Genomic DNA, 55164 nt, shown 5'->3' with positions numbered 1-55164 from the left:
GACGTCGTTCACCGTGGCCCACGAGACGCCGTCGAGCTTCTCCAGCGCCTGCCGCAGCGAGCGGCGCACCTGCGGCGCCTCCTCGGCCGCCGGGGCGCAGAGCTCCACCTGCACGTGCCCGCGGTCGGCCCACACCCGCGGCGTGTGCCGGGTGGTCGGGGGCTCGACCATCGCCCGGGCCGCGTCGACGAGGGAGTGCACGTGCCCGTCGGGCATCGGGTCGGCGCCGGTGAGGACCGTGCCGACCCGGCGGGTCGCGGACTCGACGGCGGAGCGGGCGGTGCGCGCGCCGGCCCGCGCGGTGTCGCCGAGCAGCCCCGCGGTTACGACGGCGGGGGCGAGCGCGAGCGCAGCGCCGCCGGTGGCCAGCCCGGCGGCCGTCCGCAGCACCCCGCGGACGGGAGCGATGCGGCTCGACAGGGCCACCGGCGTACTCCCAACGGTCGTGTGCCGACCGTACGCCCGATCGCGTTCCGCCACCCGGTGGGGCGCACCCCTTTACCGCCCCCCGGCCGGCGCGGCAGGGTGCACCCCAGGACCACCTCGACCGGGAGGCGCGATGCGGGTCGCCGTCCGTCTGCTCGGCGGCTTCGACGTGGTGGTCGACGGCCGGGTCGTGGCCCCCGAGGACTGGCGCCGCCGCTCCGCCTCGGCCCTGGTCAAGCTGCTCGTGCTGGCCCCCGGGCACCGGCTGCGCCGGGAGCAGGTGGTCGACGCGCTCTGGCCCGACCTGCTGGTCGACGAGGCGCTGCCCCGCCTGCACAAGGCCGCGCACTTCGCCCGCGGCGCGCTCGGCGCCCGGGACGCCGTCGTCCTGGCCGACGACGCGGTCACGCTGTTCCCGGGCGTCGAGGTGACCGTCGACGTCGAGGAGTTCGAGCGGGCCGACGACGCCGGCGCGGCCCTCGGGCACTGGCGCGGGGACCTGCTGCCCGACGACGCCTACGAGCCCTGGACCGAGGAGCCGCGCCGCCGGCTGCGGCTGCGCCACCTCGAGCTGCTGCGGGCGGCCGGGCGGTGGGCCGACCTCGCCGCCGCCGACCCGCTCGACGAGGAGGCCGCGCTGCACGTCGTCCGCGAGCACGTCGCGGCCGGCCGCCGGGCGGACGCGCTGCGCCGGCTGCAGCACCTGGAGGAGACGCTCCGGCGGGAGCTCGGCACCGCGCCCGGCCGGGCCGCGGCGGCGCTGCGCGCCGAGGCGCTCCGGCTGCCCGTGGACGGCGGACCCCGCCCGGCCCGCGCCACCCCCGTGCCCCTGCCCGCGACGCCGACCGTCGGGCGGGACGCCGACCGGGATCGCGTGCTCGAGCTGCTGGAGACGTCCCGCGTCGTCACGCTGGTCGGTCCCGGAGGGGTGGGCAAGACCCGGCTGGCCGCCGAGGTCGCCCTCGCCCGCACCGGGGCGACCGGCGTCCCGGCCGTCTTCGTCGACCTGACCCGCGTGACCGATCCGCGGCTGGTCGCCGACCTGGTCGCCGGCGCGCTGGGGGTGCACGTCGGCACCGGCGGCGAGCCCGAGCGGGCGCTGGCCGAACTGCTGCGCCGGCGCGAGCTGCTGCTCGTGCTCGACAACTTCGAGCACGTGCTGGCCGCCGCCCCCGTGGTGGGCCGGCTGGCCGCGACGGCGCCGGACGTGCGGTTCCTGTGCACCAGCCGGGCGCGGCTGCGGATCGCCGGCGAGCGCCTGCACGACGTCGCCCCGCTGGCGACCGCCGACGACGCCGGCTCCCCGGCCGTCGCGCTGTTCGCGCAGGCCGCCGAGGCCGTCGACCCCGGCTTCGACCTGGCCGCGCACCTGCCCGAGGTCGTGGCGATCTGCCGGCAGGTGGACGGGCTGCCGCTGGCCATCGAGCTCGCCGCCGGCCACGTGCGCACCCTCTCCCCCGCGCTGCTGCGCGCACGGCTGGGCGCCCGGCTCGGCTCACCGGACGGCGCCCCGCGGGACAGCCCCCCGCGGCAGCTGACCATCCCGGCGACCGTCGACTGGAGCCTGCAGCTGCTCGGCGCGGCCGAGCGGGAGCTGTTCGCCGCGCTGGGCGTCTTCGCCGGCCCGGTGCCGGTGGCGGCGGTCGAGCAGGTGTGCGCCGACGTCGCCCCGGACGTGCTGGCGTCGCTGAGCCGCCTGGTCGACCAGAGCCTGGTCCGACGGGGCACCGGACCGGACGGCGAGCCGCGGTTCCGGCTGCTCGAGCTGCTCCGCGAGCGCGCCCGCGAGCTGCTGCCCGCGGAGGCGGCCGCCGACCTGCGGGCGCGGCGGGCCCGCTGGGTGGCCGACGTGCTCGAGGAGCTCGACGCGCACCGGTGGACGGCGCCCGACGCGTGGCTGGACCGGGTCGGCGAGCTGATGCCCGAGATCCGCGCCGCGCGGGCCGACACCACCGCGGCCGGGGACCTGCGGACCGCCGCCCGCATCGCCGGGCAGCTGGGCACCTACTGGCACCGGGAGGGACGGCACGACGAGGGCCGCCCCTGGGTGGGCGCCCTGCTCGAGGCCGCCGACCGGCCCGACGCCCCGCTCGACGTCCCCCTCGTCGCCCGGCTGCACCTGGCCGAGGGCTTCCTCTGGTGGACCGTCGACGTGCCCCGGGCCCGCACGCACCTGGTCGCCGCGGCCGAGCTGTTCCGCGGCTGCGGCCCCGACCGCTACCTCGCCTACGCCCAGGGGCTCGCCGGGGTGACGTTCGTGGGCGACCCGGCCGCCTACCCGGCGGCGCTGCGCCAGGTGGACGAGAGCATCGCGCTGGCCCGGCGCGTGGGCGAGGGCGGGCTCACCGCGCAGGTGCTGACCATCCGCGGCGAGCTGACCCGCGTGCACGGGGACGACGACCTGGCGCGGACGGCGTACGAGGAGGCGCTGCGGCTGAGCGCGGAGGTCGGCGACGGGATCCTGCAGAGCATGCTGCTGGCCAACCTCGGCTACCTGGCCGAGCACCGCGGCGACCACGAGGAGGCGCGGGTGCTGCACCGCCGCGGGATCCACCTCTGCTGGTCCTCCGGGCGGCGGCTGGTGGCGGCGTGGCTCCTCGCCGAGGTGGCCGGACCGGAGGCCGCGCTGGGCCGGGCCGAACGGGGCGCCCTGCTGGTCGGGGCCGCGGACGCGGCGCTGCGCGGGCTGGGCAACGACCGGGCGCCGAGCGACCGGCCCGAGTACCGGCGGGTGGTGCGCACGCTGCGCGCGGCCCTCGGCGACGCCGCCTTCGAGCGCGCGGCCGCCGAGGGGGCGCAGCTGTCGCTGGACGAGGCGGTGGAGCTGGCGATGACCGAGCCGGCGGTTCAGCGGGCCTGAGCCGCGGCCGCCACCACCGGGTCGCGCCACACCACCGCGGTGCCGTCCAGGACGACGACGCCGTCCTGGTCGGTGATGGTCGTGGCCAGCGTGCTGATCGGCTTGTCCTCCCGCAGCGCCGTCACCTCGGCGGTCGCGGTGAGCACGTCGCCCGGCCGCACCGCCACGCGGAAGTTCCAGGTGACGGTGAGGAAGACGCTGCCCGGGCCGGGCAGGTCCTCGGCGACCAGCGCGTTGAGCAGGCCGCTGGTCACCCCGCCCTGGACGACGATCCCGCCGAACCGCGACCGCGCCGCAAGCTCCGCGTCGTGGTGCACCGGGTTGCGGTCGCCGGTGAGCTGGGTGAACAGCCCGATGTCCTCCGCCCGGACCGTGCGCGTCCGGCTCGCGGTGTCCCCCACGCGCATGTCACGCCGCCTCCTCCCGCACGACGCGGGCCTCGGTGAAGGTCTCGGTGCTCCACCACTCGCGGTAGACGTCCATGCCGACCCGCGCGATCAGCCCTGCCGTCTGCGACCGGTGCGCCACCAGGGCCGCCATCTTCCGGTCGAGCAGCCGGCCGGACAGCACGGCCTGGTGGTCGGGGTCGGCCACCGGCTCCGGGGGGCCGGTCATCCACACGTCGGTCTCGGCGCAGAGCCCGCCCCAGCGCGCCAGCCACTCCGCGGTGAGCGCGGTGTGCCAGAGCCGCGCGGGGGTCCCGCCCACCGCGGCCGTCGTCCAGGCCGAGACGGCGCGGTGGTCGGCGTGCCCGGTCACCCCGTCGGGACCGAAGGTCACCACCAGGTCGGGGCGGACGTCGTCCACCACCGCGGCGACGGCCGCGGTGCCCACCGACCGCGGGACGGCGGCCAGCCGGCCGTCCCGCAGCGGGACCCGTGCGGCCAGCCAGCGGTGCTCGCGCACCCCGAGCTCCGCCAGGCTCTCCGTCAGCTCCCGGGAGCGGATCGCCGCCACCGCGGGGTCGTCGAGCCCCTCCTCGCCGCGGGTCGCGGTCGCGACCACCACGCGGTCGCCTGCTGCGACGGCCGAGGCCAGCAGGCCCGCCGCCAGGTACGCCTCGTCGTCCGGGTGGGCCCAGACCGCCAGCACTGTCCGTGTCATGGCGCAGACCGTCCGGGACCGGTCTTCCACCGGCCTTCCGCGGCGGCGGCCGGGGGGTCCGGAGCGCGGAAGGCCCGCGGAAGGCGGCGTTCCTAGCGTCTGCCGCGTCCCGTTCCACCCCCTGAAGGAGCACCTGACATGACCTCGACCGTGAGCCGCCCGGCCCGCAACGGTGTGGACGTCCCCACCCTGTTCGCGACCCTCGACGCGGTCAGGGGCGCCCCCCAGCTCGCCGACTTCCAGTTCCGCGCGACCAACACCTGGATCCGCGGCACCCACAGCCGCAGCACGATCCAGGGCTTCTACGGCGCCGGCCAGGAGGACGCCAGCCGCACCGAGGCCTTCGCCTACGACGCCGACCACCCGGCGGTGCTGGTGGGCACCAACCAGGGCCCCACCCCGGTGGAGTTCCTCCTCCACGCGATCGCCGCCTGCCTGACCTCCGGCCTGGCCAACATCGCCTCCGCCCGCGGCGTCGACCTGACCCGCGTCGAGTCGACCGTCGAGGGCGACATCGACCTGCTCGGCATCCTCGGCATCGACCACGGCGTCCGGAACGGCTACTCGCAGATCCGGGTGCACTTCACCGTCGAGGGCGACGCCACCCCCGAGCAGCTGGCCGAGCTCGTCGAGCAGTCCCGCCGGCGGTCGGCGGTCTTCGACGTCCTGAGCAACGGCACCGACGTCCAGGTCGACGTCACCACCCCCTGAGATCACCCGCCCGCCGGCCGGCCCGCCCCCTGACCCGGGCGGGCCGCCCGCCGGCCCCCTCCCTGGAGACCCGTCATGACCTCCGTCCCCGCCCCGACCGTGGACGTCGCCGTCCTCGGCGCCGGCCAGGCCGGCCTCGCGGTCAGCCGCCTGCTCACCGACGCGGGCGTCGACCACGTCGTCCTCGACCGCGGCCGGCCGGCCGAGCGCTGGCGCTCCCGCCCCTGGGCGTCGCTGCGGCTGCTCACGCCCAACTGGATGAGCCGGCTGCCCGGCTGGTCCTACCGCGGTGACGACCCCTACGGCTACATGCGGGCCCGCGAGGTCGTCTCCTACCTGACCGCCTACGCGGCCTCCTTCGACGCCCCGGTGGTGGGCGACGCCGAGCTCGAGTCGGTGCGCAGGGCGCCCGGCGGCTACCGCGTCGCCACCACCGCCGGGAGCTGGACCGCCGGCGCCGTCGTCGTGGCGACCGGCTGGTGCGATCGCCCGGCCGTCCCGGCCGTCGCGGCCGGCCTGGACCGGCGCGTCGCCCAGGAGACCGCGGGCACCTACCGCGACCCGGGGTCGCTGCCCGGCGGCGGCGTCCTGGTGGTCGGTGCCTCGGCCTCCGGTGTCCAGCTGGCCGACGAGCTGGCCGCGACCGGACGGCGCGTCGTCCTCTCGGTCGGCACGCACACCCGCCTGCTGCGCGACTACCGCGGGATGGACGTGCTGTGGTGGCTGACCTCGATGGGCGTCTTCGACCAGCGGGTCCGGGTGCACGTCGCCCCCGGCCCGTCCGACCCGTCGCTGCAGCTGGCCGGCCGCCCCGACCGGCGCGACGTCGACCTGCCGTCGCTGCAGGACCGCGGGGTCGAGCTCGCCGGGCGGCTCACCGCCGCCGACGGCACCCGGGTCACCTTCGCCGACGACCTGTCCGCGACGACGACCACGGCCGACGTCCGCCTGACCGCGCTGCTGCGCCGCGTCGACGCCTACGCCCGCGCCGTCGGCCTGGACGACGAGGTCGACCCGGTCCCGCCCGGGTTCGCCCCGGCCCGCACCGACGGGGCCGCGCGGGAGCTCGACCTGGCCGCCGCCGGGATCGGCTCGGTGGTCTGGGCGACCGGCTACCGCCGCGACTACCCGTGGCTGCACGTGCCGGTGCTGGACGCGGCCGGCGAGATCCGGCACGTCGCCGGCAGCACCGCCGCCCCCGGCCTGCACGTCGTCGGCATGCGCCGGCAGACGCGGCGCAACTCCACGTTCCTCGACGGCGTGCGGCATGACGCCGGCGCCGTCGTCGGCCGGATCCTCGACTCGCTGGGCGCCGCCCGGCCCTCCCTGGGAGCGGCGGCGTGACCGCCCCCTGGGACGCGATCGTCGTCGGCGCCCGGGTCGCCGGGGCATCCACGGCGATGCTGCTGGCCCGCGGCGGGATGCGCGTGCTCTGCGTCGACCGCGCCCGCAGCGGCAGCGACACCGTCTCGACCCACGCCCTCATGCGCGCCGGCGTGCTGCAGCTGGTGCGGTGGGGCCTGCTCGACGCCGTCCGCTCGGCGGGCACGCCGCCTATCCGGCGGATCCACTTCGGCTACGGCGAGGAGGAGGTCACCGTCTCGGTGCGGCCGAGCTCCGGCGTCGACGCCCTCTACGCCCCGCGGCGCACGGTGCTCGACGCGATCCTGGTCGACGCCGCCGCGGCCGCCGGCGCCACCTTCCGCTTCGGCACCTCCGCGACGGGGCTGCTGCGCGGTCCGGACGGCCGGGTCACCGGCGTCGTCCTGCGCGACCCCGACGGCCGGGTGCGCGAGGAGCACGCCCCGCTGGTGATCGGCGCCGACGGCCGCGCATCGCTGGTCGCCGAGCAGGTGGCCGCGCCGTACCGCTTCACCGGCCGCGCGGCGACCGAGGTCGTCTACGGCTACGTGGCGGGTCTGCCGCAGGACGGCTACCGGTGGCTGTACGGGCCCGGCGCCAGCGTCGGCGCCATCCCCACCAACGACGGGCTCACCTGCGTGTTCGCCGGCGGGCAGCCGCACGCGGTGCGGCCGCTGGTGGGCGCGCGCGGACCGGCCGGCGCGCTCCGCGCCCTGGCCTCGGCGAGCCCGCTGGGGCCGGCGCTGGCCGCGGCCACCCCGGTCGGGCGGGTGCGGCACGTGCGCGGCACGCCGGGGCACCTCCGGGTGCCGTACGGGCCGGGGTGGGCGCTGGTCGGCGACGCCGGCTACTGGAAGGACCCGCTGTCGACCCACGGCATGACCGCGGCCCTGCGCGACGCCGAGCTGCTGGCACGGGCCGTGCTCGCCGCCCCCCGGCCGGGCCGCGCGCGCACCGAGGCGCTGGCCGGCTACGCGTCCTGCCGGGACGCGCTGTCGCTGCCGATGCTGCACGTCGTCGAGCGGATCGCCGCGCACGACTGGGACCTCGCGACGGTGCGCGAGCTGCTCATGGAGATGTCCTCGGCGATGACCGACGAGGTCGAGCTGCTGGAGGGGCTCCACCCGCTCGCCGAAGCGGTCTAGGGTCCGCCGCGGGGGTGGTCCGATGAGCGCCCACGAGGTCCGCGTCCGGCTGCTCGGCGGGTTCGGGGTGAGCGTCGACGGCGGTGCCCTGCCCGACGGCGGGTGGCGCCGGCGCTCCGCCGCGTCGCTGGTGAAGCTGCTCGCGCTCGCCCCCGGCCGGCGGCTGCACCGGGAGCAGGTGCTGGCCGCGCTGTGGCCCGGCACCGATCCCGCCGAGGCGGCGCCGCGGCTGCACAAGGCGGCGCACTACGCCCGCCGCTGGATGGGCGACGCGGGGTCGCTGGTGCTCGCCGGCGAGCTGGTGGCGCTGTGGCCCGACGCCGGGGTCGTGGTGGACGCCGTCGCCGTGGAGGAGCGGGCCCGCCGCGCCCTGGCCGCCCGCGACGCCGACCTCGCCGCGACCACCGCCGACGCCTGGACCGGGGAGCTGCTGCCCGACGACCCGTACGAGGGGTGGGCCGCCGAGCCGCGCGACCGCCTGCGGCTGCTGCGCCTGGACGTGCTGCGGCTCGCCCGCCGGTGGGACGACGTGGCCGCCCTCGAGCCGGCCGACGAGCAGGCCCACGTGGAGCTCGCCCGCCGGCTGGCCGCGCAGGGCGACCGGGCCGCGGCGCTGCGCCAGTTCGAGCGGCTCGAGCGCGCGCTGCGCACCGAGCTCGGGGTCGACCTCTCCCCCGCCGCCGCCCGGCTGCGCGCCTCGCTGCTGGCCGCGCGGGAGCCGCGGCCCGGCGACCTGGTGGGCCGCGACGAGGAGCTCGCGCGGGTGCGGGCACTGCTGGCCCGGGTGCGGCAGGGCACCGGCCGGGTGCTGTTCGTCTCCGGACCGGCGGGCGTCGGCAAGACCAGCCTGCTCGCGGCGCTGGAGGCCGAGGCCACCGACGCCGGCATGCGGGTGGGCACGGGCCTGGCCGCGCGCCTCGACGGCGCCTGGCCGTACGCACCGGTGCTGGAGGCGCTGGCCGACCTCTCCCGCCGGCACCCGGCCCTCCTCGACGGCCTCGACGACGCGATGCGGCAGGAGATCGAGCGGGCGCTGTCCGGCCGGGAGGGCGGGTGGAACGGCGTCGGCGGCCACCAGCGGCTGTTCATCGCGGCGGCCGAGCTGCTGCGGCTGGCCGCCGCCGGCGCCGGCGCGGTGCTGGTGGTCGACGACGCGCACGAGGCCGACGAGGCCAGCCTGCGGCTGCTGCACTTCCTCAGCCGGGCCACGGTGGGTGACCGGGTGGCCGTCGTGGTCAGCGCGCGGCCGGTCCCCGCCGGGGTGCTCGCCGACGTCCGCGGCTCGTTGCTCAGCCGCGGGAACGCCGGCACGCTGGACCTGGTCCCGCTGTCCCCGGCGGACGCGGTCGCGCTGGCCCGCCGGCACGCCCCGTCCGTCCCGGTGCCGGCGCTGCAGGCGGTGGCGGCCGCCGCCGGCGGGCTGCCCTTCGGCGTCGTCGAGGGGGCGCGGGCGGTGGCCGCCGACCCCTCCGCGGCGCCGGGGCACGCGGTGCTGCCGCCCGGGGTCCCGGAGGAGGTGCTGCGGGCGGTCGCGCCGGTCGCCGTCCTCGGGCCGTCGTTCGACACCGACGAGTTCGTCGAGCTGACCGGGCTCGGCGACGACGAGGCCTACACCGTCCTCGACGCCGCGGTCGCCGCCCGGCTGCTGCGGCGCACCGCCGCGGGGTTCTCCTTCGGGCACGCCCTGCACCGCGAGGCGCTGCTCGACCGGTTCGCCGGCCGCGGCGGCCGGCGGGGCGCGCACCGGGCGGCCGCGCGGGCGCTGCAGCGGCTCGGCCGCTCCCCCGGCCGGATCGGCCACCACCTCGTGCAGGCCGGTGCCGCCGCCGAGGCGGTGCCGTGGGTGCTGCAGGCGGCCGAGACCGAGGCGGCCCTCGGTGCCTACCGCGACGCGCTGGCGACCCTGGACCGGGTGCGCGCGGCGGCCACCGGCGAGGACGCCGGCCGGCTGCTGGCGCTGCGCGCGGACCTGCTGAGCTCCTGCGGCGACCTGGCCGCCGTCGACGCCTACCGGGAGGCGCTGGCGGCGGTCACGACCGAGGGGCTGCGGGCTCGGGTGCGCACGCGGCTGGCCCGGGCGGCCACGCGGCACGGTGACCTCGACACCGCCGCGGCGGCGATCGAGGGCCTGCAGCCCGACGGCAGCAGCAACGACAGCGACCTCCTGGTCGTCCGGGCGCACCTGGCCTACTACCGCCGCGACTTCGCCGCCGCCGCCGACGCGGTGGACGAGGCCCGCCGCCGGCTGGCCCTCGGCGCCCCGGTCGACGGCCGGGTGTTCGACGTCGTGGCGCTGCAGGGCCTGCTCGCCCACCACCGCGGCGAGTGGTTCCAGCGGCTGCGCTCCGAGCTGCGGGTCGGGGTCTCGCGGCCGCAGTTCGCGATCGAGCTCTTCGACTCGCACCTGTGCGTCGCGGAGTACCTGCTGTACGGGCCGACGCCCTACGACGAGGTGCTCGAGCTGGCCGCCGACCTCCGGCGCACCGCGGAGCGGGCGGGCGTGGCCCGGGCGGTCGCGTTCGCGGTGGCGCTGCGCGGCGAGGCCGCCCTGCTCAAGGGCGACCTCGACCTCGCCGAGCGGGAGCTGACCGAGGCGGCCGACCTGCACCACGCCCTGGAGGCGCCCGGGGGCGAGGCGCACGCGCTGCAACGGCTGGCCGAGGTGCACCTGCACCGCGGCGACGCGGCGCGGGCCGGCCCCCTGCTGCACCGGGCGGTGCCGCTGGCCCGCTGGTCGATCATCGGCCAGTGCCTGCTGCCCCGGATCTACGGCACGATGATCGACGCCGCCGGCGACGCCGAGGCCGCCGTCGCCGTGGTCGACCGGGCCGAGGCCACGCTCGGGCCGAACAGCGACGACCAGTGCGGCTTCTGCGCGATCATGCTGGCCGCGCCGGCCGCACGGGCCCGCGCCGCCGTGGGTGACCTCGAGGGCGCGCGCCGGTGGCTCGCCGTGGCCGAGGCCAGCGGCTCGCACTGGGAGGGCACGGCCTGGGAGGCGGCGCTGATCGAGGTCCGCGGTGCGCTGGCGGCGGCGGAGCTGCGGCCGGTCGAGGCCTCGCGGCTGCTCACCTCAGCGGCGGCGCTGTTCGACAGCACGGGGCAGCCCTTCGACGCCGCCCGCTGCCGCACGGCGCTCGCCCCCGTCCCCGGTTAGGCCGGGGACAGCCGGACCGCGTCCAGCGTGGCCAGCGCGCCCGCGGCGGTGGTGAGCGGCCCCACCTGGCGGCCGCTGAGCCGGAAGGCCACGGCGACCTCGCCGTCGGCCCGGGCGACGTCGGGCACCTCGGGCTCGGGCCGGTCGAAGACCGCCCGCAGCGCCCGCGCCCGCCGGACGAGGTCGGCCGCCGACAACGCCGCCCCGTTCACCTGCACCGGGTCGGTGCAGAGGGCGCGGAAGGCGTCCTGCGCGGCGTCCTCGTCGTCCGGCGGTGGCTCGTCCGCAGGCGCAGCAGCCGGTCGACGTCGACGGCCAGTCGACGGCCAGTCGACGGCCAGTCGAAGGCCATGCGTCATCGTGCCCCGTCCGCGGCCAGCTCCGACAGGGTGACCGCGCGGTAGCCGCGGCGGGCCAGCGCCGGCAGCAGCCGCTCGGTCAGCGGCACCACGCGGGACCGCTCGTCGTACCCCTCGTGCAGGACGACGACGGCGCCGGGCCGCAGCCGGCGCAGCACGAACCCCAGCTCGCGGTCGAGGTCGCGCACCTCGAGGTCGCGGACGGCGACGCTGCCCAGGGCCAGGCGGTACCCGGCCTCCCGCGCCGTCCGCACCATGCCCGGGCGGACCCAGCCCGAGCCCGGCCGCACGAACCCCGGCCGCGCGCCGCTCCGGCGCAGCACCGCGTCGGTGGCCCGCAGGTGCAGCCGGAACTCGGCGCCGCGCAGCAGCACGCTGGGGCGGTCCTCCCACAGGTGGTTGGCCACCTCGTGGCCGGCGCGCACGAGCGCGGTGACCACCTCCGGGTGCTCCTGGGCCCGCGCACCGAGCGCGAAGAACGTCGCGCGGGCGCCGTGCCGCGCGAGGACGGAGGCCAGCGCCGGGGTCAGCCGCGCGTGCGGGCCGTCGTCGAAGGTCAGCGCCACCCGCCGCTGCCCGGTCGGGACGGCGAACAGCACCCGCCGCGACGTCCGGGCCAGGAGGCGCGCCAGCAGCGGTGACTGCCGGACCGCGCCCACCACCAGCGCGGCCGCCGTCCCCCCGGCCAGGAGGGCGGCGCGCCGTCCCGTCACCGGAAACCTCCCACAACCACGCCGGCACGGTAGAGACTCCGCCCATGTCCAGCGACCTCGAGCGCCGCTCCCCGCCCTGCGCCCTCGTCATCTTCGGCGCGTCCGGTGACCTGACCGCCCGCAAGCTGCTCCCGGCGCTCGAGCGGCTCGCCGCCTACGGCGCGCTGCCCGAGGAGGTGTCGCTCGTCGGGGTGGCCCGCACGCCGATGACCGACGAGGAGTTCGCCGGCTACTGCCGCGACAAGGTCGGGGCGACCGACAACCCGCGCTGGGCCGGGCTGCTCGCCGGTGCGCGGTACGTGCACGGCGGCTACGACGACCCGGCGACCTACGGCCGGCTGGCCGAGGTGCTCGGCGAGTGCGACCGCACGGCCGGGACGGCGGGCAACCGCGTCTACTACTTCTCCACCCCGCCGCGCCTGTTCGGACCGATCGCGCTGAGCCTGGGCAAGGCGGGGCTGTCGGTCCCCGAGGGGGAGGCGTTCGTCCGCGCGGTGATCGAGAAGCCGTTCGGGTGGGACGAGGACAGCGCCCGGGACCTCTACGCCGACCTGTCGACGGCGTTCACCGAGGAGCAGATCTTCCGGATCGACCACTACCTGGCCAAGGAGACGGTGCAGAACCTGCTGGCGCTGCGCTTCGCCAACTCGATCTTCGAGCCGATCTGGAACCGCACCTGGGTCGACAACGTGCAGATCACCGTCGCCGAGACCCTCGGCGTCGGCGAGCGGGGCGGCTTCTACGAGACGACCGGCGCGATGCGCGACATCGTGCAGAACCACGTGCTGCAGGTGCTGTCGCTGTTCCTCATGGAGCCGCCGACGTCCTTCCACCCGGAGGCGATCCGCGACGAGAAGGTCAAGCTGCTGCGCGCCATCCGGCCGCTGGAGACCGAGGCCGAGATCGCCACGCGGGCGGTGCGCGGCCAGTACACCCGCGGCGGCACCCGCGAGGAGCTCATGCCCGGCTACCGGGAGGAGCCCGGCGTCGACCCGCTGAGCTCCACCGAGACCTTCGTGGCGATGCGGCTGGAGGTGGCGAACTGGCGGTGGAACGAGGTGCCGGTCTACGTGCGCACCGGCAAGCGGCTGCCGGCGCGGGTCACCGAGGTCGCGATGGAGTTCCACCGGCCGCCGCAGCTGCCGCTGTTCCCGGGGACGAAGGGCGACATCGAGCCCGACGCGCTCATCGTGCGGGTGCAGCCGGACGAGGGGCTCTCGCTGCGCTTCGGCGCCAAGGTGCCCGGGCACGCGTTCCGGGTGCAGAAGGCCTCCATGGACTTCTCCTACGAGAGCTTCGAGCAGCAGTCGATCGACGCCTACGAGCGGGTCATCCTCGACGCGCTCATCGGCGACCCGACGCTGTTCATCCGCGCCGACGAGGTCAGCCGCTCGTGGAAGATCGTCGACCCGGTGCTGCAGTACTGGAGCCAGGACCCGCACCCGATCCCGCTCTACCAGGCCTCGACGTGGGGGCCGACGGAGGCGGCGGCGCTGATCAGCCGGGAGGGCCGCCGCTGGCGCTCGCTGTGACGGTCAGGCGCGCGGCCGCGGGGTGACGTCGCGGGCGCTGTCGAGGACGTGCCCGTCCTCGCACGTCAGCGCGAGGTGGACCGGGGCGCCGCAGTCGCGGTGCCGCAGCTCCATCATCCCGGGGCCGTCGTCGAGCCAGCGGTCGCCCCACTCCATGAGCGCGACCAGCGTCGGGTAGAGGTCGATCCCCTTGCGGGTCAGCCGGTACTCGTGGCGCTGCCGCTCGCCCTCGGCCTGGTAGGGGACCCGCTTGAGGATCCCCTGGTCGACGAGCGTGGCCAGCCGGTCGGTCAGCACCGCCCGCGGCGCACCCAGGATTCTCTGGAAGTCGGCGAACCGGCGGACGCCGAGGAACGCCTCGCGGAGCACCAGCAGGCTCCACTTCTCTCCGACGACGGCCAGCGTCCCGGCGACCGAGCACCGGGACCGGTCCAGCAGCAGCTCGCTCACGCCCTCAGCATAGGACCCCTGAGTTCACTTGACGAACCTCGATCGGAGGAGCAGAGTTCGTCCTACGAACTCAGGAGGTCCCGATGGAGATAGCGGTGGCGACCCGGCCCGTGCAGCCCGACGACCTGCCCCTGTTCCTGCGGCTGTGGCCGCGGCTGTCGCCCGAGACCCGGTACCGCCGCTTCCACGCGCCGGTGCACCGGTTCCCCATGTCCTTCGTGCGCCACCTGGTGCAGGTCGACCACGACGCCCGCGAGGCCGTGGTCGCCGAGGTCGGCGGCGAGGTGGTCGGCGTCGCCCGCTACGACCGCTCCCCCACCGACCCGGCGTCGGCCGAGTTCGCCGTGGTCGTGGAGGACGCCTGGCAGGGCGTCGGCGTGGGCCGGCAGCTGCTGCGCGACCTCACCGAGCTCGCCGCCCGCCGCGGCGTGCGCGAGCTGACCGCCACCGTCCAGGCCGACAACGACCGGATGCTGCGCCTGATCCGCCGGCTGCTGCCCGGCGCCGCGTTCGACGAGGACGACGGCGTCTTCACGGTGCGCAGCCGCATCGACTCCCCCGCGCCGGCCGTCGCGGCCGGCTGACCACCCGAGAGGAAACCGCCATGTCCCGCCTGCACGACCGCATGACCCGCGCCCGCGCGACCCGCCGGATGCTCCGCGACGAGCGCGCCCTGCGCCAGCTCATCGCCGACGCCCCGACGCTCGAGTCGGCGCACGAGATCACGTCCCTGCTCACCCGCCGCTGAGCTCCGCAGCGGGGTGCTCCCGCGATCATGGCGCCGGAACCGGGTTCCGGGCCGCGGCGGTGGTCGCGGCGCCATGATCACGGGGGCTCACCCGCCGCCGACCGCCCTCCAGGCGCCGGCGATCGCGGCGACGGACCGGTCGACGTCGTCCTCCGTCGTCGCCGCGCTCGACACCGAGATCCGCATCAGCCGGGTGCCGCGCCAGGTGGTCGCCCCGGTCCAGCACTCGCCCGACCGCTGGACCTCGGCGACCACCGCGTCGGTGGCGCCGCCGTCGTCGCCGAACCGGACCAGCACCTGGTTGAGGACGACGTCGTTGACGACCGTGACCCCGTCCAGCGACGACAGCCGCTCGGCGAACCGGCGGGCCCGGGTGCAGCACTGCTCGACGACGCCCGCGACGCCCGACCGGCCCAGCTCGCGCAGCGCCGCCCAGGTCGCGAAGCCGCGGGCCCGCCGGGACGACTCCGGCACGAAGTCCGCCGGGTGGCGGACGGCGCCCTCGCCCTGGCCGGTGAGGTACGGCGCGGTGAACCACATCGCCGCCCGGTGCGCGGCCGGGTCGGCGCAGAAGGCGTACCCGCTGTCGTAGGGCACGTTGAGCCACTTGTGCCCGTCGGTCCCCCAGGAGTCGGCGCCCTCGACCCCGGCCACGAGGTGCCGGGTCGCCGGGCTGGCCGCGGCCCAGAGGCCGAAGGCGCCGTCCACGTGCACCCACGCCCGGTGCCGGTGCGCCACGTCGACGGCGGCGGCGAGGTCGTCGCAGGCGCCGGTGTTCACGTTGCCCGCCTGCAGACCGACCACCGTGGGCCCCGCGGGCAGGTCCGCGAGCGTGCGCGCCAGCGCGTCGACGTCGATCCGGCCCTGCGCGTCGGCGTCCACCGGGACCACCGCGCCGGTGCCCAGGCCGAGCAGCCGCAGCGACCGGTCGACCGTCACGTGCCGCTCCACCGAGGCGACCACCCGCACCGGCGGTGCCCCGGCCAGGCCGTCCCGCTCGACGTCCCACCCGGCCTCGGCGAGCACGCGGTGCCGGGCGGCGGCGAGCCCGACGGTGTTGGCGCCCTGCGCGCCGGTCACGAAGCCGACCGACGCCGACGGCGGCAGCCCGAGCAGGTCGGCCAGCCAGCCGCCGGCGACCTCCTCGGCCACCGCGGCCGCGGGCGAGCTGACCGCGTTGAACGCCGGCTGGTCCCAGGCGGCGGCCAGCATGTCGGCCGCCGTCGCCGCCGGCAGGGCGCCGCCGATGACGAAGCCGAAGAACCGCGGCCCCGCCGTCGCCACCAGCCCGGGCTCGATCGCAGCGACCAGGTCGCGGACGACGTCCGCCGGGTCGGCCGGCCCGTCGGGCAGGGCGCCGAGGGCCGTCCGCACCCTGGCCGCGGCCTCCGGCGGCGGCGCCACGGGACCGTCGGCGAGGCCCGCCCGGTAGGCCGCGGCGCGCTCGGCGACGTCGGTGAACAGGGTGCGCAGGTCCGTCACCCGCCGCAGGGTTCCACGACTCCGTCCGCCGCTCCAGACTGCGGCCCATGACCGTCGCCGTCGGCACGATGCTCCCCGACTTCTCCGGCGCCTCGCTCCCCGCCCGGCGCGCGATGGTGGCCGCGCTGGAGGACGCCGGGGTCGACCACCTGGCGATCGGCGACCACGTCAGCTTCTTCGGCGGGCACGGCTTCGACGGCCTGCTCCAGGCCGCGCACCTGCTCGCGCTGACCGAGCGGCTGCCGGTGCACATCGGCGTCTACCTGCTGGCGCTGCGCCACCCCGTGGTCGTCGCGCGCCAGCTGTCGGACCTGGCGGCGCTCGCGCCGGGCCGGCTGGTGCTCGGCGTGGGGATCGGCGGGGAGGACCGCCACGAGTTCGAGGTGTGCGGGGTGGACCCGGCCACCCGCGGCCGGCGCACCGACGAGGCCCTGGAGCTGCTGCGCCGGCTCTCGACCGGCGAGGCGGTGACCAGCGCGGGGCCGTGCTTCCCGGTGGTCGACGCGCGGGTGCTGCCGCCCTGGGACGTGCCGGTGGTCGTCGGCGGGCGGTCGGCGGCCGGCGTCCGGCGGGCCGCGCGCCTCGGCGACGGCTGGCTCGGCATCTGGGTGTCCGCCCGCCGCTACGCCCAGGTGACCGAGCAGGTGGCGCAGCTCGCCGCGGCGGACGGGCGGGGCGAGGTCGCCTGGCGGCACGGGCTGCAGGTGTGGTGCGGGTTCGGCGCCGACGCCGGGGACGCGACGCCGCCGCTGGCCCGCGCCATGGAGCAGCTCTACCAGCTGCCCTTCGACGCGTTCGCCCGCTACTCGCCGGCCGGCAGCCCCGAGGACGTCGCCGCGTTCCTCGCGCCCTACGTCGAGGCCGGCTGCCGCAGCTTCAACCTCATCCCCCGCGCCGCCGACCCGGAGCGGGCGCTGGCCGGCGTCGCCGAGGTCCGCCGGCTGCTGCAGAACTGACGGTGGGTCCACCTAGCGTGCCCGCCATGACCTCTCCCGACCCCGTCCTGGCCCGCATCGGGTCCGCCGTCGAGCTGGGCGCCACCGACCGCGGGGCCGCCCGTGCCGAGTTCACCGCGATCTGGGACGAGCTCGGGCCCGCCGGCGACCCCCTGCACCGGGTGGCCGCGGCGCACCACGCCGCCGACGTCCAGGACGACCCGCGCGAGGAGCTCGCCTGGGACGGGCGGGCCCTGGCGGCCGCCGACGCCGTGACCGACGAGCGGGCCGCCGCGGCCGGGGTCACCTCGGCGGTCGCCGCGTTCTACCCCTCGCTGCACCTCAACCTCGGCGAGGCGCACCGCAAGCTCGGCGACCTCGACGCCGCCCGGCACCACCTCGAGCGCGGCCTGGCGGCGGCCGGCGCCCTGCCCGACGACGGCTACGGGGCGGTGATCCGCGGCGGGCTCGACGGCCTGGCCGCCCGGCTGGAGGTCACGCCGTCCGGCGGCAGGTGAGCCGGAGGTCGAGCCCCCACCCGCTGGCTCGGCCGGGTCGGCGGGTCATCGTCAACCAGTGGTTGACGATGACGGCGCGTCAACCTACGGTTGACGCCATGACCCAGCCCGCGCCGCTGTCCCAGGCCGTCCGCCTGGACGACCTCATCGCGACGATCACCAGCGCCCACCAGGACCCGCTCGAGCAGCTGACCGACGCCGTCCTGCTGGCCGACCACATCGGCGAGGTCGCCGACTCCCTCATCGGCCACTTCGTCGACCGCGCCCGCCGCACCGGTGCCTCGTGGACCGAGATCGGCGCCAGCATGGGCGTCACCAAGCAGGCGGCCCAGAAGCGGTTCGTGCAGCGCACGGGTGCCGAGAACGCGGCGCTGGACCCGAGCGCCGGGTTCGGCCGCTTCACCCCGCGCGCCCGCAACGTCGTCGTGACGGCGCAGGACGAGGCCAAGGCGCGCCGCCACGACCGGATCACCGTGGGCCACCTGGTGCTCGGCCTGCTGTCGGAGCCCGAGGGCCTGGCGGCCAGGGCGATCGTGGCCCAGGGGCTCGCGCCGGACCGGGTCCGCGAGGTCGCGGAGCGCACGCTCGGCCCGGCGGTGGCGGAGGTGCCGGAGATGGTGCCGTTCGACGACCACGCCAAGTCGGTGCTCGAGGGCACGTTCCGCGAGGCGCTGCGCCTCGGGCACAACTACATCGGCACCGAGCACGTCCTGCTGGCGCTGCTCGACGCCGAGGACGGCACCGGCGTCCTGGCCGGCCTGGGCATGGACCGCGCCCGCGCCGAGACCGACATCGCGGCCGCGCTGTCGTCGATCGCGAAGGGGGCCCGGCAGCAGGGGTAGCGCCGTGTGCCACCGTGTCCGGCTGTGACCGCGGTCCTCTCCATCCAGTCGCACGTCGCCTACGGCCACGTGGGCAACTCGTCGGCCGTCTTCCCGCTGCAGCGCCTCGGCATCGAGGTGTGGCCCGTGCACACCGTCCAGTTCTCCAACCACACCGGCTACGGCCAGTGGCGCGGGCGGGTGTTCGACGGCCAGGCGGTCGAGGAGATCGTCGAGGGCATCGCCGAGCGCGGCGTCCTCGGCACCTGCGACGCCGTCCTCTCCGGCTACCTCGGCTCGGCCGACATCGGGCACGCCGTCGTCCAGACCGTGCAGAAGGTGCGGGCCGCCAACCCGGCGGCGGTCTACTGCTGCGACCCGGTGATCGGCGACGTCGGCCGCGGGGTGTTCGTGCGGCCGGGCATCGAGGAGCTGCTGCGGGAGGTCGCCGTCCCGGCCGCCGACCTGGTCACCCCCAACCACTTCGAGCTCGACCTGCTCGCCGGGACGACGACCCGCACGCTCGCCGAGGTCGAGGACGCCGTCGCCGCGGTGCAGGCGCTCGGCCCGCGGGTCGTGCTCACGACGTCGCTGGTCACCGACGACACCCCCGACGACGCGGTCGACCTGCTGGCGTCGGAGGGCGGCCGGCACTTCCGGGTGCGCACCCCGCGGCTGGACGTCTCGGTCAACGGGGCCGGTGACGCGATCGCCGCGCTGTTCCTGGCGTCGTGGCTGGAGACCCGCTCGGCCGCCGAGGCGCTGGGCCGCGCGGCCGCCTCGGTGTTCGGGCTGCTCGCGCGCACCGAGGCGGCGGGCTCCCGGGAGATCCTGCTCGTCGCCGCGCAGGAGGAGTTCGTGGCGCCGTCGCGCACCTTCGACGTCCACGAGGTCTGAGACGCCCCCCGCCGGGGTAGTGCAGGGGTCACGCGACCGGTCGAACCAACGCGCCGACGCTCTGTCTCCTGGAAGTGCCTCCATGCCGACCGTTGCTGACCAGGTCTCCGACATCGACCGCCGCATCGTGGCCGCCTACACCGACCTGAACGTCGCCCGTGCGCGGTTCTACCTCGATCCCTGCGGTGAGGTCGTCACCGCCTGCGAGCAGGCGGAGGCGACGGTGAACGAGCTGCTGGAGCAGCGGTTCGCCATGACCGGCGGCACGCCGTCCACCCGGCTCCAGGCCGCCTGACCCGGCCTACGGCTGCGCCACCCGCGCGAACGCCGCCGCCGGATCGCCGCCGCAGGCGAGCACCAGGGACAGCAGCACCCGGGCCTTCGGCCCGTCGAGGAACCCGGCCGGGACCAGCCCGCGGGCCAGCAGGTCGGTCTCCGAGCCGTCGAAGCCGTAGGTCGAGCGCAGCACCTCACCCGCGCCGGTCCGCCCGGCGAGCACCACCGGGACCTCGGCGGCCAGCGCCGACAGCGCGGGCACCCACGACGACGGCACGTGCCCGCCGCCGAACCCGGCGACGACCAGCCCGGCGTACCCGGCCGCGCGGACGGCCCCGAGCAGCCGGCCGTCGTCGCCCGCCGTCGCGGTCACCAGCGCGACCGGCGGCACCGGCCCGGGCGCCGGGTCGACCACCGGCGGCAGGGGCGGCGGCCGCAGCGCGATGCGGCAGCGCCCCTCGGCCACCCAGCCGACCGGCCCGGCCGTCGGCGAGGTGAAGGCCCCGGTGCGCTGCGCGTGCGCCTTGCGGACGAAGCGGGCCGCGTGGACCTCGTCGTCGGCGACCACGAGTGCACCCAGCCCGGCCGCCGCCGGGTCGGCCGCCACCGTCACCGCGGCGTGCACGTTCGCCGGACCGTCGGCACCCGGCAGCCCCGGGTGGCGCATGGCGCCGGTCAGCACCAGCGGCCGCTCGCCGCGCACGAGCAGGTCGAGGGCGAAGGCTATTTCCTCCAGGGTGTCGGTGCCCTGGACGACGACCACCCCGTCGGCGTCGTCGCTCACGAGCGCGGCGGCCAGGGCCACGGCGTCGTCCAGCGTCAGCTCCCCGGACGGCACCTGGCGGAACGCCACCGGGTCGACCCTCGCGACGTCGGCCAGTCCGGGCACGGCCGCGAGCAGCTCCGCGGCGCCCAGCTGCGGCGCCACCCCGGTGCCGCCGCCCGGCACCGAGGCGATCGTGCCGCCGAGCGAGCAGAGGGAGACCCGGCGCCGGGTCACCAGCGCTCGTCGTCGCGGACGACGTGGACGGCGGCCTCCTCGGCCGACGCGCCGGCACCGTCGATCCCCTCGTCCTCGGCCCAGAGCTCGGCCTCGTCGTCGCCGTACCCGTCGTCGCCGGCCGCGAGCCGCCCGGCCCGGTCGCCGCCCACCTCGTCGTCGCGCAGCTCCCCGTCGGTGCCGACGACGTCGCCGAGACCGTCACCGTCGTCCTCGGCCGGGCCGTCGGGCAGCTCGCGGGCGAGCCGGCCGTCGAGGCTCTCCCCCGCCTCCTCCTCGGCCTGGGTCATGCCGAAGTCCGTGGACGCCACCGCGGTGTCGCGCGGCGAGTAGCCGCGGTCGAGCACGTCGCCGTACGAGTCGTCCTCCAGGACGTCCTCGGGCTCGAGCAGCCCCGAGGCCTCCTGCGCGTCGGTGTCGTCCTGGCCGCGGTAGCCGCCCATGCCTCGTTCTCCTCCCCGGCCGCCCCCGGGGGGGACGGCGTCAGCCGATGCGCTCGGACAGGTGCACGGTCACCGTGTCCCCCGGCTCCTTGCCGATCGCGCGTCGCACATCGTTGCGCACCGGCAGTTTGTGCGTGCCGTCGCCCAGCGCCATGAAGGAGCTGGAGAACGGGTGCCCGTCGACGGTGCCCCGCACCTTGACCAGGCCGCGGGTGCCGAAGAACTCGGCGGAGCCGTCCATCTGCACGTACGTCCAGCCGCCCTTGCTGGGGCTCTTGAGCAGTTCTGCGGTGAAGGTCGCGTCCAGCGGTCCGGTCGTGGCCATGGTCGCCGTCCTCTCGTGAGGTGCCTGCACGGTGCTCGACCGCCCGGCCCACCGGAACTCATCGCGGGCCCGCGGTGGCCGCCCGCCCGCGCGGTACGGAAGGCTCACCACCAGGAAGACGAGACGGAGGAAGCATGCCGATCAGCGAGACCCCGGAGTGGCGGGCACTGGCGGAGCACCACGGGCAGATCCGGGACCGCCACCTCCGGGAGCTGTTCGCCGAGGACCCCGGCCGCGGCACCGCCATGACCGCCCGCGCCGGCGACCTGACCCTCGACTACTCGAAGAACCGGCTGACCGCCGAGACGATCCGGCTGCTCGCCGCCCTCGCCGACGCGGCCGGCCTGCGCGAGCGCACCGAGGCGATGTTCGCCGGCGAGCACATCAACTCCACCGAGGACCGCGCGGTCCTGCACGTGGCGCTGCGCGACCCCGCGACCAGCGGCGCCACCGTCGACGGGCAGGACGTGCGGGCCGACGTGCACGAGGTGCTCGGGCGGATGGCCGGCTTCGCCGACCGGGTGCGCAGCGGCGCGTGGACCGGGCACACCGGCGAGCGGATCCGCGCCGTGGTGAACATCGGCATCGGCGGCTCCGACCTCGGCCCGGCCATGGCCTACCTCGCGCTGCGCGACTACTCCGACCGGTCCCTGACCTTCCGGTTCGTCTCCAACATCGACCCGACCGACCTCGCCGAGGCCACCCGCGACCTCGACCCCGCGACGACCCTGTTCGTCGTCGCCTCCAAGACGTTCACCACGCAGGAGACGCTGACCAACGCCAGGGAGGCCCGCCGCTGGCTGGTCGAGGGGCTGGGCGGTGACGAGAAGGCGGTGGCCAAGCACTTCGTGGCGGTCTCGACCAACGCCGCCAAGGTGGCCGAGTTCGGCATCGACACCGACAACATGTTCGGGTTCTGGGACTGGGTCGGCGGCCGGTACTCGTTCACCTCGGCGATCGGGCTGTCGCTGATGGTGGCGATCGGGCCCGAGCGGTACCGGGAGCTGCTCGACGGGTTCCACACGGTCGACGAGCACTTCCGGACCGCGCCCTGGGAGGAGAACCTGCCGGCGCTGCTCGGGCTGATCAGCGTCTGGTACGTCGACTTCTTCGGCACCCAGAGCCAGGCGGTGCTCCCCTACTCGCAGTACCTGGCGCGCTTCCCCGCCTACCTCCAGCAGCTGTGCATGGAGTCCAACGGCAAGTCGGTCACCCTCGACGGCTCCGCCGTCGACGTGGCCACGGGCGAGATCGTCTGGGGCGAGCCGGGCACCAACGGCCAGCACGCCTTCTACCAGCTGCTCCACCAGGGCACCGTGCTGGTGCCGGCCGACTTCATCGGCTTCGCCCAGCCCAACGACCTCTCCCACGACAGGGACCTCGACGGCATGCACGACCTGTTCCTGTCCAACTTCCTCGCCCAGCCGCGTGCCCTGGCCTTCGGGCGCACGGCCGAGGAGGTCGCGGCGGAGGGGACGGCGGCGGCCGTCGTGCCGCACAGGGTGATGCCGGGCAACCGCCCGTCCAACGCCATCGTCGCGCCGAAGCTCACGCCGTCGACGCTGGGCCAGCTGGTCGCCGCCTACGAGCACCGGGTCTTCACCCAGGGCGTCGTCTGGGGCATCAACAGCTTCGACCAGTGGGGCGTCGAGCTCGGCAAGGTGATGGCCAATCAGCTGGCGCCGATGCTGCAGAGCGAGCAGGCGCCGGAGTACGACTCCGACCCGAGCACCAACGCGCTGGTCAGATACCTGCGCGAGCACCGGGGGCGGCCCGCCTGATGCACACGGGGTGATCGGACCCGTCACAGCCGACGCACAGCGGGGCGGCCGACGGTTCCCTCGTGCGCGGGAACCGTCGGTACCGGCTGCTGGCAACGGCGCGGCGGTCGCGCTCGCCGCCGGTGCGGTGACCGTCCCGCTGCACCACCCCGCCGGGACCGTTGCCGTCGTCGGCGCCGCCACCTTCCTCGCCGCGGTCGACGACCCGCCCCTGCTCGACTGGATGCGGGCGGCGCCGGCGACCGGCGCCGCCCGCACTCGGCCGGCGTCCTGGCCGACGGGCGGGTGGTCGTCATGCTCGGCGACTTCCCGACTCGACGACGTGGGCGCAGGCGGCGGCCGCGCTCGACGTCGCCGCGGCCGCGGTGCTCGCCGGGACCTCCTGAGCACTCGGTATGCACACCATCCCGACCGGCATGGTGCGCTTTGTGGTAGGAAGTCGTCATGGTCCCCCCGACGCTGAGCCGGCGCCTGCACGTCGACCTCGTCCGGGTGCCCGCGGGCTGCTGTCGGCCGGCCTGACCCCGCCGCCCGCCAGCTCCGCAGAGGACCCGTCATGACGCTCGCCCCGGTCACCCCGCTCCGCCGTCCCGTCGCCCTTCGGGCGGTCGCCGACCCCGCCGACCGACCTGTCGCCGTCCTGGTGCTCACCGAGGACGGCCGGCTGCTCTGCTCCGACCCCGACCGGGTCGTCGACATCGCCGCGGCGCTGCACGGGCTCGCGAGGCGGGACGAGACGCCCACCGACCCCGCGGCGATCCGGCTGGGCCGGCTGGTCGTCGAACCCGACGCGTACACCGCCCTGGTGGCCGGTCGCCGGGTCCCGCTGACCGCCCGCGAGTTCGAGCTGCTGCGGGCGCTGGCCCGCGCCGCCGGCCGCACGCTCAGCCGCGCGCAGCTGATGCGCGAGGTGTGGCCGGCCGCCGACGGGGCCGCCGGACGCACGGTGGACGTGCACGTCACCCGGCTGCGCCGCAAGCTCGGCCCCGCTGCCGCCCAGCTGAGCACGGTCCGGGGCGTCGGGTATCGGCTCGACCCGTCTTGATTTCGGGGCACCGGGACCAAGGGCCCTGCCCCGAAAAGTCGATCCCCGGCACTCTGTGCGCCGTCGGGCTCCGCAAGCGGCCCGCCGGCGTCGCCGGGTCGCTCCCGTCTCCCCCAGTCCTCCCCCACCCCTGCACGTGGAGGTCGTACATGCCCGCTGTCGTGGTGGCCGAACGGACCACGACCGGTCGTACCGAACCGAACGTCGTCGCCGATCCCCTGGCGACCTTCCCCCGGAGGATCCGCGGCCACGGCGCCGACGGTCGGCCGTGGGAACTGCTCACCAGCCGTGCCGGCGTGGAGGTCGTGACCCCCGCGGGGCGGCTCGCCGAGGCGCAGGTGTGCGACGAACCCGAGCGCGTGGTCCTCGACTTCCGGGCCGAGCTCCCCGGCCTGCCCGGCGACATCGCCGCGAGCCTCGTCGGGCAGGCGTTCGCCCACCCGGCCGTGCGCAGCCGGCGGCCGGTCCTGGTCGCCCTGCCGCGCGGCGAGAGCGCGGTGCTCGACGAGGTCCTCGCCCGCACCGACGGCGGCTGCCGGGTCGCCGGCGTGACCTGCCTGGTGGAGGGGCGGGTCCGCACCCCTCGCTGACTGGTCCGTCATGGACCGCCACAGCCTTTCCCTACTAACTTGATCGGGTCGGACGCGTCCGTCCCGCGCCAGGTCAGAGGAGAAGCTGCGATGAGCGAGCACGACCACCACCGGCACCACGACGGTGGGCACGAGAACCACACGTCCGACCCGACCTTCTACCGCACCCCGTCCGACGCGATCGCCGCGCCGACCGAGCAGCTGGCGTACGTGGTGGCCTTCGACCGGGCCGCGCAGAAGCCGGACGCGCTGACCGTCGTCGACACAGACCCCGGCTCCGGGACCTACGGGCAGATCGTGGGCTGGGCCGACCTGCCGACCGTCGGCGACGAGCTGCACCACTTCGGCTGGAACGCCTGCTCCAGCGCGCTCAAGCACGAGGGCCACGACATGGGCGAGGACGGCCTGCAACGGCGCTACCTGCTGCTGCCGGGGCTGCGCAGCTCGAACATCCACGTCTACGACACCCAGCCCGACCCGCGGAACCCCGTGCTGCACAAGACCATCGAGGCCGAGGAGCTGGCGGAGAAGGCCGGCTACTCGCGCCCGCACACGCTGCACTGCGGTCCCGACGGCGTCTTCCTCACCTGCCTGGGCAGCGGGGACGGCGACGAGGGGCCCGGCGGCATCGCGCTGCTCGACCACAGCACCTTCGACGTGCTGCGGGCGTGGGAGACCGACCGGGGGCGGCAGTACCTGGCCTACGACGCCTGGTGGCACCTCAACCAGAACGTCCTGGTCTCCAGCGAGTGGGGCACGCCGTCGATGGTGGAGAACGGGCTGGTCCCCGAGAAGCTGCTGGCCGGCGAGTACGGCCACAAGCTGCACTTCTGGGACCTGGCCGAGGGCCGGCACCTGCAGGAGGTCGACCTCGGCGCCGAGCACCAGATGGTGCTGGAGCTGCGGCCCTCGCACGACCCCGAGGCGACGTGGGGCTTCGTCGGCGTCGTCGTCTCCACCGCAGACCTGTCGGCGTCGGTGTGGCGCTGGTTCCGCGACGGCGAGGAGTGGAAGGCGGAGAAGGTCATCACCATCCCCGCCGAGCCGGCGGACCCGGCCGACCTGCCGCCGGCGCTGGCCCCGTTCGGCGCCGTCCCGCCCCTGGTCACCGACATCGACCTGTCGGTCGACGACCGCATGCTCTACGTGTCCTGCTGGGGCATCGGGGAGCTCAAGCAGTACGACGTCTCCGACCCGGCGCACCCGCGCGAGGTCGGCTCCGTGCACCTCGGCGGTGTGGTGCGCCGGACGCCGCACCCGGCCCGCCCCGACTTCCCGCTCGCCGGCGGGCCGCAGATGGTCGAGGTCAGCCGCGACGGGCGGCGGATCTACGTCACCAACTCGCTCTACGGCGCCTGGGACGACCAGTTCTTCCCCGACGGCTGCGGCTCGTGGATGGCCAAGATCGACACCGACCCGGCCACCGGCGGGCTCACGCTCGACGAGCGGTTCTTCCCGCACGGCGACGACTGGCGCGGCCTGCGCCCCCACCAGACCCGCCTGCAGGGCGGCGACGCCTCGAGCGACTCCTACTGCTACCGCTGATCGGGCTTTCCGGGCGGCGGTGATGTGCGTCCGTGGCGGGTGTCCGGCCCGGAACCCGCCACGGACGCACATCACCCGCCCGCCGGCACCGCCCGCCGGGCCGCGCAGACCTGGAGGACCTCCCGCCCGACGCCTTCGGGATCCGTGGTCAGCCGCCGGTAGGTGAAACGCAGGACGACCCATCCGCACGCGGCGAGGGCGACGGCTCGGCGGGTGTCCCGCTCCCGGTCCTCGGGTGAGCCGTGGAACGCGGCGCCGTCGAGCTCGATCGCGATCCGCAGCCCCGGGATCGGTCAGGACGTCGCGGACGCCCCAGATCTCGAGCTCGCTGTGGCAGCCGGACTCGACCGGCCCGATCAGCTGCTGCAGGCTCGCCCTGCCCGGGAGCCCCCGGACGCCGGTGCAGTTCGGCGGCGAGCTGCCGGGGCCCGCGTCCTCCGGTCCCGCAGCACACCGCGCCCGGACAGGGGCGCAGCAGGCGACGGGCCCGCACCCAGCCGTCGACGCTGTGCCGGTCGGCCCGCCGCGCGAGGTCCGACGTCCGCATGACGCCCTCCGGGCCGAGCAGGGCGACCAGGTCGTGAGCCATGCCGTCACGCTGCTGCCGCCGGCTCCTGCGGCCCACGCCGTCGGCAGGTCTGTGGAGGACGACGTCACCCGTGGACGCCGGGCCTCAGCCCATCGCGGTGACCTTGTAGGGGGCACCGCTGCGGTCGTACGTCGTCCACTCGCCGACCTGGCGACCGCGGTCGAAGTGCCCGGAGCGGAGCATCGTCCCGTCGAGGCGGAACCACTCCCAGTAGCCGTCGGGCTGCCCGCCGACGACCCGCCCCCGCGCCCTGAGGGAGCCGTCGCGGTGGTGCTCCTCGTGCAGCCCGTCCTCGCCGAACTCCGCCCGTGGCATGCCCGGGAGGATGCCAGTCGACCACCGGAAAGCGTCGGTACCCGCCGTTAGCGTCGCGGGCATGACGGCTCCGAGGACCTATCCGCACGGGGTGACCTGCTGGATCGACACCGAGCAGCCCGACCTCGACGCGGCCGCCGCGTTCTACTCCGGCCTGTTCGGCTGGACCCTCACCGACGCGGTGCCGCCGGAGGCGCCCGGCTCGTACCTCGTCGCCACCCTCGACGGGCAGGACGTCGCGGCGCTCGCACCCGCCGCCGACACGCAGGCCCCGGCGTGGAACACCTACGTCGCCGTGGACGACGCCGACGCGACCGCCGCGGCGGTGCAGACCTCCGGCGGCGTCCTCGCCGTCCCACCGGCGGACGCCGGCCCGGGCGGCCGGGCGGCGGTGTGCGCCGACCCGCTCGGCGCGGAGTTCCGGCTGTGGCAGGCCCGCCGCCGGCCGGGCGCCCAGCTGACCAACGCGCCGGGCACCTGGAACTTCAGCGACCTGCACACCCCCGACCGGTCGACCGCGATGGCGTTCTACCGGCCGCTGTTCGGCTGGCGCGACGTCGACATGGCGATGGACGCCGGGACGATGCTCCAGGTCCCCGGCTACGGCGACCACCTGGCGGCGACCGTCGACCCGGGCATCCACGAGCGCCAGGCGTCCGCGCCGCCCGGGTTCGCCGACGTGATCGGCGGGCTCCTGGTCAGCGGTCCCGGTGAACCGGCGCACTGGCACGTCACCTTCAGCGTCGCCGACCGCGACGGGAGCGCCGCCACCGCCGAGCGCCTGGGCGCGACCGTGCTCGCCCGCGACGAGAACCCGTGGACCCGCACCGCGCTGGTGCGCGACCCGCAGGGCGCCGAGTTCACCGTCAGCCAGTTCACCGCGCCGGACGACTGGTGACGACGACGATGCCGGTCGGGTCGCAGGTCGAGGTGCCGGGCGCCCTGCGCTGGGCGGTCACCGACGGCGCTGCGGGCACCCACGCGGTGCCCGCGCCGGACGACCGCGAGGACGCGCGGCAGGTGCGTGAGCACTACCGGGGCGCCTTCTGGTGCAGCACCGAGGCCGGCGGCTGCGGCGGCAGGCTGCAGCTGGTGGTCGCCGGCCGGCTCCCCCGGTTCCGGCACGTCGACGACGGGCCGTGCCGCTTCGCCGACGGCGGTGCCGACGCCGCCCTCGCCTACGAGCACCTGCGCTACCAGCGCGCCGTCATGGCCTGGCTGGCCGCGCAGGGCCACCGCGGACGGGTCGAGAAGGTCCGCCGCCCGGACGGCCGCACCGACCTGCACGTCGTCGTGGACGGTCTCGCGGCCGCCGTCGAGGTCCAGCTCTCGCCGCTGCCCGACACCACCTGGCGGGAGCGCGACGACGCCGCGCGCACCCGGTTCCGGCAGGTCACCTGGCTCTACGGTCCCGCGGCGGAGGCCGCCGCGACCACCGAGGCGGCGGTGCGCGGGGTCGCCTTCGCGCTGCGCCGCCAGGGCGCCGGCCTCGCGGTGGGGGTCCGCGACGTCGACGGCCGGACGCGCTGGGTGCGGCTCGGCGCCTGCCGGCTGGGCGCCGACGGGTTCGTCGCGCCGGGCGTCGAGGAGGCCCGCGCCCTGCACGCCCGGCGCGCGGAGGAGCGGGCGCAGGTCGCCCGTCGGGCGGCCGGACGCCGGCGGGGCGCGGCACGGGAGTCCTGGGCGGAGCCGATGCTGCCGCTGCCGTTCGCGGGCTGAGGGGGATCGTCCGAGCGGACGGGGAGCGGGGGCCTGTTCGTCCTCCCACTCGAACGTATAGCGCACCCCGGGGCTTGCGGCAAGACCCGGGACGGGCCGCAGAATCGCCGGCCGAGGCCACCGCCTCGAGCCCGCGAGTCGCGAGGGAACTCCTTGATCACCACCGCTTTCGCCCTTCCCGACAACCTCTCCGCCAAGGCCGACCCGGCGCTGATCGCCGACGACGAGCAGCACTTCGCCGCGGTCGCCGAGAGCCTCGACCGGTCGATCGCCGAGCTGTCCGACCGCCTGGAGACCGAGCGCCGATCGCAGGGCCGCGGCGGCCAGGCCGCGCTGGACCGGGACCTGGAGGTCCACCGGCTCACCGCCCGCCTGCGCACCCTGCGCCGGTTCGGGCTCGACCTGTGCCTCGGGCGCATGGTCGGCGCGGACGGCGCCGAGCCCGTGTACGTCGGCCGGCTCGGGCTGACCGACAGCGACGGCCGCCGGCTGCTCGTCGACTGGCGCTCGCCGGCCGCCGAGCCGTTCTTCGGCGCCACCCACGCCTGCCCGATGGGGCTGGCGAGCCGCCGCCGCTACCGGTGGACCCGCGGGCGGATCACCGACTACTGGGACGAGGTGTTCACCCCCGACGGGCTGGTCGGGCACGCCGCCCTCGACGACCAGTCCGCGTTCATCGCCAGCCTGGGCAGCAGCCGTTCACCCCGCATGCGCGACGTGCTCGGCACCATCCAGGCCGACCAGGACGCGATCATCCGCGCGGGCTCGCAGGGGGCGCTGGTCGTCGACGGCGGCCCGGGCACCGGGAAGACCGTCGTCGCGCTGCACCGCACCGCCTACCTGCTCTACGCCGACCCGCGCCTCGGGCACCACCGCGGCGGCGTGCTGTTCGTCGGGCCGCACCAGCCCTACCTGGCCTACGTCTCCGACGTCCTGCCCAGCCTCGGCGAGGAGGGCGTGCAGACCTGCACCCTGCGCGGCCTCGTCCCCGAGGGCGCCGCCGCCGCGGAGGAGCGGGACCCGCGGGTGGCCGCCCTGAAGTCGTCGGCGGACATGGTCGCGGCCGTGGAGACGGCCGTCCGGTTCTACGAGGAGCCGCCCGCCGAGGGGATGACGGTCACCACCCCGTGGGCCGACGTCCGGCTCACCGCCGACGACTGGGCGGAGGCCTTCGACGCCACCGACTCCGGGACGCCGCACAACGAGGGGCGCGAGCAGGTCTGGGAGGCGATGCTGTCGATCCTCGTCGACAAGCTCGACGTGGACGACGACGACGTCCCGGACGGCGCGGTCCGCCGGTCGCTGGCCCGGGACCGGGAGCTGCGGGCGACCCTCGACCGGGCCTGGCCGCTGCTGGAGGCGGCCGACCTCGTCGGCGACCTGTGGTCGGTGCCGGCGTACCTGCGGACCTGCGCCCCCTGGCTGACGCCGGACGACGTCCGGTCCCTGCAGCGGGCCGATCCGCACGCCTGGACGGTGTCGGACCTACCGCTGCTCGACGCCGCCCGGCAGCGCCTCGGCGACCCGGGGGCGGCGCGGCGCAGGCGCCGGCAGGAGGCCGCCGCGGCGGTCGAGCGCGAGCGCATGGCGGGCGTCATCGACGAGCTGATCGCGGCCGACGACTCGGAGCTGCTGCTGATGACGAGCCTGCGCCACCACGACCTGCGCGACGCCCTGGTCGACGAGGGAGCGCTGCCCACCGCCGACCCCGACGTGCTCGCCGGCCCCTTCGCGCACGTCGTGGTGGACGAGGCGCAGGAGCTGACCGACGCGGAGTGGCAGATGCTGCGGCTGCGGTGCCCGTCCGGGAGCTTCACGATCGTCGGCGACCGCGCGCAGGCCCGGCACGGCTTTCCGGAGTCGTGGCAGGAGCGGCTCGAGCGCGTGGGGCTGGACCGGATCGCCCTGGCCTCGCTGACCATCAACTACCGCACGCCGGAGGAGGTCATGGCCGAGGCGGAGCCGGTCATCCGGGCCGCGCTGCCCGACGCCAACGTGCCGACCTCGATCCGCAGCAGCGGTGTCCCCGTCGTCCACGCGTCGGTGTCGGAGCTGCACTCGGGCCTCGACGCCTGGCTCGCCGAGCACGCCGAGGGGACGGCCTGCGTCATCGGCGCCCCGGCGTTCCGGGCGACGCCCCGGGTGCGGTCGCTGACCCCGGTGCTGGCCAAGGGGCTGGAGTTCGACCTCGTCGTCCTCGTCGACCCGCAGGACTTCGGCGAGGGCATCGAGGGAGCGGTCGACCGCTACGTCGCCATGACGCGGGCGACCCAGCAGCTCGTCGTCCTCACGAGCACCGCCCAGGGGACATGACCCGACGACGGAGGAGGAACCACCATGCCGGTCCGGCGGATGGACCACGTCAGCGTCGTCGTCGACGACCTCGCGGCCGCCACGGCCTTCTTCCTCGCGCTCGGCATGGAGCTGGAGGGCGAGGCGCCGATCGAGGGACCCGTGGTCGACCGCCTCAACGGGCTCGACGGCGTCCGGGTCGACATCGCGATGATGCGGACCCCCGACGGCCACGGCCGGCTCGAGCTGACGAAGTTCCACTCCCCCGAGGCGGTCAGCCCCGAACCGGAGAACGCACCGGGGAACGTGCTGGGCCTGCGCAGCGTGATGTTCGCCGTCGACGACCTCGACGCCACCCTGGCCGGCCTGCGCGCCCACGGCGCGCGGCTCGTCGGCGAGGTGGTGCGGTACCAGGAGGCCTACCGGCTCTGCTACGTCCGCGGCCCCGCGGGCATCATCGTCGCGCTGGCCGAGCAGCTCGGCTGACTGTGAGGCTGGCCGGGTCGTCCCTAGCGGATCACGTGGTGGCGGAGGAAGACGATTCCCGAGCCGAGGGGGCGGGTCTCGACCAGTTCGAGGTCCACCCGCTGCTCGCGCTGGGGGAAGAAGGGGATGCCCCCGCCGACCAGCACCGGGTAGACCCTGGGCCGGTACTCGTCGATGAGCCCGGCCGCGGCCGCCTCGGTGGCGAGGGTCGCGCCGCCGATCGCGATGTCGCCCTCCCCGGGCGCGGCCCGCAGCCGCTCGAGCTCCTGCGCCAGGCCACCGGAGGCCAGGCGGGCATTGCCCCGCACCGCCGACAGCGTCCTGGAGAACACGACCTTGGGCAGCGCCTTCCACAGTGCGGCGAACTCGCGCCGCGCGTCGACGGAGATCCCGACCTGCTCGAACAGCTCGTCGTGCGACGGGTCCTCGTCGGCGGTCTCCCAGTACAGCATCGACTCGTACAGCCGGCGGCCCAGGACGTGGACCCCGAGCTCCCGGATCTGGTCGGTGGCGAAGCGGAAGAGCTCGGGATCAGGGGGCGACCAGTCGAAGCCGCCGTCCGGCCCGACGATGTAGCCGTCGAGCGAGACGCCCATCTCATAGGTCACCCTGCGCACCACGATCCTCCTCGCTGTCGGCCTGCCCGTACGACCCCCTGGGGCCGCGGAACTCATCGCACCTCGACCTAGCCGGCGCCGCGGGCCGCAGCGGCGAACGCCTCCGCCGCCTCGGCGCCGTCGAGGGCGGTGTACCGCTGGACCCGCTCCCCCAGGCGCAGCTCGACCAGCACCTTGCGGCCGCCGCGCACCGCGACCTCACCCACCTCGGCCAGCGGCACCGAGGCGACGGACGGCTCGCCCAACAGCTGCGGCTGCACCAGCCACAGCCGGCCGTCGGCCACGGCGAACACGAGCACGCCGACGAGCCCGCGCCACGGGCCGGGGGTCGCCGCCCTGAGCACCGCCTGCGGCTGCCGCCCCTCCATGGCCAGCCGGCCGATGAGGAAGGCGCTGGCCGCGTCGGCACTCATGAACACGCGGCACAGCGTGTCAGGAGGTGGACGGCGGTGCTGTGGGTCCCCGCCGTCCAGCATGATCGGCCGGTGACCGACGACACCGACGTCAAGGACGTGCTGACCGCCGAGGACCGCCGCTACCGGGCGATGCTCGACGCCGACCTGGCCACGCTCGACGAGCTGTGCGCCGACGAGCTGAGCTACGCCCACTCCAGCGGCGTCCGCGACACCAAGGCGGAGTACTTCGAGAAGGTCCGCAGCGGCTACTACGTCTACCACCGCATCGACCACCCGGTGGAGCGCGTCGAGGTCGTCGGCGACACCGCGATCGTGGTCGGGCGGATGACCGCCGACATCCACGCCGGCGGGGTGGCCAAGACGATCGACAACCTGAGCCTGGCGGTCTGGTCACGTACGGTGAGCGGCTGGCGGCTGCTCGCCTACGCCCCGACGTCTTTGCCCAGCTGACACCCGGTGTTTGAGTGATCATGCACCCGTCCGGCGCAGGATGGGTGCATGGGCCCGAGCAGCCGGTCCTCCGGACGGCGGGTGCGGCGGACGCTGCTCGTCGTCCCCGCCGCCTCGCTGGTGGGCGCCGTGCTGCTCGGCTCGGCCGACGGGTCCACCGGCACCTCGGTCCTCTCGACCGCCCTCGTCCCGGTCTGCACGACCGAGCCGCACGTCCCCACGCCGCCGGTGGCGCGCCGCGCCGCTCCCCCGGCGGTCCCCCCGCCCGTGGCCGTCGACGCGGCCGCCGTCCTCGGCCAGGTGCAGGCCGTGGCCGCCGCCGCGGGCGGGACCGTCACGGTCGTGGTCACCGACGTCCTCGGCCGGCAGGTGCTGGCCGGTCCGGACGCCGGGCGGCCGGTGCTCACCGCCTCGCTGGTGAAGCTGCTCGTCGTCGCCGAGGTGCTGGCCCGCTGGGGCGGCAACCCCCCGCCGGAGGACCGCGCCCTCCTCGAGCGCACCGCCGTCTCCTCCGACGACACCGCGATGAGCGCCCTGTGGGGGCGCCACGACGGCCCGGGCCTGGTCACCGCCGCGACCGCACGGCTCGGCCTGACCGGTACCTCCCCGCCGGCGGACCTGGACCAGTGGGGCGAGGCGCTGATGAGCGCGACCGACGTGGCCACCTTCCTCTCCCGCGTAGACGAGGCGTACGGGCCGGGGGTAGCCGGCCCGCTGACCGCGTGGCTGCGCGCGACCACGCCCACCGCGGCGGACGGCTTCGACCAGCGCTTCGGGCTGCTCGCCGCCGGGATCGCCGGACCGGTCGCCGCCAAGCAGGGCTGGATGTGCTGCGTCGACGGCCGCCGGCAGCTGCACTCGGTGGGGCTGCTGCCCGACGGCCGCGCCGTCGTCCTCCTCGGTGAGTTCTCCCCCGCCACGCCGTGGGCCGCCGCGGCCCGCGCTCTCGACGCCGCGGCCGCCGCGGTCGTGGCCGGCACCGCCGGCATCCCCGCGCAAGGCGGCTGAAGGGGTTGACCCGCACGCCGCACCTCCGGTCAGGTGGACGGCGTGCTGCATCGAGCCGGTAGGAGCAGGTGGACACCCCCGACGGGCGGGGAGCGGCCGCGGGTGGTGGTGGTCGGCGGCGGGTTCGCCGGCTTCTACGCCCTGAAGCGGCTGCAGCGCACGCAGCGGCGGCACGGCGCCGAGCTCGTGCTGGTCAACCCCACCGACTACCTGCTCTACAGCCCGCTCCTGCCCGAGGTGGCGACCGGCGTGGTCGAGGCCCGGCACATCGCGGTCTCGCTGCGGCGGGTGCTGCCCCGGGTGCGGCTGGTCCTCGGCCGCGTCGAGGACGTCGACCTCACCGGTCGCACCGTGGGCGTGGTCGCCCGGGACGGCTCCGCGATGACGCTGCCCTGGGACCGGCTGGCCCTCGCCCCCGGCTCGGTCACCCGCCAGTTCCCGATCCCCGGCGTCCCCGAGCACGGGCGCGGGATGAAGACGCTGGTCGAGGCGGTGTTCCTCCGCGACCACCTGCTCGAGCAGCTGGACCTGGCCGACGCGACGCCCGACACCCCCGCCGGCCGCGCCGAGCGCGCCGCCCGGCTCACCGTCGTCGCCGTCGGGGCCGGCTACACCGGCACGGAGCTCGTCGCCCAGACCCAGCGCTGGCTGCGCAAGATCGAGAGCCGGTGGAGCCGTACGCGGGCGCAGGACGTCCGGTGGGTGCTGGTCGACGTCGCGCCCGCGGTGCTGCCCGAGCTCGGCCCCGAGCTCGGCCGCCGGGCGCTGGAGCTGCTGCGCCGCCGCGGCGTCGACGTCCGGCTGCAGGTGTCGGTCGCCTCCGCCGACGAGGACGAGGTGCGGCTCACCGACGGCACGACCGTCCCCACCCGCACGCTGCTGTGGGGCGCCGGCGTGGTGCCCAACCCGCTGGTGGACCGGTTGGGGCTGCCCACCCGCCGCGGCCGCCTGGTGGTCGACGCCGACCTGTCGGTCCCCGGCGTACCGCACGTGTGGGCGGCCGGGGACGCCGCCGCCGTCCCCGACCTCGCCGCCGAGGCCGAGGCCGACACGCGCTCCGACACGCCGCCGACGGCGCAGCACGCGCAGCGCCAGGGCACGGTCATGGGCCGCAACATCGCGGCCGACCTCGGCGTCGGGAGGCCGAAGGACTACCGCCACAAAGACCTGGGGCTCGTCGCCGACCTCGGCGGCTGGGACGCCGTGGCCAAGCCGCTGGGCGTGCCGCTGACCGGCCCGCCGGCCAAGGCGGTCACCCGGGGCTACCACCTCTACGCCCTGCCCTCGACGCCCAACCGCGTCCGGGTCGCCACCGACTGGCTGTTCCAGACCATCCTGCCGCCGGAGTCGACGCAGCTCTCGGTCGTCCGCCCCGACGACGCGCGGATGGCGATCGCCCAGGGCCTGCCGCCCCGCGAGGCGGCGGGCTAGGCGAGAGCGAGCGCGCGCAGCGCGGTGCGGGCGGCGACCCCGCCCTCCTCCTCGGCGACGGCCAGCGCCCGCGGCACGTCGAGGTCGTCGAGCAGCGCCGCGAGGACGGCGTCCCCGCCGCGGCCCCCGCCGCGCCCGGCCGCCGCGTACAGCGACTCCAGGCGGGCCGCCGCGGCGTCGAGCCCCGCCGGCTCGAATTCCCACGCCGCGCCCCACGGCCGGTCGAGCAGCAGCAGCCGGACCGCGGCCGCCGGGTGCTGCTCGAGCAGGTCGGCGACCAGGGTGAGGTTGCCGGTCGACTTGGCCATCTTGGCGCCGCCCTGGCGCACGGCCCCCACGTGCAGCTGCCGGCGGGCGAACGGCGTCACCGACGCCGCCGCCTCGGCCATCGCCGCCTGGTAGGCGTGGTGCGGGAAGGCGAGGTCCTCCCCGCCGACCAGCACGTCGACCGACAGACCGAGCGTGGCGGTGGCCATCGCCGCGCACTCGGCGTGCCAGCCCGGCCGGCCCCAGCCCCAGGCGCTCGGCCACGCCGGGTCGGCCTCGCCCGACGGCCGCCACACCGGGACGTCGAAGGGGTCGTCCTTGCGCGGGTCGTCGGGGTCGTCGCCGAACTCGCGGGCCAGTTCCAGGGCGCGTTCGCGCGGCAGGCCGGAGCGCCCGGCCACCGCGGCCCCGCGGAACCAGACGGTGCCCTCCCGCTCGTAGGCCGTGCCGGCGGCGAGCAGGGCGACGGCGAGGTGCTGCACGTGCGGCACGTGGTGCCGGGCGCGCGGGCTGTGCGTCGGGCGGTGCACGCGCAGCGCCTGCATGTCGCGCTCGAACAGGAACTCCTGGCTGAGCGCGAACTCGTCGTAGTGGCGGCCGCGGGCGTCGGCGGCGCGGGTCAGCACGTCGTCGACGTCGGTGACGTTCCGCGTCGTGACGACGTCGGCGCCGGTCGCGCCCAGCACGGCGGCGAGGACGTCGGACCAGACGAAGGTGGCCGCGTGCCCGAGGTGGGTGACGTCGTAGGGGGTGATGCCGCAGGTGTACACGCGGGCCGTGCCGAGCACCGGGAGCGCCGATCCGCCCAGTCGCAGCGAGGTCGTCGGGACCGCCCGGTCCGCGCCGGTCACCCGTCCCGCGGAGCCCACCACGCCGGACGAGGGCACCAACCGCGCAGTCATGACCTCATCCTGCCGGGGACACGCCGGGCGGTGACGTCCGGCCCTGGCTGGTACCGGACGGTTCCGGTAACACTGGTCCATGACCGCCGCGGCCGAGCCCCCGTCGCTGCTGCTGCACACCGTCGAGAACCTCGCGGAGTTCCACCGCGAGCACGAGAAGTTCTACGCCGCCGCCCCGCGCGAGCAGGCCGTCGTCCTCCAGCGCCACGCCAGCACCCTGCACGCCGTGGCCGACCGCACCGCCGCCGAGCTGGCCGGCGTCCTGTTCCTCGAGGGGCAGGGCGCGCCGCCGGGCCTGGCCGCGCTGCGCCGCGAGGTGCGCACGCTCGGCGTCGAGGACGTCGCCACCGGCGAGTGGATGACCAAGGCGATGCAGGCCGCGTGGACCACCGCGGCCGCGCTGCTGGACATCGCCCCGCTCGACGACCTCCTGGGCGAGCGCCACCGGATCGTCGCCAACGACTGGCAGGCCGCCGGCGCCACCGTCGTCGCCGGCCGGCTGCTCGAGCGGGCGGCCGACGTGCTCGACCGGCTCGACCCCGGCGCCGACGGCGACCCGCCGGCCGCCGGGCGCACGCCGCCGCTGCTGCACTCGGCGGCCGAGCTGATCGCCCGGGCGGCCGACCTGCTCGGCGAGTCCGCGGGCCTGGTGCAGGACAACGAGCGGCGGTGGCGGGTCTTCCACGACCGGGTGGCCGCCCTGCTGGCGGTGCCCCCGCCGGCCGAGCCGCCGGCCGAGGTCTCCTAGTCCCGGGCGTCGAGGCGGTCGAGCAGGTCGCCGGCGGCCTGCTCGACCGCCTCGTGCCCGTTCTGGCTGGCCCGCTGCTTGGCGTGGATGAGCGCCGCCCGGTTGACCGTCCGGAAGTCCCCGTAGGGGAACGCGAAGCGGCCCTTGGTCTCCTCGCTCGCCCCGGGGTCGACGGCGAGGTGCCAGGCGGCGAACTCCTCCCACCCCTTCTCCTCGATGACCTCGTTGCCCTGCTCGGTCGACGGCGCGGCGGTCGACCACTCGGTGCCGGTGTCGACGTCGCCGCCGTCGATCAGCTCCCGCGCGCGGCGCACGGCTGCCTGGTTCACCTCGTAGTCGGGCATGCCGATCCCCCTACCCCGTGACGGGCAGGAGCAGCCGGGAGGCGCCGGAGCCCAGCGTGAGCGTGCGGTGCGAGGGCTTGAGCGAGCTGCCGGTGGCCGGGTCCTCGCCGGTGCCGAGGTTGCGGGCCCACCGCGGCAGCGAGCCGCCGGCGACCTGCAGGCGCAACCGCGAGCCGGCGCGGAAGCGGTGGGCCAGCGCGTCCAGCTCCAGCCGCACCGTGCCGCTCGCCGCCGCCGGGTCGAGCCGGCGGAACCCGTCGCCGACGTTGCGCGAGCGGCCCTTCGCGTCCACCTCGCACAGCCGCACGAACAGGTCGGCGTGCGGGTTGTCGGTGGTGTGCGCGAGCTCGACCACCGGGACGCCGACGACCTCCAGCGGCTCGGTCAGCACCGGGCCGGTGAAGGTCACGACGTCGTCCCGGGCCTCGAGCCGCGCCTGGTCGACGTAGCCGCTCCCGGCACCGAGCAGCCGGCCACCGACGGTGGGCGTGGGGAAGGACGGGTCGTAGGTGAAGGTGGCCGGCGCGGCGTCGGCGGCCGCTGGCTCGTCGCCCAGGCCCCCGCCGGGCTGCAGGAAGACCACCCGCTCGCGTGCGACCGGCGGCCAGGAGGGCAGGTGCCGCCACTCCCCCGCGCCGGTCACGTGCAGGTGCACCGGGGACTCCCGGCGGCGGGTGCCGGCGCCGGCGAGGTGCTCGGCCAGCCAGTCGAGCGTCTCCCGCGTGACCACGGCGCCGCCCTTGGTGAGCACCTCGGTGTGGGTCCAGGGGCCGACGGTCAACGCCACGTCGACGTCGCGGTCGCGCAGCCGCGCGTACTGCTCCAGCGTCTGCTCGAGGAAGAGGTCCTGCCAGCCGCCGACGAGCAGGACCGGCACGGCCACCCGGTCGAGGGCGGCCGAGAGCCGCATCGGCGTCCAGTGGTCGTGGTTGGCCGCGGTGTGCGCGACCCAGTCGCGGTACCAGGGCGCCCCGCCGGCGAGCACCCGCTCGCCCGCCTCGACCAGCGGCACGTCGTGCAGCGCGGCGCGCAGCCGGCGCGGCGCGGTCGCCTGCCGGACGATCCCGCGCAGCGCGCTGCCGTCCTCCTGGTGGGCGACCATGTCGCTCCAGCCGAGGAAGTCGTCGAGCTTGAACGACCCGGCGCCGTGCACGCTCTGGTGGAAGTCGTGCGGGCCGACCAGCACCACCGCGGCGGCGAGCTCGGGCGGCGGGTCGGCCATCAGCGCCCACTGGGTGAAGCCGAGGTAGGACAGCCCGAGGGTCGCGAACCGGCCGCCGAACCACGGCTGCTCCCGCAGCCAGGCGACGGTGTCGGCGCCGTCCTCGATCTCGTGCTGCATGGGCTCGAAGCCGGTGCCGGAGCCGAACGTGCCCCGGACGCTCTGCAGGACGACGTGGTAGCCGCGCTCGGCGTAGAGCCGGGCGAACCCCAGGGGCCAGACGCCCTTCCGGCCGTAGGGCCCGCGCACCAGCACGGTGCCCCGCGCCTGCCCGGTGGGAGCGTAGTGGTCGGCGAGCAGCTCGACGCCGTCACGCATCGGCACCCGCACGTCGGGGGTGACGGTGTAGTCGCCGGCCGGCGGCGGGAGCCGGAGGGCCCGGCCGAGCGCCCGGTCGACGAGCCGGCCGGGGCGGCGGCGGGGCCGGGCGGGGGTGGGCGGGGTTCCGGTCACGGACGGCGTCTCCTCGGGGTGCGACGGTGCACTGGGTGCATCCTGACCCGAGGGGGCGCACGGCGTCGACCGACCCGGGGGGCGTGGCGCAGGATGCCGCCATGGAACCGACGTTCTCCGCCGGGACGACCGCCGCCGTCGCCCGCGCGCGCCAGCACTCGGTCGGCGACCTGCTGCACCGCACCGCCCGCCGGTACCCCGACAAGCTCGCCGTCGTCGCCGGCGACCTGCGGGTGACCTACGCCGGGTTCGACACCGCGGTGAACCGCACCGCGCACGCGCTGGCCGACCGCGGCCTGGCCAAGGGCGACCGGCTGGCCCTGCTCTCGCACAACTGCTGGCAGTTCGCCGTCCTGGCCTTCGCGACCGCGAAGCTGGGCGTGGTGCTGGTGCCGGTCAACTTCATGCTGGGCCCCGACGAGATCGCGTTCATCCTGCGGCACTCGGGTGCCCGCGGGATGGTCGCCGAGGACGCGCTCGCGCCCACGGCGGAGAAGGCGCTCGCCGCGGCGGGCCTGGACGACGGGCTGCGCGGCTGGATCGGGCGGTCCGGCGCGGCGCCGGCCGACGGCTGGGAGGACGTCGACCCGTGGTGGCGTGAGGGCGACGACTCGGCCCCCGACGTCGCCGTCGCCGACGACGACCCGCTGCGGCTGATGTACACCTCGGGCACCGAGTCCCGCCCCAAGGGCGTGATGCTCTCCAGCCGCTCGCTGGTCAGCCAGTACGTCAGCTGCGTCGTCGACGGCGGGATGAGCGCCGACGACGTCGAGGTGCACGCGCTGCCGATGTACCACTGCGCCCAGCTCGACTGCTTCTTCTCCGTCGACGTCTACCTGGGCGCGACCAGCATCATCCTGCCCGCGCCCGACCCGGCCGCCCTGCTCGCGACCATCGCGCGGGAGGGGGTGACGAAGCTGTTCTGCCCGCCGACGGTGTGGATCTCGCTGCTGCGGCACCCCGACTTCGACACCACCGACCTGTCCAGCCTGCGCACCGGCTACTACGGCGCCTCGCCGATGCCGGTGGAGGTGCTGCGCGAGCTGCAGCGCCGGCTGCCCGACGTGCAGCTGTGGAACTTCTACGGGCAGACCGAGATGGCGCCGTTGGCGACGATCCTCCGGCCGCACGAGCAGCTGGAGCGGGCCGGTTCGGCCGGCCGCGCGGCGCTCAACGTCGAGACCCGGCTGGTGGACGACGACGGCGTCCCGGTGCCGCCCGGGCAGGTCGGCGAGATCGTGCACCGCAGCCCGCACGCGGCCCTGGGCTACCACGCCGACGAGGAGAAGACGGCCGAGGCCTTCCGCGGCGGCTGGTTCCACTCCGGCGACCTCGGGGTGATGACCGAGGACGGCTACCTGTCGGTCGTCGACCGCAAGAAGGACATGATCAAGTCCGGCGGGGAGAACGTGGCCAGCCGCGAGGTCGAGGAGACGATCTACGAGCTCGACGGCGTCGCCGAGGTGGCGGTGTTCGGCATCTCCCACCCGTACTGGGTCGAGGCGGTGACCGCCGTCGTCGTCCCCAAGGCCGGGGCGGCGCTCACCGCGGACGACGTGCGGGCGCACGCGCGGGCCCGGCTGGCCGGCTACAAGCGGCCGAAGTACGTCGTCCTGGCCGACGGGCTGCCGAAGAACCCGAGCGGGAAGATCCTCAAGCGCGAGCTGCGCCAGGCCCACGCCGGCCTGGCCGCCGAGGAGGACGCGTGAGCACGCACCTGGTGCTCGAGTACACCCTCGTCGACGACTACCTCGACCGCCGGCCGGCGCTGCGCGACGAGCACCTGGCGCTCGCGCGGGCCGCGCGCGAGCGGGGCGAGCTGCTGCTCGCCGGCGCGCTGCCCGACCCCTGCGACCGCGCGCTGCTGATCTGGACGGCGCCGCGCGAGGTGGTGGAGGCGTTCGTGCAGCAGGACCCGTACGTCCGGCACGGGCTGGTGACCGCCTGGACGGTCCGCGACTGGGACGTCGTCGTCGGCTGACCTCCGCTGTCGGCGCCGAGAGCGGGGGTCAGCGGTATCAGCGGCGGCTATACCGCGGTGCTCACCTCGCCCAGGGCCTGCTGCGCCGCCCGGGCGACGAGGTCGCGCAGGTAGGCGTGCTCGGGGTCGTCGTCGAACACCGGGTGCCACCACATCGCCTCGAGCAGCGGCCCCACCTCGACCGGGGGCGGCAGCGCCCGGATACCCAGGTTCAGCGGCAGCAGCTCGAACAGCCGGCGCTGCAGCAGCGCGATCCGGTCGCTGCCGGCGACCAGCCCGGGCACGGTCAGGAAGTTCTCGGTGATGACCTGCACGTGCGGCTCGATGCCCCGCATCCGCATCTGCCGCTCGGCGGGCGTCGCCGCCGTCGGCCCGTGGAAGGTGACCACCCACGGCAGCGTCTCGAGGTGCTCGACGGTGAGCCCGCCGTCGACGACGGGGTGGTCGGCGGCCACGACGCAGACCCACTCGTCGCGGTAGAGGTCGCGGTGCGACAGGCCGGTGACGAAGCCGTGCGGCAGCACCAGCAGGTCGGTGGTGAGCATGAGCTGGTCGGCGCGGTCGACCGCCGACGGCGTGTTCGCCGTCAGCCGCAGCCGGGCGTGCGGCGCCTCCTCGGCCAGCAGTTCGGCCACCGTGTCGCCGAGGACGGCGACCCAGTAGTCGCTGACCAGGAAGGTGAACTCCCGCGTCGAGGAGGCGGGGTCGAACTCCGGCTGGGCCGTGAACACCCGCTCCACCCCGGACAGCGCGATCCGGGTCAGCTCCTTGAGCTGCACGGCCAGCGGGGTGAGCCGGTACTCGTTGCCCACCCGGGTGAGCAGCTCGTCGCCGAAGTGCCGGCGCAGGCGGGCGAGCGAGGCCGACAGCGCCGGCTGGGACAGCCCCATCTGCGCCGCCGCCCGGGTGACGCTGCGCTGCTGGAGCAGGGCGTCGAGGGAGACGAGCAGGTTGAGGTCCAGGCTCGCCAGGTTCACGCGGACACGCTATCGACGCCGCTGATGGCTGTCATCACACATCTCGTCTTCCCAACCCCTTCGGGAGACCGGACTGTGGTGTGCGTCGCTTCGAGGAGGATCCGACGTGCCGTCGCACAGCCCCATCACCCCCGCCGATCTCGACCGCTCCGACCCGGAGGGGGCGATCGCCGCCGCCGCCAAGCGCTGCTCCAACTGGGGCCGCTGGGGCGCGGACGACGTGCTCGGCACGCTGAACTTCCTGGACGACGCCAAGCGCCTCGAGGGCGCCCGGCTGGTCCGCCGCGGGGCCAGCTTCTCGCTGTCGCAGCGCTTCGACATGGACGGCCCGCAGAAGGGCTGGCGGCGGCGCACCAACCCGGTGCACACGATGCTCGACACCGGCACCGACGCCGAGCGCGGCGTGCAGGGCTTCCCGCACGGGATCGGCGGCGCCGACGACGTCATCGCGATGCCGCTGCAGGCCTCCACCCAGTGGGACGGCCTCGGCCACATCTTCGACCACGGCATGGCCTGGAACGGCCGCCGCGCCGGCGACGTCGTCACCAGCGACGGCGACAAGGTCACCGGCATCGAGACCACCGCCGCGCTGTTCGCCGGCCGCGGGGTGCTGCTCGACGTCGGCCGCGCGATCGGCGACGACGGCGAGCTGCCCGACGGCTTCGCCATCACCACCGAGCACCTCGAGGCCACCATCGCCGCCCAGGGCGGGTCGGCCCGGGTCGGCCGCGGCGACCTGCTGCTGGTGCGCACCGGCCGGCTGACCCGCGCCCGCCGCGATCTCGCCGAGGGCCGTGGCTGGGGCGACTACGCCGGCGGCGCCGCCCCCGGCCTGTCGTTCACCACCGCCGACTGGCTGCACGGCACCGAGATCGCCGGCGTCGCCACCGACACCTGGGGCTTCGAGGTGCGCCCGAACGAGTTCGACGTCGCGTTCCAGCCGCTGCACCAGGTCGCCATCCCGAACATCGGCCTGTTCATCGGCGAGATGTGGGACCTCGACGCCCTGGCCGCCGACTGCGCCGCCGACGGCCGGTGGGACTTCTTCCTCACCGCCGCCCCCCTGCCCGTGACCGGCGCCGTCGGCGCCCCGGTCAACCCGATCGCCGTCAAGTAGGAGCTCCCGTGACCGCCGTCAACTCCGTCCTCGTGGTCGGCGCCGGCCTCGCCGGCGCCGGTACCGCCATCCACCTCGCCGCGCGCGGGGTCGCCGTCGACCTGGTCGAGATCAAGCCCGAGGTGGCCGCCCTCGGCTCCGGCATCACGCTGCAGGGCAACGCGCTGCGCGAGCTGCGCTCCCTGGGGGTGTGGGAGCAGGTGCAGGCCGCCGGCTACGCCTTCGACGTCACCGGCATCCGCGCACCCGACCCGAACGGCACCGTCGTCGCCGAGATCCCCGACGCCAAGACCGGTGGCCCCGACGTGCCCGCCGTCATGGGCATGCCGCGTCCCGAGCTGGCCAGGATCCTCGCCGACCGGGCCGCCGAGGTCGGCGTCAAGCTCCGCTTCGGCACCACGTTCACCGAGCTGAGCCAGGACGAGACCGGCGTCGACGTCACGTTCTCCGACGGCTCGACCGGCCGCTACGACCTGGTGGTCGGCGCCGACGGCGTCCGCTCCTGGACCCGCCGGGCGCTGGGCATCAACCTGGAGACCAGGTCGGTCGGCATGGGCATCTGGCGCGCCTTCGGGCCCCGCCCGGCCAGCGTCACCCGCACCGACCTGTACTACGGCGGCCCGTCGTTCATCGCCGGCTACTGCCCCACAGGTGAGAACTCGCTCTACGCCTACATCGTCGAGCCCGCCCAGGACCGCAGCGCGCTCTCCCCCGAGGAGCAGCTGGCCACGATGAAGGAGCTCTCGCAGGCCTACCACGGTCCGTGGGACGAGATCCGCGAGACGCTCACCGACCCGAGCCGGGTCAACTACACGTGGTTCGAGACCCACGTGCTCGACGTGCCGTGGAACCGCGGCCGCGTGGTGCTCATCGGCGACGCCGCGCACACCTGCCCGCCCACCATCGCGCAGGGCGGGGCCATGGCCCTGGAGGACGCCGTCGTCCTCGCCGAGCTGCTCACCGACCGCGACGCGCTCGACCAGGACCTGTGGGACGCCTTCCACGCCCGGAGGTTCGAGCGCGCCAAGACCGTCGTCGACGCGTCCAACCAGCTGGCCCAGTGGCAGCTCGACCACGTCCAGGGCGACATCCCGGGCCTCGTGCGCTCGATCGCCATGCTCACCAGCCAGCCCGCCTGAAGGAAGAACCACCGATGACCCAGCGCCTGATCACCCACCTGCGGCACGTCGACCTCGCCGTGCCGGACCTGCGCAAGCAGGAGGACTTCTTCACCAACACCTGGGGCCTCAAGGCCGAGCACAGCGACTCGGGCCTGACGTTCCTCGCCGCCGAGGGCTCGCCGGAGCAGTACGTCGTCCGGCTGCGCGAGTCGGCCGACAAGCGGATCGACCTGATCTCCTTCGGCGCCGCGAACGCCGCCGACGTCGACACCCTGGCCGCGCGCATGGCCGCCGAGGGCGTGCAGCTCGTGCACGAGCCCAAGGACCTGCAGACCCCCGGTGGCGGCTACGGCTTCCGGTTCTTCGACAACGAGGGCCGCACCGTCGAGGTCAGCTCCGACGTCGCCGTGCGCCAGCACCGCAAGATCGAGGAGGGCGAGTCCATCCCGGTCCGCCTCTCGCACGTGGTGATCAACTCGGCCAACCCCGAGCAGACGGTCGCCTTCTACGAGAAGCACTTCGGCTTCGCCCTCTCCGACACCCTCATGCACCCGCGGATGGGCAGCATGATGTGGTTCCTGCGGACCAACGCCTGGCACCACTCGATGGCGATCGCCCGCGGCCCGCACCCCGCCCTGCACCACGCGAGCTTCGAGATGCGCGGCATCGACGAGTACATGCGCGGCACCGGCCGCCTGCTGCGCGCCGGCGTCGAGAAGATCTGGGGCCCGGGCCGGCACATGGCCGGCAACAACACCTTCAGCTACTTCCTCGACCCGCACGGCAACACCGTCGAGTACACGACGGAGCTGGAGGAGGTCGACGAGGACACCTGGCACCCGCACGTCTACGACTTCACCCAGCCCGAGGTCTCCGACCAGTGGGGCACGGCGAACGCGATGAACGAGTTCGTCGCGCAGAAGTCGTTCAACGACCCGGACAAGGGCCTGTTCGTGGCCCCTCCGGTCTGAGAGCAGGGCCCGTCCGATGCGGTTCGCCACCTGGGAGGACGGCGGGATCGTCACCGCCGGCGTCGTCGGCGAGCACGGGCTGCACGCCCTGCCCGCCGACGTCACCGTGCTCGACCTCGTGCGCGCCGGCCTGCCGGCCGCCCTCGACGCCGGGACGGCGGCCTTCTCGGCGCCGCCGGTCCCGGTCGAGGAGGTCCGGCTGCTGCCGCCGCTGCAGGCGCCGACCGTGCGCGACTTCGTCGCGTTCGAGGAGCACGTCGAGGGGGTGCGCAAGGCGATCGACGGGCAGGCCGGCGTGGTCGCCGAGTGGTACCAGGCGCCGACGTTCTACTTCACCAACCCGTACGCCCTCGTCGGCGCGCACGACGACGTCGCGGTGCCGCCGGGCTCGCAGCGCTTCGACTTCGAGCTCGAGGTCGCCGTCGTCGTGGGGCGGGACGGGACGTCGTTGACGCCCGAGGCCGCCCGCGACCACGTGTTCGGCTACACGATCCTCAACGACTGGTCGGCCCGCGACCTGCAGGCCCGGGAGATGAAGGTCAACCTGGGCCCGGCCAAGGGCAAGGACTCGGCCACCACCCTCGGGCCGTGGCTGGTCACCGCCGACGAGCTGGAGCCCTACCGCGACGACGAGGGCTTCCTCGCCCTGGACATGCGGGTGTCGGTGAACGACGTCGAGATCGGCCAGGACCTGCTGTCCAACATGGGCTGGCCGTTCGAGGAGCTCGTCTCCTACGCCTCCCGCGGCACCTGGGTGCGCGCGGGCGACGTGCTGGGCTCGGGCACCTGCGGCAACGGCGGCTGCCTGGCCGAGCTGTGGGGCACCCGCGGCGACGCCGCTCCCCCGCCGCTGCAGCCGGGCGACGTGGTGGAGATGACCGTCGAGGGGCTCGGCACCATCCGCAACCGGGTCGTGGAGGGCCTCGAGCTGCCGCCGGTGCGCCCCGCGCGGCAGCGGTCACGGGCCCGCAAGCGCCTGTCGTGAGCGGGCTCGGGGGGAAGGTCGTCGTCGTCACCGGTGCCGGGCAGGGCCAGGGGGCGGCCGAGGCGCGCCTGCTGGCCGCCCAGGGCGCCACGGTGGTCGGCTGCGACCTGAAGCCCGAGCCGGTCGAGGAGCTGCCGGGTGTGGGGTACCGGCAGCTCGACGTCACCGACGCCGCCGGCTGGGCGGCGCTCGCCGACGACCTGCGCGCGCGCCACGGCGCCGTGCACGGGCTGGTGGCCAACGCCGGCGTCACGTGGCGGGCGCGGCTGACCGACCTGGATCCGGCCGACCTGGCCCGGGTCTCGGAGGTCAACGTCACCGGCACCCTGCTCGGCATCCAGGCGCTCACCCCCCTGATGACCGGCGGCGGCTCGATCGTCGTCGTCGGCTCGGTCGCCGCGCTGACCGGCCACTACCCGGTGGCCTACACCGCGTCGAAGTGGGCGCTGCGCGGGCTGGCCAAGGCCGCCTGCCTGGAGCTGGGCCCGCGCGGCATCCGGGTCAACACCGTGCACCCCGGCTACATCGAGACGCCGATGACCACCTCGGCGGCGCCGGCGTTCCGCGCCGCCAACGTCGCGGAGACCCCGCTCGGCCGCACCGGCACCGTCGACGAGGTCGCCCCGCTGGTCGCCTTCCTGGTCGGCGACGACGCCTCGTTCATCACCGGCGCCGAGATCCCCGTCGACGGCGGCCTGACCGCCCACGGCGGCGTCAAGTCGATCAGCGACGCCGTCCGCGCCGCTGTCTGAAGAACCACCGCGAGAGGAACGCACGTGTTCGAGTACTTCCCCACCGGCCCCTACACCTACAACCTCAGCGTCGTCGCGACGCTGAACTCCGGTGGGCTGATCGACGAGGTCGACCGCGCGTGCCGGCCGATCCGCGAGGCGGCCGCCGGCGGGGAGGACGCCGGCACCCCGGCGTTCCTCGCGGCCTGGACGAAGCTGACCGACCAGCTCGTCGGCCAGGCCGAGGAGGCCGAGAAGGCCGGGCACACCCGCACCGCCGGCCAGCTGTACTTCCGGGCCAGCAACTACCTGGCCCAGGCCGAGCGCATGCTCGCCCACTCCGACCCCGACCGGATCCCGACCTACAAGCGGCTGCTCGAGCTGGCCCAGAAGGCCTTCGACACCCACAGCCCGTCGGTCACCCGGGTCGCGATCCCCTACGAGGGCACCACCCTGCCGGCCTACTTCTCCGCCGCCCCCGGCGACGGCCCGAAGCCGGTGGTCGTCCTGGTCAACGGGCTGGACTCCACCAAGGAGCACATGTACAGCTCCGACCACTGGCAGGAGCTGGCCGCCCGCGGCATCTCCTGCCTCATGCTCGACCAGCCCGGCACCGGCGAGGCGCTGCGGCTGCAGGGGCTGACCGCGCGGATCGACACCGAGGTGTGGGCCGGCGCCGCCGTCGACTACCTGGAGACCCGCGACGACGTCGACGCCGGCCGGATCGGCATCGTCGGCTGGTCGCTGGGCGGCTACTACTCCCCCCGCGCCGCCGCCTTCGAGAAGCGCCTGGCGCTGTGCGTGGCCTGGGGCGCCAACCACGACTGGGGTGCGGTGCAGCGCCGCCGCCGCGAGCGCGAGGGCGAGCGCCCGGTCCCCCACTACTGGGAGCACGTGCTGTGGGTGTGGGGCCAGGAGGGCGACGAGAACCACCTCGACGCGTTCCTCGAGTTCGCCGATGGCGTCCACCTCGACGGTGTGGTCGAGAAGATCACCGTGCCGTTCCTCATCGCCCACGGCGCCAACGACCGGCAGATCCCGCTGGAGTACGCGCACCGCTCCTACGAGCAGGCGGTCAACTCCCCCAAGCGCGAGCTGCGCGTGTTCACCCCCGAGGAGGGCGCGACCGAGCACATCGGTCTCGACCACCTGCCCTACGTGAGCACCTTCATCGCCGACTGGGTCGCCGACACCTTCGCCGAGCTGGGCCGGGAGGGCTGACGGCCGTGCGGATGGTCTTCGTGAACCTGCCGGTGACCGACCTCGCGGCCGCGCGGGACTTCTACACCGGCCTCGGCTTCGGCGTGCACGAGCGCTTCTCCGACCAGGGCAGCGCCGCGATCACCGTCGACGAGAGCATCGTGCTCATGCTGCACACCCGGGACCGGTTCGCCGACCTCGTGCCCGGCGAGATCGGCGACCCCGCGCAGGCCACCACGGTGGTCCACCGGCTGACGGCCGACAGCCGCGAGGAGGTCGACGACCTGGTCGCCCGCGCCCTGGCGGCGGGCGGCCGGCCGTGGCTGCCGGCCCAGGACGGCGAGTCGTCCTACACCGGCAGCTTCACCGATCCCGACGGCAACGCGTGGGAGGTCAGCTGGCTCGACCAGCTGCACACCATCTGAACCGCGGTCACCCGGCCGCGGGCTCGGCTCCCAGGCCGGACAGCTGGCCCAGCTGGGCCAGGAAGTCGGCCATGTTCCAGCAGTCGTGGTTCTCGGCGATCCGCCCGTCCCGGAGCCGCCCGGTCGACACACCCCGCAGGGAGAAGCGGTTGCCCGTGGCCGGCAGGCCGAACTCCGGATCGGCCCGGTCCTTGGTGCCCTCCAGGACCCGCTCGACGGCGTAGCCGTCGCCGGCGACGAGCACCCGGCCGGTGCTGATCCGGTAGGTCGGTGGACACCCGCTCCTCCAGGGAGCCCGACATCCGCGCGACGTCCGCGTGCCCCTGCTCCTTCGAGCCGTGCCACGTCCTCGTACACGACGTCGTCGGTCATGCAGCGCAGCATCCGCGGGACGTCGTGGGCGTCCTGCGCGTCGACCAGCTCGCGGACGACGGCGACCGCGCTCTCGTCCCCCTCGGCCATGCCGGCCTCCCACCGCCACGTGGCCGCGGACGGTTCGCGCACCAGCGGATCGGACGGGAGGGCCGGAAGGGGCCCGCCCGTGACCCACCGTCACGTCGCACCGGGGAGTCCACCCGATCGGGTGCCCGGATCCGGACTGCGAGGTGCCGGAACCCTTCCTACGCTGATCGTGACCGACCAGCCACGCAGCGTGGAGGGGGTGCGCATGGCCGACGTCCCGCGCTGGCTCGGCCGTGCCCTGCTCCTCGGCGCGCTCGCGGTCGCGTTCTGGCTGGCCGGCAGCGCGTCCGCGTCGGCCGAGGAACGCCCGGCCGAGCCGCTGCCGGCGCTCCTGGCGGCGCCGCTCGACGCGGTTCCCGCCGTGGTGCACGACGTCGTCGACCTCGCCTCCTCCGCCGTCCTCGAGCCGGCCGTCGAGGTGCTGCCTCCTGCCGTCGGCGAGCCCGTGTCGGCGCTGGCCGGCAGCCTGGTGACCGTTCCGGACCGCCTGACCGACGAGGTGCAGCCCGGCAACCCGCCGCTGCCCGTGGCGGTGCCCGTGGCGGTGCCCGCGGCCCCGGTCGCGGCCGAGCCCCTCACCCCGGCGGGGGCCGCGCCGCTCCCGGCGCCGGACGCCGTCGCGCCCGCGCCGCAGCACCCGGGCACGCCCGTGACTCCCGCCGCGCCGGCCGCCGCGCCGCTCGCCGAGGCCGGCGGCGCTCCCGCGACGCCGTCGCCGGCCGCACCGGTCCCCGCCCTCCCCGCGGCCGGCGACGGCACCCGCACCACCTCCTCCGGCGGCTCGGACACCGGCCCTGCCGCCGTCCCGGGCGCGACCACCGACGTCCCGGCGCCGACCGGGACCGACCGATCGGGCACCTCGTCCGACGCCCCCCGCGGCGTCGTCGTCGACCCCACTTTCTCCCCCGACTGAGTGGCGCCCGGCCGGCCTCCTGGCCGGCACGGCGCACCCCCGGTCCTCGGCGACCGGTCCCACTCAGACCTGGAGGAAGAAGTCATGCACGCATGGATGAGGCGGGGCCTGCAGACGGCCCTGCTCGCCGGTGGCCTGCTGGCCGTCGGCACCGGGGTCGCGGCGGCCGACGAGAACGACGTCGCCGCCGAGGCCGCCGGAGCGATCGCCACCGTCCCCGTCGCCGACGGGGCCGTCCTCGACGTCCCGCTGCTGGCCGGCACGGACGGCGACCTGGACGTCGCCGGGCTGCTGGAGGTCCACGAGGCCACCGGGTCGCCCGACCCGCAGGGCGACCTGGCCGTGACCGTCCCGGTGCACACCGCCGGGGCGGACCGCGCCACCGGGACGACGGTGTCCACCCCGCTGGTGCGCGGCGACGCGACCGGGCCGCGGCAGGACGCCGTCGTCCTGCCGGTCAGCGCCGAGGCCGGCGTGCCGACCACGGTCACGCTGCCGGACCGGTCGGGCGCCGGCGAGGAGGAGCGCGAGGACCTGCTCGTGCTCCCGCTCGACCTGCTCCCCGGGTTCGGCGACGACCTGCTGGCCGGCACCACGGTCGACCTCGACCTGGCCGACCTGCTCGGCTCGGACGGCGGCGCGGTGATCGGCGTCCCGGTGAACGAGGGCCGCGACGGCCTGCTCGGCGACGTCCTGGTGCAGGTCACGCTGCCGTTCCCGGGCCACGGCCACGGGACCGGGGACGGCGACGGGCCCGGGGACGGCGACGGGCCCGGGAACGGGGACGGGCACGGGCCCGGCACGACCCCCGGGACGGGGACCGGCGGCGGGGACGGCGGCGGGGACGGCGCGACGCCGCACGGGAACGGCTCGGGTGGCGACGGGACGCCCGGCGACGGGCTGCTCTGCACCGACCCGGCGGAGGCACCCGTCGCCCCGGCCGGCGGGCCCACCGGTGGCACCCCTCTCGCCACCGGACCGTCGGGAAGCGGCGGCGGTGCCCGTGACGAGGCGTGCGGCATCGGCACCGCGTCGGCGACCCGGCCGGCCCCGGCGACCGGGCCGGCGCCGGCGGGCCTCCCGGCGCTGGTGGGCCTGGCCGGTCTCGGCGCCGTCCTGGCGCTGGCGACCGTCCGCCGGGCGCTGCGCGGCTGACGACGACGGGTCGCCCGGCCGGTGCGGACCGGCCGGGCGACCCGGTTCCCGCGGGAGGAGGACCGATGGGGGCACACGCATGTCACGAGCCGCTGCTGCCGGCGGTGGTGACGGCGCTCGTCGAGCTCGGGTTCGACGTACCGGCCGCCGCGTCCGGGTCGGCGGACCTGGAGGAGGTCGTGCTGCGCGCCGTCGACGGGTTGCGGCTGTTCGCCGCTCCCGCGCCGACCGGATCGGTGCGCTCGGACCTGCTGGCGCTGTTGCAGCGCTGGCGGGGCTGCCCGACCCGGGAGGAGCGGGCGGTCCGCGTCCTGCTCGCCGCCGAGGAGTGGTGCCCCCGGCTGGCGGAGGCGACCCGCGCGGCGCTCGACCGGTCGCTCACCGCTGCCGTCGACGTCGTCGTCGGCCGCGCCGGCGCCGACCGGCCGAGCCTGCACTCGGTGCCCGCGCTCGTGTGGGTGCTGCGCAGCGTCGCCGTCGACCGGGTCCGGTGCGGGGCGCCGCGGACCCGGGCCGACCTCGAGCGGCTGGTCGACCTGCTCCTGTGCGGGTGAGCTCAGTACGGGGCGGCCAGTGCCCCCAGGGTCCGCCCGGTCAGCTGCCCGGGGGCCGCGGGATCCGCGGGCGGGTGCTGCTCCCACTCCCCGAGCTGCACCGATGCCTCGACCACGAGCCGGCAGCGGTCGAACCGCCGTTCGCCGAATCGCTGCAGCGCGTGGCCGACGTCGTCGTCCCCGGCGAGCACCTCGGCCAGGACGACGGAGTCCTCGATGGCGATGCCGACGCCGTAGGCGATGTGGGGAGTGGTGGTGTGGACGGCATCGCCGATCACCACGCACCGCCCCTGCGCCCACGGGAGCGGCACGAGCAGCGCCTGCAGCGAGCGCAGGTCGACGTCACCGGTGAGCGCCTCGGCAACCGCGGGCACGTCCCCACCGAAGGGAGCGAGTTGCTCGCGCAGGGCCGGGAGCAACCGCTCCCGCGGCGGTCTCTCGGCACCGGTGTCGGTCTGCAGCATCCAGAGGTAGAGCGCGTCGTCGGCGATGGGGACGAGACCGACCTTCCCCAGGTCCGGCCCGCCGTCGAGCATCGAGTAGCGGTCGACCTGCGGCGGCCGGGGCGCCGCGGCTCGCCAGATGACCTGTCCGGTCCGGTGCGGTTCGGGCGCGTCCGGCAGGACCAGCGGACGGGTGCGGGAGTGCAGCCCGTCCGCACCGACGACCACGTCGAAGTACTCGGTGCTGCCGTCGGAGAGCCGGGCCTCGACCCGGTCACCGGCATCGGTCAGCGCGTTGGCCGTGGTGCCGAGGCGCAGCTCGGCCCCCGACGTCCGGACGGCGTCGAGCAGGACCTCGGCGAGGTGCGCGCGGGAGATCGCCACCATCGCGGGTTTCCCCTCGACCAGGCTCGGGGGCGCGAGGACGTGCCGGACGGTGCCCTGTGCGTCGCAGACGTCGATCTCCCGGTGCACGAAGCCCCGCTCGACGCAGGCTTCCACCAGGCCGAGGGAGTCCAGGGCGCGCAGCGGCGAGTTCTGCAGCATCAGCCCGACGCCGACCGGCCGGACGTCCGGCTCGATCTCCACGACCACCACGTCGGCACCGCGGCGGGCCAGCGAGACCGCGGCGGTGCACCCGGCCGGCCCGCCGCCGACCACCAGCACCCTCACGCGGCACCACCGAGGTGCGCCCGGAGGAAGGCGGCCACCATGTCCAGCGTGCGCGGCGAGTCGAACGCGGGGTCCTCGTGGCTGGCGCCCCCGACGAGCACCAGCGTCGAGTCCGCGCCCGCGTCGACCAGCGCCTCGTGGAACGCGGTCGACTGCACGGTGGGCACGAGCCGGTCGCGGTCGCCGTGCATGACCAGGAACGGCGGCGCCCCGGCGGAGGCCAGCCAGCGCGGGCTGGCCGCCCGCGCCGCGGCCGGGTCGGCCAGCACGTCGGGGGTGCCCAGCAGCTCCCCCTCGAAGTTGGGCAGGAACCGCGGCTCCAGCGGCGGGCGCACCGCGGCGCGCAGCAGGTCGGTCGTCGCGAACCAGGTGACGACGGCGGCGACCGGCGTGGGCGGGGTGAGCGCTGCCAGGGCGGCGAGGTGGCCGCCGGCCGAGGCGCCCCACAGCGCGATCCGCGACCCGTCGGCGCCGTGCTCGACGGCGCGCTCCTGCAGCCACGTGACGGCGGCCTGCACGTCCTCCAGTTGAGCCGGGTGCGGGGCTTCCGTGGACAGCCGGTAGTCCACGGAAGCCACGGCGAAGCCGCGCTCCGCCAGGCCGCACGCCCGCTCCGGGTGATCGGTCCGGGAGCCGAACTTCCAGCTGCCGCCGTGCAGGTAGACGACCACTGGCGGCGGTCCGGCGGTCTCCGGCACGTGCAGGTCGAGAGCGAGGGGACGGTCGCCGCGGACGGCGTACTCGATCCCCTGCGTGGTCGTCACGGCTGGCACGGGGGCGGCTCCTGGGTCGGTGTGGGTGGGGAGGTGCTCACGCCGCTCGCTGCAACTGGTCGGCCGCGCCGACCGGGCTGCCGTCGGCCAGCCAGATCTGCAGCGCGGCGGGGCGCAGCAGGTTGTCGGCCGCGAGCAGGGCCGCGCCCGTGACGCCCTCGGTGGGGTCGAGGGAGGCGGTGCGGACGGTCAGGTTCTGGGCGGCGAGCTCGATGGTGCCGTCGAGCACCGCCGCCCGGAACTCGTCGAAGAACAGCGGCCCCGCCCGCAGCACGCCGCCGCCGAGCACCAGCGTGCCCGGGTTGGCGAAGTTGACGACGCCGGCGATGGCGGTGCCGATCACGCGGGCAGCCCGGCTCACCGCCGCCCGCACCACCTCGTCGCCGGCGGCGGTCGCGGCGCCGATGTCCTCGCCGGTGATCCGGCCGGCGCGGGCCAGCCGCTCGGCGAGCACGGGGCTGCGCCCGGCCCGCGCCTCCTCGGTGAGCGTGTCGACGAGCGCCCAGCCGCTCGCCACCGCTTCGAGGCACCCGGTCTTGCCGCACCGGCAGCGCGCCAGCGGGTCGTCGGTCACCCGCACGTGCCCGATGTCGCCGGCCGCCCCGCTGTCGCCGCGGTGCAGCCGGCCGCCGGTCACCAGCCCGCTGCCGATGCCGGTGGCCACCTTGACGTAGAGCAGGTCGCGGCGCTCCTGCGGCACCCCCCGCTCCCACTCGCCGAGCGCCCGCAGGTTCACCTCGTTGTCCACCCACACCGGCACCCCCCGGCGCGCGGCGAACCAGGACCGCACGTCGAAGCCGGCCCAGCCCGGGATGGCCGGCGGGACGACGACCCGCCCGTTCGGGTAGTCCATCGGCCCGGGCAGCCCCAGCGCGACGGCCCACACCGGCGCCGCGCCGCCCACCTCCCCCAGCAGCCGGCCGAACGCCTCGTCGACTGTGCGCAGGACCCGCTCGGGCCCCTCCTGCACGTCGATCGGGCGGAACTCGGCGGCCAGCGCCCGGCCGTCGAGGTCGGTGACGGCGGCGTGCAGCGACACCTCCCCGAGGGACGCCACGAGCAGGCGGCCGGCCTCGGCGCGGAAGCGCACCGCCCGCGACGGCCGCCCCCGCTGGCCCGACGGGACGGGGGGGGGGGGGGGGGGGGGGGGGGGCGGGGGGGGGGGGGGGGGGGGGGGGGGGGGGGGGGGGGGGGGGGGGG

The 55164-nt window shown here is 76.0% G+C and carries 59 protein-coding genes (1 of these 59 only partly in view); 37 read left to right on the top strand and 22 right to left on the bottom strand.

Translation table 11 applies throughout. The features are described 5' to 3' along the window. On the bottom strand, window positions 1-426 hold the 5' portion of the coding sequence (locus ACI8AF_RS18575; protein WP_456541219.1) for a cation-translocating P-type ATPase. It extends 4209 nt beyond the left edge of the window; 426 of the gene's 4635 nt are visible here — the first part of the coding sequence; its start codon is at window positions 424-426; its stop codon lies off the left edge, out of view. A 133-nt stretch (window positions 427-559) separates the two neighbouring features. Between ACI8AF_RS18575 and ACI8AF_RS18570 the strand changes: the two genes are divergently transcribed. After that, a complete protein-coding gene (locus ACI8AF_RS18570; RefSeq protein ID WP_456541218.1) occupies window positions 560-3286 on the top strand; it encodes an ATP-binding protein in 2727 nt (908 codons plus the stop codon). Here the strand turns inward: ACI8AF_RS18570 and ACI8AF_RS18565 are convergent. Together ACI8AF_RS18565 and ACI8AF_RS18560 are read right to left on the bottom strand one after the other, a co-directional pair. Next, window positions 3274-3693, bottom strand: coding sequence for a MaoC family dehydratase (locus ACI8AF_RS18565; RefSeq protein WP_456541217.1), 420 nt, complete (start codon window positions 3691-3693; stop codon window positions 3274-3276). The genes ACI8AF_RS18570 and ACI8AF_RS18565 overlap by 13 nt on opposite strands. 1 nt (window position 3694) lies before the next feature. Beyond that, window positions 3695-4390, bottom strand: coding sequence for a PIG-L deacetylase family protein (locus ACI8AF_RS18560; RefSeq protein WP_456541216.1), 696 nt, complete (start codon window positions 4388-4390; stop codon window positions 3695-3697). 138 nt (window positions 4391-4528) lie between these two features. Between ACI8AF_RS18560 and ACI8AF_RS18555 the strand changes: the two genes are divergently transcribed. From ACI8AF_RS18555 to ACI8AF_RS18540, 4 genes are all read left to right on the top strand, one after another. Then, window positions 4529-5101 carry an OsmC family protein gene (locus tag ACI8AF_RS18555; protein ID WP_456541215.1) on the top strand — a complete coding sequence of 191 codons (573 nt, stop codon included), beginning with the start codon at window positions 4529-4531 and terminating at the stop codon, window positions 5099-5101. Window positions 5102-5176: 75 nt separating this feature from the next. Further along, window positions 5177-6445, top strand: coding sequence for a flavin-containing monooxygenase (locus ACI8AF_RS18550; protein WP_456541214.1), 1269 nt, complete (start codon window positions 5177-5179; stop codon window positions 6443-6445). Then, window positions 6442-7608, top strand: a complete 1167-nt coding sequence (locus ACI8AF_RS18545; protein ID WP_456541213.1) for an NAD(P)/FAD-dependent oxidoreductase — start codon at window positions 6442-6444, stop codon at window positions 7606-7608. The genes ACI8AF_RS18550 and ACI8AF_RS18545 overlap by 4 nt, the downstream gene beginning before the upstream one ends. Before the next feature lie 22 nt (window positions 7609-7630). Further along, window positions 7631-10765 (top strand): AAA family ATPase, encoded by a 3135-nt coding sequence (locus ACI8AF_RS18540; protein ID WP_456541212.1) that lies wholly within the window; start codon window positions 7631-7633, stop codon window positions 10763-10765. Here the strand turns inward: ACI8AF_RS18540 and ACI8AF_RS18535 are convergent. Then, complete coding sequence (locus ACI8AF_RS18535) at window positions 10762-11124, bottom strand: hypothetical protein (protein ID WP_456541211.1); 363 nt, start codon at window positions 11122-11124, stop codon at window positions 10762-10764. The genes ACI8AF_RS18540 and ACI8AF_RS18535 overlap by 4 nt on opposite strands. Then, window positions 11121-11837, bottom strand: a complete 717-nt coding sequence (locus ACI8AF_RS18530) for a polysaccharide deacetylase family protein (RefSeq protein ID WP_456541210.1) — start codon at window positions 11835-11837, stop codon at window positions 11121-11123. Before ACI8AF_RS18530 ends, ACI8AF_RS18535 begins: the two co-directional genes overlap by 4 nt. A 44-nt stretch (window positions 11838-11881) precedes the next feature. Between ACI8AF_RS18530 and zwf the strand changes: the two genes are divergently transcribed. Next, window positions 11882-13369, top strand: a complete 1488-nt coding sequence (gene zwf, locus ACI8AF_RS18525) for a glucose-6-phosphate dehydrogenase (protein WP_456541209.1) — start codon at window positions 11882-11884, stop codon at window positions 13367-13369. Between the two features lie 3 nt (window positions 13370-13372). Here zwf and ACI8AF_RS18520 read toward each other — a convergent pair whose 3' ends face one another. Further along, window positions 13373-13819, bottom strand: a complete 447-nt coding sequence (locus ACI8AF_RS18520; protein WP_456541208.1) for a winged helix-turn-helix transcriptional regulator — start codon at window positions 13817-13819, stop codon at window positions 13373-13375. A gap of 83 nt (window positions 13820-13902) precedes the next feature. Here ACI8AF_RS18520 and ACI8AF_RS18515 point away from each other — a divergent pair, with 83 nt between their 5' ends. Then, window positions 13903-14403: an N-acetyltransferase family protein gene (locus ACI8AF_RS18515; protein ID WP_456541207.1), complete on the top strand. Its 501-nt coding sequence runs from the start codon at window positions 13903-13905 to the stop codon at window positions 14401-14403. Between the two features lie 20 nt (window positions 14404-14423). Beyond that, window positions 14424-14567 (top strand): hypothetical protein, encoded by a 144-nt coding sequence (locus tag ACI8AF_RS18510; protein ID WP_456541206.1) that lies wholly within the window; start codon window positions 14424-14426, stop codon window positions 14565-14567. Window positions 14568-14654: 87 nt separating this feature from the next. Here ACI8AF_RS18510 and ACI8AF_RS18505 read toward each other — a convergent pair whose 3' ends face one another. Then, a complete protein-coding gene (locus tag ACI8AF_RS18505; RefSeq protein WP_456541205.1) occupies window positions 14655-16049 on the bottom strand; it encodes a pyridoxal phosphate-dependent decarboxylase family protein in 1395 nt (464 codons plus the stop codon). Between the two features lie 47 nt (window positions 16050-16096). On the opposite strand from ACI8AF_RS18505, the gene ACI8AF_RS18500 reads away from it, so the two are divergent. The 5 genes from ACI8AF_RS18500 to ACI8AF_RS18480 all read left to right on the top strand — a co-directional run bounded on the left by ACI8AF_RS18500 (window position 16097) and on the right by ACI8AF_RS18480 (window position 19515). Next, window positions 16097-17005, top strand: a complete 909-nt coding sequence (locus tag ACI8AF_RS18500) for an LLM class flavin-dependent oxidoreductase (RefSeq protein WP_456541204.1) — start codon at window positions 16097-16099, stop codon at window positions 17003-17005. Between the two features lie 26 nt (window positions 17006-17031). After that, window positions 17032-17502 (top strand): hypothetical protein, encoded by a 471-nt coding sequence (locus tag ACI8AF_RS18495; protein ID WP_456541203.1) that lies wholly within the window; start codon window positions 17032-17034, stop codon window positions 17500-17502. 98 nt (window positions 17503-17600) lie between these two features. Then, window positions 17601-18344, top strand: a complete 744-nt coding sequence (locus tag ACI8AF_RS18490; protein WP_456541202.1) for a Clp protease N-terminal domain-containing protein — start codon at window positions 17601-17603, stop codon at window positions 18342-18344. 24 nt (window positions 18345-18368) lie between these two features. Continuing rightward, a complete protein-coding gene (pdxY, locus tag ACI8AF_RS18485; protein WP_456541201.1) occupies window positions 18369-19220 on the top strand; it encodes a pyridoxal kinase PdxY in 852 nt (283 codons plus the stop codon). 82 nt (window positions 19221-19302) lie between these two features. Continuing rightward, entirely contained in the window at window positions 19303-19515 is a 213-nt protein-coding gene (locus ACI8AF_RS18480; protein WP_456541200.1) for a hypothetical protein, read from the top strand. 6 nt (window positions 19516-19521) lie between these two features. Here ACI8AF_RS18480 and ACI8AF_RS18475 read toward each other — a convergent pair whose 3' ends face one another. Genes ACI8AF_RS18475 through ACI8AF_RS18465 form a run of 3 tightly spaced genes read right to left on the bottom strand, consistent with a single transcriptional unit; the run spans window position 19522 to window position 21264 of the window. Next, window positions 19522-20496 (bottom strand): asparaginase, encoded by a 975-nt coding sequence (locus ACI8AF_RS18475; RefSeq protein WP_456541199.1) that lies wholly within the window; start codon window positions 20494-20496, stop codon window positions 19522-19524. Next, window positions 20493-20939, bottom strand: a complete 447-nt coding sequence (locus tag ACI8AF_RS18470; protein ID WP_456541198.1) for a DUF5709 domain-containing protein — start codon at window positions 20937-20939, stop codon at window positions 20493-20495. Before ACI8AF_RS18470 ends, ACI8AF_RS18475 begins: the two co-directional genes overlap by 4 nt. A gap of 40 nt (window positions 20940-20979) precedes the next feature. Further along, the gene (locus ACI8AF_RS18465) at window positions 20980-21264 is read right to left on the bottom strand and encodes a DUF1905 domain-containing protein (RefSeq protein WP_456541197.1); all 285 of its coding nucleotides are present in this window, start codon (window positions 21262-21264) and stop codon (window positions 20980-20982) included. A 134-nt stretch (window positions 21265-21398) separates the two neighbouring features. Here ACI8AF_RS18465 and pgi point away from each other — a divergent pair, with 134 nt between their 5' ends. The 4 genes from pgi to ACI8AF_RS18445 all read left to right on the top strand — a co-directional run bounded on the left by pgi (window position 21399) and on the right by ACI8AF_RS18445 (window position 26225). Further along, entirely contained in the window at window positions 21399-23045 is a 1647-nt protein-coding gene (gene pgi / locus ACI8AF_RS18460) for a glucose-6-phosphate isomerase (RefSeq protein WP_456541196.1), read from the top strand. 556 nt (window positions 23046-23601) lie between these two features. Continuing rightward, on the top strand, window positions 23602-24090 hold the full coding sequence (locus tag ACI8AF_RS18455) for a winged helix-turn-helix domain-containing protein (RefSeq protein WP_456541195.1): 489 nt from the start codon (window positions 23602-23604) through the stop codon (window positions 24088-24090). Window positions 24091-24239: 149 nt separating this feature from the next. Next, a complete protein-coding gene (locus tag ACI8AF_RS18450; RefSeq protein WP_456541194.1) occupies window positions 24240-24680 on the top strand; it encodes a hypothetical protein in 441 nt (146 codons plus the stop codon). A 90-nt stretch (window positions 24681-24770) separates the two neighbouring features. Then, window positions 24771-26225 (top strand): selenium-binding protein SBP56-related protein, encoded by a 1455-nt coding sequence (locus ACI8AF_RS18445; protein WP_456541193.1) that lies wholly within the window; start codon window positions 24771-24773, stop codon window positions 26223-26225. Window positions 26226-26296: 71 nt separating this feature from the next. Here ACI8AF_RS18445 and ACI8AF_RS18440 read toward each other — a convergent pair whose 3' ends face one another. Continuing rightward, window positions 26297-26494, bottom strand: coding sequence for an endonuclease domain-containing protein (locus tag ACI8AF_RS18440; RefSeq protein ID WP_456541235.1), 198 nt, complete (start codon window positions 26492-26494; stop codon window positions 26297-26299). A 404-nt stretch (window positions 26495-26898) separates the two neighbouring features. Further along, window positions 26899-27129, bottom strand: coding sequence for a toxin-antitoxin system YwqK family antitoxin (locus tag ACI8AF_RS18435; RefSeq protein ID WP_456541192.1), 231 nt, complete (start codon window positions 27127-27129; stop codon window positions 26899-26901). A gap of 61 nt (window positions 27130-27190) precedes the next feature. Here ACI8AF_RS18435 and ACI8AF_RS18430 point away from each other — a divergent pair, with 61 nt between their 5' ends. From ACI8AF_RS18430 to ACI8AF_RS18415, 4 genes are all read left to right on the top strand, one after another. Beyond that, a complete protein-coding gene (locus tag ACI8AF_RS18430; RefSeq protein WP_456541191.1) occupies window positions 27191-28027 on the top strand; it encodes a VOC family protein in 837 nt (278 codons plus the stop codon). Beyond that, a complete protein-coding gene (locus tag ACI8AF_RS18425) occupies window positions 28024-28848 on the top strand; it encodes a competence protein CoiA family protein (protein ID WP_456541190.1) in 825 nt (274 codons plus the stop codon). The genes ACI8AF_RS18430 and ACI8AF_RS18425 overlap by 4 nt, the downstream gene beginning before the upstream one ends. Window positions 28849-29001: 153 nt before the next feature. Continuing rightward, a complete protein-coding gene (gene helR / locus ACI8AF_RS18420) occupies window positions 29002-31161 on the top strand; it encodes an RNA polymerase recycling motor ATPase HelR (RefSeq protein WP_456541189.1) in 2160 nt (719 codons plus the stop codon). 24 nt (window positions 31162-31185) lie between these two features. Then, entirely contained in the window at window positions 31186-31626 is a 441-nt protein-coding gene (locus tag ACI8AF_RS18415) for a VOC family protein (protein WP_456541188.1), read from the top strand. Between the two features lie 23 nt (window positions 31627-31649). Here ACI8AF_RS18415 and ACI8AF_RS18410 read toward each other — a convergent pair whose 3' ends face one another. Both ACI8AF_RS18410 and ACI8AF_RS18405 read right to left on the bottom strand, forming a co-directional pair. Next, complete coding sequence (locus ACI8AF_RS18410; RefSeq protein WP_456541187.1) at window positions 31650-32234, bottom strand: dihydrofolate reductase family protein; 585 nt, start codon at window positions 32232-32234, stop codon at window positions 31650-31652. Between the two features lie 77 nt (window positions 32235-32311). Then, window positions 32312-32662, bottom strand: a complete 351-nt coding sequence (locus ACI8AF_RS18405) for a hypothetical protein (RefSeq protein ID WP_456541186.1) — start codon at window positions 32660-32662, stop codon at window positions 32312-32314. A gap of 66 nt (window positions 32663-32728) precedes the next feature. Here ACI8AF_RS18405 and ACI8AF_RS18400 point away from each other — a divergent pair, with 66 nt between their 5' ends. The 3 genes from ACI8AF_RS18400 to ACI8AF_RS18390 all read left to right on the top strand — a co-directional run bounded on the left by ACI8AF_RS18400 (window position 32729) and on the right by ACI8AF_RS18390 (window position 35548). Next, window positions 32729-33109 (top strand): nuclear transport factor 2 family protein, encoded by a 381-nt coding sequence (locus tag ACI8AF_RS18400; RefSeq protein WP_456541185.1) that lies wholly within the window; start codon window positions 32729-32731, stop codon window positions 33107-33109. Between the two features lie 48 nt (window positions 33110-33157). Continuing rightward, window positions 33158-34117, top strand: a complete 960-nt coding sequence (locus ACI8AF_RS18395; RefSeq protein WP_456541184.1) for an LppW family protein — start codon at window positions 33158-33160, stop codon at window positions 34115-34117. Window positions 34118-34219: 102 nt separating this feature from the next. Further along, complete coding sequence (locus ACI8AF_RS18390; protein ID WP_456541183.1) at window positions 34220-35548, top strand: NAD(P)/FAD-dependent oxidoreductase; 1329 nt, start codon at window positions 34220-34222, stop codon at window positions 35546-35548. On the opposite strand, the gene ACI8AF_RS18385 is transcribed toward ACI8AF_RS18390, so the two are convergent. Continuing rightward, window positions 35545-36717 carry a cysteine--tRNA ligase gene (locus ACI8AF_RS18385; protein WP_456541182.1) on the bottom strand — a complete coding sequence of 391 codons (1173 nt, stop codon included), beginning with the start codon at window positions 36715-36717 and terminating at the stop codon, window positions 35545-35547. The genes ACI8AF_RS18390 and ACI8AF_RS18385 overlap by 4 nt on opposite strands. A gap of 79 nt (window positions 36718-36796) precedes the next feature. On the opposite strand from ACI8AF_RS18385, the gene ACI8AF_RS18380 reads away from it, so the two are divergent. Further along, window positions 36797-37465: a hypothetical protein gene (locus tag ACI8AF_RS18380; RefSeq protein ID WP_456541181.1), complete on the top strand. Its 669-nt coding sequence runs from the start codon at window positions 36797-36799 to the stop codon at window positions 37463-37465. On the opposite strand, the gene ACI8AF_RS18375 is transcribed toward ACI8AF_RS18380, so the two are convergent. Next, entirely contained in the window at window positions 37462-37809 is a 348-nt protein-coding gene (locus ACI8AF_RS18375) for a hypothetical protein (RefSeq protein ID WP_456541180.1), read from the bottom strand. The genes ACI8AF_RS18380 and ACI8AF_RS18375 overlap by 4 nt on opposite strands. A 10-nt stretch (window positions 37810-37819) precedes the next feature. Continuing rightward, on the bottom strand, window positions 37820-39484 hold the full coding sequence (locus ACI8AF_RS18370) for a CocE/NonD family hydrolase (RefSeq protein WP_456541179.1): 1665 nt from the start codon (window positions 39482-39484) through the stop codon (window positions 37820-37822). A gap of 101 nt (window positions 39485-39585) precedes the next feature. Here ACI8AF_RS18370 and ACI8AF_RS18365 point away from each other — a divergent pair, with 101 nt between their 5' ends. Continuing rightward, complete coding sequence (locus ACI8AF_RS18365; protein ID WP_456541178.1) at window positions 39586-41193, top strand: acyl-CoA synthetase; 1608 nt, start codon at window positions 39586-39588, stop codon at window positions 41191-41193. Continuing rightward, window positions 41190-41465 (top strand): YciI-like protein, encoded by a 276-nt coding sequence (locus ACI8AF_RS18360; protein WP_456541177.1) that lies wholly within the window; start codon window positions 41190-41192, stop codon window positions 41463-41465. The genes ACI8AF_RS18365 and ACI8AF_RS18360 overlap by 4 nt, the downstream gene beginning before the upstream one ends. 47 nt (window positions 41466-41512) lie before the next feature. Here ACI8AF_RS18360 and ACI8AF_RS18355 read toward each other — a convergent pair whose 3' ends face one another. Continuing rightward, complete coding sequence (locus ACI8AF_RS18355; protein ID WP_456541176.1) at window positions 41513-42442, bottom strand: LysR family transcriptional regulator; 930 nt, start codon at window positions 42440-42442, stop codon at window positions 41513-41515. Between the two features lie 106 nt (window positions 42443-42548). On the opposite strand from ACI8AF_RS18355, the gene ACI8AF_RS18350 reads away from it, so the two are divergent. The 7 genes from ACI8AF_RS18350 to ACI8AF_RS18320 are packed head-to-tail and all read left to right on the top strand — an operon-like array spanning window position 42549 to window position 48992. After that, a complete protein-coding gene (locus tag ACI8AF_RS18350; protein WP_456541175.1) occupies window positions 42549-43559 on the top strand; it encodes a cyclase family protein in 1011 nt (336 codons plus the stop codon). Window positions 43560-43567: 8 nt separating this feature from the next. Next, window positions 43568-44698 (top strand): FAD-dependent oxidoreductase, encoded by a 1131-nt coding sequence (locus ACI8AF_RS18345; protein ID WP_456541174.1) that lies wholly within the window; start codon window positions 43568-43570, stop codon window positions 44696-44698. Between the two features lie 14 nt (window positions 44699-44712). After that, a complete protein-coding gene (locus ACI8AF_RS18340; RefSeq protein WP_456541173.1) occupies window positions 44713-45651 on the top strand; it encodes a VOC family protein in 939 nt (312 codons plus the stop codon). Window positions 45652-45667: 16 nt separating this feature from the next. After that, a complete protein-coding gene (locus ACI8AF_RS18335) occupies window positions 45668-46636 on the top strand; it encodes a fumarylacetoacetate hydrolase family protein (protein ID WP_456541172.1) in 969 nt (322 codons plus the stop codon). Beyond that, the gene (locus tag ACI8AF_RS18330) at window positions 46633-47388 is read left to right on the top strand and encodes an SDR family NAD(P)-dependent oxidoreductase (protein WP_456541171.1); all 756 of its coding nucleotides are present in this window, start codon (window positions 46633-46635) and stop codon (window positions 47386-47388) included. Before ACI8AF_RS18335 ends, ACI8AF_RS18330 begins: the two co-directional genes overlap by 4 nt. Before the next feature lie 24 nt (window positions 47389-47412). Beyond that, window positions 47413-48588, top strand: coding sequence for an alpha/beta hydrolase family protein (locus tag ACI8AF_RS18325; protein WP_456541170.1), 1176 nt, complete (start codon window positions 47413-47415; stop codon window positions 48586-48588). A gap of 11 nt (window positions 48589-48599) precedes the next feature. Continuing rightward, window positions 48600-48992, top strand: coding sequence for a VOC family protein (locus ACI8AF_RS18320; protein WP_456541234.1), 393 nt, complete (start codon window positions 48600-48602; stop codon window positions 48990-48992). 7 nt (window positions 48993-48999) lie between these two features. Here the strand turns inward: ACI8AF_RS18320 and ACI8AF_RS18315 are convergent, their stop codons facing one another. Next, window positions 49000-49467 (bottom strand): ester cyclase, encoded by a 468-nt coding sequence (locus ACI8AF_RS18315; protein ID WP_456541233.1) that lies wholly within the window; start codon window positions 49465-49467, stop codon window positions 49000-49002. Window positions 49468-49623: 156 nt separating this feature from the next. On the opposite strand from ACI8AF_RS18315, the gene ACI8AF_RS18310 reads away from it, so the two are divergent. The 3 genes from ACI8AF_RS18310 (at window position 49624) to ACI8AF_RS18300 (ending at window position 52076) form a co-directional block, all read left to right on the top strand. Next, on the top strand, window positions 49624-50367 hold the full coding sequence (locus ACI8AF_RS18310; RefSeq protein WP_456541169.1) for a hypothetical protein: 744 nt from the start codon (window positions 49624-49626) through the stop codon (window positions 50365-50367). A gap of 84 nt (window positions 50368-50451) precedes the next feature. Then, complete coding sequence (locus ACI8AF_RS18305) at window positions 50452-51522, top strand: hypothetical protein (protein ID WP_456541168.1); 1071 nt, start codon at window positions 50452-50454, stop codon at window positions 51520-51522. Between the two features lie 65 nt (window positions 51523-51587). Beyond that, window positions 51588-52076 (top strand): hypothetical protein, encoded by a 489-nt coding sequence (locus ACI8AF_RS18300; protein WP_456541167.1) that lies wholly within the window; start codon window positions 51588-51590, stop codon window positions 52074-52076. A gap of 2 nt (window positions 52077-52078) precedes the next feature. Here the strand turns inward: ACI8AF_RS18300 and ACI8AF_RS18295 are convergent, their stop codons facing one another. The 3 genes from ACI8AF_RS18295 to ACI8AF_RS18285 are packed head-to-tail and all read right to left on the bottom strand — an operon-like array spanning window position 52079 to window position 55054. Further along, a complete protein-coding gene (locus tag ACI8AF_RS18295) occupies window positions 52079-53191 on the bottom strand; it encodes an FAD-dependent monooxygenase (RefSeq protein WP_456541166.1) in 1113 nt (370 codons plus the stop codon). After that, complete coding sequence (locus tag ACI8AF_RS18290; protein ID WP_456541165.1) at window positions 53188-53955, bottom strand: alpha/beta hydrolase fold domain-containing protein; 768 nt, start codon at window positions 53953-53955, stop codon at window positions 53188-53190. The genes ACI8AF_RS18295 and ACI8AF_RS18290 overlap by 4 nt, the downstream gene beginning before the upstream one ends. A 46-nt stretch (window positions 53956-54001) precedes the next feature. After that, on the bottom strand, window positions 54002-55054 hold the full coding sequence (locus ACI8AF_RS18285; RefSeq protein WP_456541164.1) for an ROK family protein: 1053 nt from the start codon (window positions 55052-55054) through the stop codon (window positions 54002-54004). Window positions 55055-55164: the final 110 nt, after the last annotated feature.

The sequence above is a fragment of the Blastococcus sp. SYSU D00669 genome, from assembly GCF_054050715.1.
Note: the sequence above shows the minus strand (reverse complement) of the source record. Positions and strands in the feature narration are given on the sequence as shown.

Excerpts from the sequence above, each read along its gene's own strand:
- ACI8AF_RS18470 (WP_456541198.1), bottom strand. The coding sequence starts at position 20,939 with ATGGGCGGCTACCGCGGCCAGGACGACACCGACGCGCAGGAGGCCTCG.
- ACI8AF_RS18335 (WP_456541172.1), top strand. The coding sequence starts at position 45,668 with ATGCGGTTCGCCACCTGGGAGGACGGCGGGATCGTCACCGCCGGCGTC.
- zwf (WP_456541209.1), top strand. The coding sequence starts at position 11,882 with ATGTCCAGCGACCTCGAGCGCCGCTCCCCGCCCTGCGCCCTCGTCATC.
- ACI8AF_RS18385 (WP_456541182.1), bottom strand. The coding sequence starts at position 36,717 with ATGACTGCGCGGTTGGTGCCCTCGTCCGGCGTGGTGGGCTCCGCGGGA.
- ACI8AF_RS18450 (WP_456541194.1), top strand. The coding sequence starts at position 24,240 with ATGCCCGCTGTCGTGGTGGCCGAACGGACCACGACCGGTCGTACCGAA.
- ACI8AF_RS18510 (WP_456541206.1), top strand. The coding sequence starts at position 14,424 with ATGTCCCGCCTGCACGACCGCATGACCCGCGCCCGCGCGACCCGCCGG.
- ACI8AF_RS18395 (WP_456541184.1), top strand. The coding sequence starts at position 33,158 with ATGGGCCCGAGCAGCCGGTCCTCCGGACGGCGGGTGCGGCGGACGCTG.
- ACI8AF_RS18495 (WP_456541203.1), top strand. The coding sequence starts at position 17,032 with ATGACCTCTCCCGACCCCGTCCTGGCCCGCATCGGGTCCGCCGTCGAG.
- ACI8AF_RS18365 (WP_456541178.1), top strand. The coding sequence starts at position 39,586 with ATGGAACCGACGTTCTCCGCCGGGACGACCGCCGCCGTCGCCCGCGCG.
- ACI8AF_RS18550 (WP_456541214.1), top strand. The coding sequence starts at position 5,177 with ATGACCTCCGTCCCCGCCCCGACCGTGGACGTCGCCGTCCTCGGCGCC.
- ACI8AF_RS18445 (WP_456541193.1), top strand. The coding sequence starts at position 24,771 with ATGAGCGAGCACGACCACCACCGGCACCACGACGGTGGGCACGAGAAC.
- ACI8AF_RS18455 (WP_456541195.1), top strand. The coding sequence starts at position 23,602 with ATGACGCTCGCCCCGGTCACCCCGCTCCGCCGTCCCGTCGCCCTTCGG.
- ACI8AF_RS18540 (WP_456541212.1), top strand. The coding sequence starts at position 7,631 with ATGAGCGCCCACGAGGTCCGCGTCCGGCTGCTCGGCGGGTTCGGGGTG.
- ACI8AF_RS18305 (WP_456541168.1), top strand. The coding sequence starts at position 50,452 with ATGCACGCATGGATGAGGCGGGGCCTGCAGACGGCCCTGCTCGCCGGT.
- ACI8AF_RS18340 (WP_456541173.1), top strand. The coding sequence starts at position 44,713 with ATGACCCAGCGCCTGATCACCCACCTGCGGCACGTCGACCTCGCCGTG.
- ACI8AF_RS18430 (WP_456541191.1), top strand. The coding sequence starts at position 27,191 with ATGACGGCTCCGAGGACCTATCCGCACGGGGTGACCTGCTGGATCGAC.
- ACI8AF_RS18480 (WP_456541200.1), top strand. The coding sequence starts at position 19,303 with ATGCCGACCGTTGCTGACCAGGTCTCCGACATCGACCGCCGCATCGTG.
- pgi (WP_456541196.1), top strand. The coding sequence starts at position 21,399 with ATGCCGATCAGCGAGACCCCGGAGTGGCGGGCACTGGCGGAGCACCAC.
- ACI8AF_RS18465 (WP_456541197.1), bottom strand. The coding sequence starts at position 21,264 with ATGGCCACGACCGGACCGCTGGACGCGACCTTCACCGCAGAACTGCTC.
- ACI8AF_RS18535 (WP_456541211.1), bottom strand. The coding sequence starts at position 11,124 with ATGACGCATGGCCTTCGACTGGCCGTCGACTGGCCGTCGACTGGCCGT.
- ACI8AF_RS18300 (WP_456541167.1), top strand. The coding sequence starts at position 51,588 with ATGGGGGCACACGCATGTCACGAGCCGCTGCTGCCGGCGGTGGTGACG.
- ACI8AF_RS18560 (WP_456541216.1), bottom strand. The coding sequence starts at position 4,390 with ATGACACGGACAGTGCTGGCGGTCTGGGCCCACCCGGACGACGAGGCG.
- ACI8AF_RS18415 (WP_456541188.1), top strand. The coding sequence starts at position 31,186 with ATGCCGGTCCGGCGGATGGACCACGTCAGCGTCGTCGTCGACGACCTC.
- ACI8AF_RS18570 (WP_456541218.1), top strand. The coding sequence starts at position 560 with ATGCGGGTCGCCGTCCGTCTGCTCGGCGGCTTCGACGTGGTGGTCGAC.
- ACI8AF_RS18435 (WP_456541192.1), bottom strand. The coding sequence starts at position 27,129 with ATGCCACGGGCGGAGTTCGGCGAGGACGGGCTGCACGAGGAGCACCAC.
- ACI8AF_RS18375 (WP_456541180.1), bottom strand. The coding sequence starts at position 37,809 with ATGCCCGACTACGAGGTGAACCAGGCAGCCGTGCGCCGCGCGCGGGAG.
- ACI8AF_RS18500 (WP_456541204.1), top strand. The coding sequence starts at position 16,097 with ATGACCGTCGCCGTCGGCACGATGCTCCCCGACTTCTCCGGCGCCTCG.
- ACI8AF_RS18490 (WP_456541202.1), top strand. The coding sequence starts at position 17,601 with ATGACCCAGCCCGCGCCGCTGTCCCAGGCCGTCCGCCTGGACGACCTC.
- ACI8AF_RS18380 (WP_456541181.1), top strand. The coding sequence starts at position 36,797 with ATGACCGCCGCGGCCGAGCCCCCGTCGCTGCTGCTGCACACCGTCGAG.
- ACI8AF_RS18320 (WP_456541234.1), top strand. The coding sequence starts at position 48,600 with ATGGTCTTCGTGAACCTGCCGGTGACCGACCTCGCGGCCGCGCGGGAC.
- ACI8AF_RS18515 (WP_456541207.1), top strand. The coding sequence starts at position 13,903 with ATGGAGATAGCGGTGGCGACCCGGCCCGTGCAGCCCGACGACCTGCCC.
- ACI8AF_RS18555 (WP_456541215.1), top strand. The coding sequence starts at position 4,529 with ATGACCTCGACCGTGAGCCGCCCGGCCCGCAACGGTGTGGACGTCCCC.
- ACI8AF_RS18565 (WP_456541217.1), bottom strand. The coding sequence starts at position 3,693 with ATGCGCGTGGGGGACACCGCGAGCCGGACGCGCACGGTCCGGGCGGAG.